The following is a 57671-nucleotide window of genomic DNA, read 5'->3' as shown; positions in this document are numbered from 1 at the left end:
CCCACAAAACGGTAAAACTATCACAATTGCAGCTTCCAAATCTCCTGCATTCAAAGCTGGTAAAGGTTTGAAAGAACAAGTTAACGCTGCAAAAGCTAAAAAACGCAAAAAATAATCCATATTGGATGTGAAAGAGACCTTTCGAGGTCTCTTTTTTTTATCTATTTATGGTATAATGCACAGAGAAAGGGTGCATTATGAATAACGAAACATCAAGGAAGGTTCTCATCGTGTCCGCCTCAATCGGCACTGGACATATGCAAGCCGCAAGAGCCATAGAAGAATATTGGAAAGAAAAAGAGCCACAAGCATCAATTACTCATGTTGATTTTCTTGATACAGAAACTATGTCTGTAGAGCATTTAATTAAGGGTACCTATATAAAGATGATTGACGTATTCCCCATGCTCTATGATATGATTTATCGCGTATCGAAAGGGGAAAAACGAGGTACCATTTTGCAAACCGCATTGTCGTACCTACTTAAAAGCCGCATGCTTAAACTAGTACAACAAGAAGAGCCAGACGTAATGGTTTTTACACATCCATTTCCTTGTGGGGCGGCATCGATTTTAAAGCGCCAAGGTCATATAGATGTGCCACTAGTGGCTATTATGACAGATTTTAGTAGTCATCAGTTTTGGCTCTATCCACAGATTGATGTTTACTATGTTGCAACAGAATCTATGGTACCTGAAATGGTAGCTTCAGGTATCGATGAATCTCGTATTCATGTATCTGGCATTCCAGTGCGGCGATCTTTTTTTCGTGATGCTATTGAAGAGTATAGCTTAGAGGAACCTGTGAAAGTTCTTGTTATGGGTGGTGGCCTGGGTCTAGGCTCTCTTGAGACGGCTTTAAAACATCTAGATGAAGTAAATGGTATTGGTGAAATTACCGTTGTAGCCGGACAAAATACGTCTCTTTACGAATCGTTAGTTGTCCTTAGTGAATCTATGAAGACGAAGACCACCGTATATGGTTATACTACCAATATTTCTGAGCTCATGAAATCATCGTCTTTGCTCGTTACAAAACCTGGTGCATTGACCTGTATGGAGGCTGTTACAATCGGATTGCCAATGGTATTCTTTAATGCTATCCCAGGGCAGGAAGAGGCAAATGCGGAACTGTTAGAGCAACGGGGGTGTGCTCGTTGGGCTCGCGATATTCACAACTTAGAAGATGTGGTAACTGCACTGTTAATTAATTCTCCGCGACTTCAACAAATGTCTGAGCGTGCTCGCGAATGGCATGTGGATGGGGCTGCTGATATCGTAAATAGTCTCATTGAAATTTTAGATGCTAGTGCACAAGATGAGCTTGTGAAAGCTCAAGAGGCAATTAGCTAACCAATATAGAAAAAGCGATGACCTAAAGGGCCATCGCTTTTTTCTATTGATACTGTTCAATATGTTCTTTTCGAAGTTTTTGTAATGTGACTAAGAAAGCATCCGTACTTTCTGCACCATCCAATAAATCTTTTAATTGGTAAGAGTCATCAAGGGTAACACTCCATTGGAAGGAGTCGTTATCGTCGTACACATTGAATACGACTGGTGTCTCTAAGTCCTCTGGCATATAGCCGTCATCATCGGACACAGTTGCATACGTGCCATCCTCTAAGAGCTCAGTAAATAATGTGTCATACCCATCAATGTCGATAAGTTCAAAGTTGATACTTTCATAAAAGTCTAAAACCATATCCGTCGCCATGTGGACCTCCTCATGAATATATATGTTACGTTTATTCTACTGAGGGCGCCTGTTACTGTCAATGGTAATGTGTAGTATAATAAATAACAGAATTACAAAATAGGAGCGGAATATGAACGTTATTAGTTTACAGAACATAGAGAAATCATATGGCACAAGGCTGTTGTTTAAAGAGGTGAGTATGACTTTTACCACGGAAAAACGATTAGGTCTTGTGGGCATCAATGGAACGGGTAAGTCTACATTTCTAAAAATATTAGCAGGACAAATGGAAGCTGATAAAGGCACCATTGAGCGTAATGGTAAGGCTAGCATTTATTACTTAGCGCAGACACCTGATTTTGATGCGGAAGCTACTTTGCTTGAGGCCGTTCTTGATGGAAATCATCCTCGGTTGCAAATGGTAAAAGCTTTTGAACGTATTAGTCGTGAGTATCGCCAAATGCAAGAGTCTGGTAAAGACGATGCTAAAATATCTCGCAACTATATGAATGCATTGGAGCAAATGGATCAACAAGACGGGTGGCAGGTAGAGCAAGAGGCGCGCATTATTTTATCTAAATTGGGCTTTCCTGATGTGGAGCAAAAGGTAGCTATGTTATCAGGAGGGCAAAAGCGTCGTCTTGCATTGGGGCAAGCATTGCTATATCCATGTGATCTTTTATTACTAGATGAGCCGACTAACCATTTGGATGAAGATAGTATTGATTGGCTAGAGTCGTATTTGAGTGTACGTCAAGGAGGATTATTAATCAGTACCCATGATAGATATTTCCTCGATTCCGTATGTAATGGTATTTTAGAGCTATCAAATCGTCATATGTATCAATACGATGGCAATTATGAAGAATTTATTGCCTTGAAAGCTGATCGAGAGGCTCGTGAAGCTGCTACGGAAGAAAAACGACGTCAATTTTTAAAACGAGAAATCGAATGGGTACGTCGTGGTGCTCTGGCTAGAACTACAAAACAAAAGGCTCGTCTTGACCGTTACGAAAAATTAAAGAATATGGAGAAAACCCGCCGGCCGGATCAAATGGATCCTATTGCGCTGAAGACACGTTTAGGAAAAACCATCTTTGATATTGAGCATTTAGAGTTTTATTTTGATGAACGTCCTATGATTAAGGACTTTACCTATCACGTGGTACGCCATGATCGTATCGGTATAGTAGGACCCAATGGTGTTGGTAAATCTACCTTTATGAATATCCTTGATGGCACCTACGAAGCGACGAGAGGCACTATCGGTAAAGGTGAGACCGTTCGCATTGCTCATTTTAAACAAGAGCTACCTGAATTTGATGAAGATATGCGCGTTCTCGATTATATTCGTGAGGACCACTCTTATATGGTACTCGGTGATGGGTCTACATTGAGCGCAGGACAAATCCTTGAGCGATTCCTTTTTACCCCAGAATTACATGGTGTACCGATTCGAAAACTCTCTGGCGGGGAACGTCGTCGTTTATACCTCTTAAAATTGTTGATGAGCGCCCCTAACGTATTATTGCTGGACGAACCGACGAATGATCTTGATATTCCAACATTGGAGGTATTAGAGGATTTCCTTGACTCCTTTAGTGGCGTCATCATCACCGTTTGCCATGATCGGTACTTCCTAGACCGCGTAGTGGATAAACTGTTTGTCTTTACAGGCGATGGGCATATTGAAATCGTTCATGGCTCGTATTCTGACTACAAAGATGCTCTTGATGAAAGTAGTGGCAGCAAGCGCCCATTCTATATGCCAAATGATAATATACCGGCTAATTCCAAAGCGGTACGAGCTGTAAAAGGTGGAGAGGCTGATAGCGATGACTCTGTTGATAATCAATCTAATAGGGTAGATACCCTTGGAAATGATAATGTTGTAGCTAGTGATGAAACAGATACTTTCAAAGAAATACCAAAGAAGGGTCTCAATAAAGCAGAAGAAGCGGAGTATGCCAAAATTATGGATGAATTGCCTAAGCTAGAACATTTAGTGAAGGGCCTCGATGTTATGATAAGCCAAGTGGCTACTGATTATGAAAAAATGCAGTCACTGATGGAGGAACGAGAAGAAACACAGACTCAAATAGATGCGCTCACTGAACGGTGGATGGAATTAGAGGAACGCCTATAACTCCTTTTATCATGCTATTTTTTAATATCTGTTATGCAAAGGAATTACGTGTAAGTTTATTGATAAAACTCACAATGTATAGTATAATTTCTACGATTAACGATAACAACGTTACCTAAGTAGGAGGAACTCATGAGTAAGTACCAATTTTTAGACCGTCGCGTGCCAATTGAAGACGGAAATATTGCATTAGTACAAGATTTAACCAAATGTAAAAATTGCTCCTTATGTCGTAAAGCTTGTGCTGTAGACATGGGTGTATTTGATTATTATGATTTAACAACAAATGGGGATCATCCAATTTGTATTCATTGTGGTCAATGTGCATCTATTTGCCCATTCGATTCTATTAATGAACGCTCTGAAATTGATGAAGTAAAAGCAGCTATTGCTGACCCTAATAAAATCGTCATCTTCCAAACTGCGCCTGCCGTACGTGTTGGCTTAGGCGAGGAATTTGGTCTTGATGCTGGTACATTTGTAGAAGGCAAAATGGTGGCTGCTCTTCGTAAATTGGGTGGCGATTATATTCTTGATACAAACTTTGGTGCGGACATGACTATCATGGAAGAAGCATCTGAGTTATTAGAACGCGTTATTAATAGCGATGCAGTATTGCCTCAATTCACATCTTGTTGTCCTGCTTGGGTTAAGTTTGCGGAAACATTCTATCCAGAATTCTTGCCAAACTTATCTACGGCTAAGAGCCCGATTGCTATGCAAGCGCCTACACAAAAAACATATTTTGCTGAAAAAATGGGCCTTGATGCAAAACAAATCGTTGCCGTTGCAGTAACACCATGTACAGCTAAGAAATTTGAAATTCGTCGTGATGAAATGAATTCCTCTGCGGAATACTGGGATACACCAGAAATGCGCGATACAGACTACTGTATTACTACACGGGAACTTGCAAAATGGTTGCGCGCAGAAGAAATCAACTTTGATGATCTTGAAGATTCTGCATTCGATCCATTGATGGGTGAAGCTTCTGGTGGTGGTATCATTTTCGGTAACACTGGTGGCGTTATGGAAGCGGCTATGCGTGCGGCTTACAAAATGGCGACAGGTGAAGATGCACCTCAAACATTGATTCCATTCGAAGCTATTCGCGGCATGGACGGTGCTCGCGAAGCAGACGTAGTGATTGGCGATAAAACATTACACGTAGCGGCAGTTCATGGTACAGGTAATTTGCGTAAGTTCATCGAACGCATGCGTGCAGAAAATATCCATTATGACTTCATTGAAGTAATGGCTTGTCGTGGTGGCTGTATCGGTGGTGGTGGTCAACCACGCGTTAAATTACCGATGGCTGACAAAGCTCGTGAAGCTCGCATTGCATCCTTGTATACTCGCGATGCAGAAGTAACTGTAAAAGCTGCTTGTGATAATCCAGATATCCAAAAATTGTATGCTGAGTTCTTTGATGGCAAACCAATGAGCCACAAAGCACATCATATGTTACATACTACCTTTGTAAATCGTTCTGAAGATTTAGGCCCTAACGGCGCTTGTACGCCTGCTACATGCCCTACATCCGTACCTAATTTGAAAAAGGCGGCAGAGGCGGCTAAAGCGGCGGCGGAAGCTAATAGCTAAGAGTTGATGGTTATTAGTTAATAAAAAGCACAAAGATAGCTAAGAAATATATAGCAGATAGTTGATATGTTAGTCAGCTATCTGCTTTTTTATCTATTTTATATAGTGGAAATATGGTCAATAAAAGTTTTCACAGATGTAGATTCTATATATGCCATATACGCATAGGGGTTAAAATATAGAGATTGGTAAATTGGTTTAGGAATTATCTGTAGTATGCTATAATTAAATTGTTATTATAGAAGCAATCAATACTGGTTCGGGAGGATCTTCATGGCTTTTAAATTAAAAGGAAAAGAAGAAAAATTTTTCAGTATTTTGGAAAAGCATGCTGCACTAACTTATGAAAGTGCGGAAATGATGGAACGCGTGTTTAAGGGGGATATCTCTAAGGAAGAGGCATTTCTTGAAATTGATACAAAGGAAAAAGCTGCCGATGAATTAGTAAATGAAACTGTAGAGCGTTTGCGCAAAACATTTATCACTCCAATGGATCGTGAGGATATTCAGCTTTTGATTGACCAACTGGATACTACATTGGATAATATCAAAGAAATCATGGATAAAATGGTTATGTATCACGTTGGCAAACCAAGTGATGGTGCTATTCGCATGAGTGAAATTGTTGTTAAATGCGTTAAGCATATCAACAAATCCATTGGTTATATGGGTAGTCTTAAAAAGGATCATGTGAAGGTAGAGGGGCGTGTTCACCAAGTATTGAAACTTGAGTCTGAAGCGGATAATATTTATCATGAAGAAATGGCTAAGCTCTTTACAGAGTGTACAGATCCAATTGAAATTATCAAATGGAAGGAAATCCTTAGCGCTATGGAAGATGTAATCGATGGCTGCGAAGATTTGGTTGGTACATTCCGCCGGGTAGTATTGAAGTATGCTTGATGCTCATTATTTAGTATGGCTAGTTGTATTTTTAGCATTAGCCTTTGACTATATCAATGGCTTTCATGATACGGCGAATGCCATTGCCACATCCGTTTCTACACGAGCTATTGAGCCTAAAAAGGCAATTATGATGACCGCTGCTCTCAATTTTTTGGGTGCAATGGTTAGTACCGGTGTTGCAAAGACTATCGGTGGTGATATAGTAATGTCGCCATCTCTTATCGATAGTGGTATTATTTCTGCAGCTCTTATCGGTGCCATTACATGGAATCTTTTAACTTGGTATTGGGGGATCCCAAGTTCCTCATCCCATGCTTTGATTGGTGGTATCATCGGTGCTGTGGGTTGGTCTGTAGGATTTGACGCATTGAATGAGGCGGGGATTTTAAAAATCTTTTTGTCTCTTATTTTATCTCCGATTGTAGCCATGATTGGTGGCTATATTGTGATGAAAGTATTGTTGCTTATTTTCGGTAGATTTTCTCCAATTGCTTTAAATGATCGATTTAGATCCATGCAAATTGTATCAGCAATTATGATGGCATTTTCTCATGGCTCTAATGATGCACAAAAAGCGATGGGGATAATCACATTAACCTTACTTAGCGGTGGTTTCATCGATACATTAGATGTACCGATTTGGGTAAAACTTTGTTGTGCTACTGCAATGGCTATGGGTACTGCTGTAGGCGGTTGGAAAATTATCTCTACAATGGGTACCAAGATTTTCAAACTAGAAACTATTAATGGGTTCGCTGCTGATTTAAACTCGGCGATTACTATTTTTACAGCTACATTCTTACATTTGCCTGTAAGTACTACACATGTAGTAAGTGGTTCTTTACTAGGTGTAGGCTCTTCTAAACGTATTAAAGCCGTTAACTGGGGGGTAGCAAGATCTATGGTTATGGCTTGGTTTGTAACGATTCCATTATCTGGCATCGTTGCCGCTATTGCTTATGAAGTAGGTCACTTACTATTTGGCTAATTCATATACTTTTTATTATAGTAAAAAAGACTGCAAACGCAGTCTTTTTTGTTTATCAAAATATTCTTGCTATATTGTCATATTTATAAATAATTTGCTTTTCTATTTTAAAATTCTATTTACTATATGTGTACGTGATAGTATCTAAATAGTCTAAAAATATAGAAATAAACTGGTTTTTAAATACTATATTCTATAAAAGAGATTTATCTATATTTGGCAACATTAATGTTACAATTCAAGTTGAATAGGGAAAAATACTTATAAATATGTGTTTTGTTGATTATGCATTTTACTAATAAATGAAGTTTATTACTAATTTATAGGCTGTTAAGAGGTTGTTTAAAGTGAATGGCTATTGCATACTTATGTATACGAGGTTATACTATCGGTAGAAGGAGTTTTTCAAGTGAAAAGTGAGGTATGTATATGGCATGGGGTGGATCTAGACGCGGTGCCGGGCGCCCACGTAATCCTATTAAACGTATTGGTAGAACCTTTCGACTTAGTGATGAAGAGTTTCTTTCGCTAAAGCCATTGATCATGGCTATTAAGGCAAATAATGATAAACGATATAGGCAACAATATAGTCGAGAAGTATAAATAATCAGGCATTGTCACAGCATATACAATTTAATACATTTTAAATCTATTTTACAATAATTCATTATTTCTAAATCTTTCAACTACAACACATCTTTACTCTCTAAACAATATGCTGTGTGCAATACAAGTAGTACGAAAAGGTCCCAATTCATTTGAATTGGGACCTTCTTCGTTATATATAATATACAAAACATATTACATATATTACTCTATATCTTGTTATATTAGATTAGTCTACTTTGATGCCGTGAATTTCTTCAGCTAAACGTTTTAAAGCATCAACTGTACGTACCCCAGGTGTGATTTCGGAAAGTTTTACACGAATGAAGTGACCTTCTTTTACGGCTGTGATGTCTTGAAGTTGAGGATTAGCCTTGATCTTTTCAATTTTTTGTTGGAAATCATCATCGTTGCGAATAGAATTACCATAGTCGGCGATAATAATGTAGTCAGGGTTTTGTGCAATTACTGTTTCCCAAGAACCTTTAGCCCATGTTTTATCAACGCCTAAGCCGCTCATTACATTATCAGCACCTATAAGTTTTAAGATGTTAGTAGTATAACCCTCGAATGCTGTGAATGGTTGACCGTCTTCAGAGTCATAAATGAAAACGCGTTTACGAGGTAAGTCTTTTAGTTTATCCTGGATAGCTGCCAATGTTTTACGTTGACCTGCAACCCATTCTTCAGCTTTAGGTTTTACGCCGAAAATCTCACCCAATTTAATCATGTCGCTGAAGTTCGTTTCGAGGTCAGCTTTAGTAGATAACATGGATTCAGGGATCCAAATATTAACCTTTTGGGAAATCATTTTATCTGCAGGTATAGCTCGTTTGCTGAAAGAATCAGGCCATCCCGTAGCGAAGTCAGGCTTTACGGACATGAATACTTCATAGGAAGGCCATTTATCAGATAATACTTTTACTTTGTCGTAAGCCGCTTGTAAAGGTGGGTAGATTTCTTCTTCTTTGAAAGCGGTCCCAGCCATTTTGTCTTCAAGGCCTAATTGTAACATCATTTCCGTTGTTGCTTGGGACATGGACACTGCATGAGTTGGGGCGGATTTTACGGCAAAGTCTGTTTTTGTACCATCAAATGTTTCACTCCATGTTACAGAGGTCCCGTTATCAGCTGTAGTTTTTGTAGTATCAGAACCACAACCAGCAATAGCGAATGTAGCACATGTCATTGCGATTAATAATAATTTTTTTGACTTTCTTAAATTCTGAAACATAGTAAGTCCTTTCTTTACTAATTAATAATATAAATGATAGCGCCCTTCATCCCAAGAGGTTTTGAAAGGAACTTCAAAAATTGGTTCAAGAATTTCAGGTGTGAGCACCTCGGTAGGGGAACCTTCTTTTAGGATAGTTCCGTTATTCATGATGACTATATGATCGCAATATTGAGCCGCTAGATTCAAGTCGTGAAGGACTACAATCGTAGTGCCTTTAAAAGCCCGTAATTGTTTCATTAGTGCCACTTTATACTTCATATCTAAATGATTAGTAGGTTCATCTAAAAGAAGTATTTGAGGTTTCTGGGTTAAGGCTTTAGCAATGAATACGCGTTGCTTCTCACCACCTGATAAATGATGAATTTCTTCATTTGATAAATGGGTGATGCCTACTTCATTCATATAATGCTCTGCAATTTTAACATCCTCAGAACTATAGGTGCCAAAGTGTTGTTTGTATGGATACCGTCCCATGAGAACGATATCTTTTACGAGAAAATCATCGATCATAGCGTCTCTAGATTGTGTTAAGACTGCTACCAATTGAGCAAATTCGCGACCTTTATAAGACTCTAAAGGTTTTTCGTTTAATGTGATTTTGTTTTTTGATGGATGAAGTCGATATAGATGGCTAAGTAGCGTAGACTTACCACATCCATTTGGTCCAATTATGGCTGTTATTTTATTGGTAGGAAATGTTACAGAAATATTCTTTAACACTTCTTTGGTTTCATAAGAAAAAGACAGCTGATTAATTTGATACATAGTATCTCCTATAGATATGATATACACTAACCATTGTGTTTATAACGATTCATGATAATCCAAATGAAGAGTGGAGCCCCCAATAAAGATGTAAGCACACCAATAGGGATTTCTTCTGGACTGTAGAGTGCTCTCGATAATACGTCTGACCAGATCATAACGATGCTACCTATGAGTGCACTAAATAGTAATGTATGTTTATGTTTAGGTCCGCCTATAATCCGAGCAAGGTGAGGGATGATAAGGCCGATAAAGCCAACTACACCAACCTTTGATACTAGAGTGGCGATTACAATAGAGGATATGATAACGATGCTTAATTGTAACTGCTTAACGGAAAGCCCCATTTGTGCTGCTTCATGATTACCGAGTAGTAACACATCAAGGTCTTGATTGAACATATAGATATATAGCATAAATAAGGTTATGATGATTGCTGTTAATGGTAAATCACTCCATTGTATGCCTGCAAAGCTGCCAAGTAGCCAGAACATAGCACTTCGCACTTGAGCTTCGTGTTTGGCTCCGTAAATAATCATCATCGTTAAGGCTGAGAATACACCAGTCATACCCATACCTATGAGGATAAGTTTTACGGGGCTGTTGCTTTTACCAACACATAAGAGTACTAATATAATTGAAAGTGCTGCGCCTAGGGCCGCAAAAATAGGCGTATTGTACTGGCCTAAGAATGGAAGCCCACCCATGATAATAGCGAAAACGGCACCTGTGCTTGCGCCAGAAGAAACACCTAATACATAGGGATCTGCGAGGGCATTGCGCGTGACAGTTTGCATTAATAGACCTACAAGTGATAGACCTATACCTGTTAGAACAGAGTAAATAAGTCGTGGTAAGCGGATATCTGTAATAATCGTATCAGTCATAGATGCTGTAGTATTTGCATCAATTATAGATATAAGAGCTGAAATAATTTGGTCTAGAGAAATGAATTTAGCGCCAAACTGTAAAGCTGTTACTAATGAAATACAGAGGATTACACATAGTACAAATATTTTTACCGAAGTCTGCATAAAATCTCCTTATTCTATTTTTATTTAGGTAGTCTAAGTCTTATCTAAGTATAGAAAAATTTCAATATATATACAATATTAATACCTGTATAGGTATTATAAGTATTATAAGTATGAGGATTCATTAAATTATAAATAGCTAAATCTTATGTTAGCTTTATTCATTTTTATAAGTTCATTGTTATTTTGATATATGAAAAATTTATTAGAATAGCTATAATAGAATTGTATGTACAGAAGTACGTTTAGGAGGTGTTAGTTTGATACAAGATTTATTATCTGAGGATAATGTATCCTTTCATTATCCCGCTGAGACGTGGGAGGATGTTATTCGTCATGGTGGTCAACTGATGGTTGATGCGGGCTTTACGGAGCCATCTTATACAGAGGCTATGGTTGAAGTAGTTCGTGAAATGGGTCCATATATCGTATTGGCTCCAGGTCTTGCTATGCCACATGCTCGCCCAGAACATGGTGCAAAGCGTGTAGGGACAGCTTTAGTGACATTGGAAAAACCATTGAATTTTGGCAGTCCTGATAATGACCCTGTATCTGTCGCATTATTTTTATGTGCTCCCAACAAAGATGAGCATATTCAATTGTTAACAGATATTGCCACTTTATTTGAGGATGAAGAATTCTTAGATGCGGCTGTTGACTTTGAAAGTATCGATGATGTTCAAGCATTCCTGGCAGAGCATTTAGACGAGCAATAATACGTTTAGAAGGAGGCAAGTATGATTTCTGTATTAACTGTATGTGGTAATGGTATTGGTTCTAGCTTGATGTTAAAAATGAAAATTGAAGAAATTTGTGCTGAAAATGGTATCGATGCACAAGTTGAATCTATCGATTTTAACGCGGCTCAAGGTCGTAAGGCAGACCTCATTGTAACTGTGAAAGAGTTGGCTGAACAATTTGACGATAAAAATGTTGCTATTGTTCGTAGCTATATTAATAAAAAGAAGATTACAGAAGATGTTCTTGAAGCATTAAAACAAGCTGCTCAATAATATGTAACAATTATATAGGAGGTAGTGCCATGGAAATGGTATTAGAGTTCTTGCGTGATGTGCTGTCTCAACCGGCACTTTTGATTGGTATTATGTCATGTATAGGCTTGATCGCCTTGAAACGTCCGTTTCATAAAATAATGACGGGTACATTAAAACCTATTCTCGGGTATTTAATGTTAGCTGCAGGTGCGGGTGTTATCGTTAGCAATCTTGACCCATTGGGAAAAATGATTGAACATGGATTCCATATTACTGGTGTAGTGCCAAATAATGAAGCTATCGTAGCTGTTGCACAAAAGGTACTTGGCGTTGAAACAATGTCTATTCTTGTTGTAGGCTTATTGATGAACTTATGTATTGCACGTTTCACCAAGTTTAAATATGTGTTCTTAACAGGTCATCACAGCTTATTTATGGCATGCCTTATGTCTGCCGTACTTGGTACAGCCGGTTTATCCGGTATGGAACTCATACTTGTAGGTGGTTTCTTAATGGGGGCTTGGTCTGCCATTTCTCCAGCTATTGGTCAAAGTTATACATCCAAAGTGACAGATGGTGATGAAATTGCCATTGGTCATTTTGGTAGTTTAGGCTACTATTTATCGGCTTGGGTTGCTAAATATGTTGGTAAAGCTGAAGATAGTACAGAAGATATTGAAATACCAGAAAAATGGGGCTTTTTACGGGACTCAACATTATCTACCGCATTGACTATGATTGTATTCTACTTAATTGCGGCTTTTGCGGCTGGTTCCGAGTTTGTAGCCACTTTATCCGGAGATATGAGCCCATATTTATATGCTGTTATAAGTGCTATGAACTTTGCTGTTGGTGTAACAATCGTATACTCTGGTGTGCGTATGATCTTAGGTGATTTAATTCCTGCATTCCAAGGCATTGCTACAAAAATTATCCCTAATGCAATTCCAGCTGTAGATTGTGCCGTATTCTTCACCTATGCTCCAACTGCGGTGGTATTAGGTTTCCTTAGCTCCTTTATAGGTGGTATTATCGGTATGCTTATCCTTGGTGCTGTAGGTGGCGTATTAATCATTCCTGGTCTTGTGCCACACTTCTTCTGTGGTGCCACTGCAGGTATTTATGGCAATGCTACTGGTGGCCGTCGTGGTGCAGCAGTAGGCGCTTTCCTAAATGGTTTGGCTATTACATTCTTGCCAGCTTTGGCGCTTCCTGTTCTTGGTCAATTAGGCTTCCAAAATACAACCTTTGGTGATGCGGACTTTGCCGTAATGGGTCTAGTATTAGGTAATGCTTATGAATGGGTAGGTATGGCAGGTATTTATGGCATTGTAGCTATTGCCGCTTTAGTACTCATTGTTCCTAACTTTATTAAAACAAAGGGTAAAGTTATTAACTACGTAGAAGAGGATTAATGAAAATAACTGAGCAACATCGTAATGTAGTTGTTCGATATGTATTCCTGACTATTGGGGCCATAAGTTTTGCCCTTGGTACAGCAGGTATCGTACTACCACTATTGCCAACAGTTCCTTTTTATATGCTAACGTTATTTTGTTTGGCTCGTGGATCTGAACGACTCCATAAAATGTTTTTGGCGTCTAGTTTATATCAAAAGACTGTTGCTGCTTATGAACGCGATAAAGCGTTGACATTGCGGGCAAAGTTGTCCATTCTCGTATCCGTTAGTGCCATAATGACAATTGGTGCCTATTTTAGTCAAGATATGCCTATTGCTCTAATGGTTATGGGCATTATATGGGTAGCTCATGTCATAGCATTAGCTTTTATTATTAAAACAAAAAAATAGAAACTTATATCCTTAGTTTTGAATATAGCCTCATGAATTAAGTTCTTGTAGTTTAATTTATGAGGCTTATTTTATAGCACACTAACTATATCTTAATGATGATATTAATTATTCTATATTACTAAAGCTAACTAGCTTATATTTTTAAATATAAAATGAATTATTACTATTTTGAAGTTGACAATGACTATCAATAAGTATACTATAATATAATATTATTAATTTATGTTTATAGAATTTGTGTATATGGTGATAGTATGAATCCACATAATCATGCGGTTTCACATGCTGGAACATCTATGTCAAGGTATACGGTGTTTGACGGTATCGATCTAATGTTTCTAGATGTGAAGCAAGAGACGATTCAATTTTATGCTAAATCACATACCAAGACGTTTGCTATAAATCACTGTGAAGAGGGGCGCATAGAGTGCAAGTTTTCATCTGGTGAGTATTTATATATGGGGCCAGGGGATATGTCGTTAGGTTGGCATATACGATCTGATTATCAACACGAAAATTACTTTCCTACAAAATTATTTAAAGGAATTGTATTATTAGTGGATGTTGAGAAAGCTCAACCCGTATTAGATGCACTTGTTAGTGATTCTCGAATTGATTTGACTGAGCTGGCCAATCGGTTTTGTGAGCATTCTGATTTTGGTATGATGATGGAAGAAACGGAAACTGTTCGTCATATTTTTTCCAGTTTATATAATGTGCCAGATCAAATAAAAGAGCACTATTTTAAATTAAAAGTGATTGAAATCTTTTTATTATTATCTGTTATCTCTACAGCCAATCCTGAAAAGAGAAGTACCTATAGAAAGCAACAGGTAGATATTGTAAAAGCTGTAAGTGAATATGTATCGACACAGTTTATGAAGCGTATTACTATTGACTCCTTGTCTGAACAGTTTGATATTCCTACATCTACCCTGAAACGTTGCTTTAAAGGTGTATTTGGTACAACTATACATCAGTATTTAAAAGAATGTCGTATTAATGCGGCAAAGCGATTGCTTCAAGACTCAGATCAGTCTATTTTAGAAATCGCTAATGCGGTAGGGTATGAGAATGGTAGTAAGTTTACTAGTGCATTCAAAGAGGCTACTGGTGTAACGCCAAGTGCCTATCGTAAGGTCTAAATAATTTGGACCTTATATTATCCTAGCTAAAAATTTTTGTGCTTTAGGCTAGGTTTGATAGTCTATGAAAATTAAATATTGTCCTAAACGTATATTTTTGGTCTATTCGGAGTAGATATGTATAATACACTTTGCTACTATTAAACCTGTAAATGATTTTCAATGTCATTTGGTTGTAGTGGTAAAGTGTATTTTTATATGCATAGTTAAATATATGTGTGGAGGAAATTTAATGAATAGGAGTTGGGTGCGGGCAAGGAGATATGTCATACTATCCTGTGCAGTAGCGTGCTGGTTGCAAATGCCGGTGGTTATGGCGGACAATGCGACTGTAACAACCGATGTGGTTCATGTTCGCGGTACATGGGCTGAAGAGCAGGCAAAACAAGAGTCTCAGCAGACGACGATTATCACGAAGAAGGATATTGTCAAAAAGCAGGCAAAATCCGTAGAAGATATTGTGTTTTCCGAAACTGGCGTATCTAGAACCGTCGATTCGATGGGGCGCGTCGGCGTATCTATCCGTGGAGCGGATCCTCGTCATACCTTGATTCTTGTGGATGGACAGCCTGTGATGGGCGACCTTGCCAAATATCAAGGTGCTGGTGATGAATTACAACGTCTCGGTACAGAAAATGTGGAACGCATAGAAATTATCCAAGGTGCGGCTAGTGCTAAATACGGATCCGATGCCATCGGTGGTGTTATTAATGTTATTACCAATAAACCGCGTAAGACCGCTGGCCTTCAGTTTAATGCGGAAGGTCGTAGAACTAAAGGCGACGGTGATATCGTACCGTTTTCCAATTTCTTTATGCGCGCTGATTCTGGCTCATTAGGTAAGTTAAAAGTTAATATTCACGGTAGTAAACGTGACATTATGCCTATTTATGCCAGCGAGCAGCGTCGTATCAGCGCTATGACCAATGATGAAGACCACGGTTTTTTAAAGAATTCCCTACGGTATTACGGTACAAATTCTAATATAGGTTTGGCCGCTACGTATGATATTAATGATAAGCAGTCTTTGGGAATTCGCATCGATCGGTATAATGAGGACTTAGAACGGTATGTAAAGCGCAGTACTTCTTATTTGGAACCTCAGGTTCATTACAAACGGGATTTAGACAGGAATAATCTTAATTTGACATATACTGGTCAGGACAATAAGAGTTCTTGGAAAGCGGAACTGAATTATACGCGGACCAAAGAAGATGATGTAACATTAACCAGTGACTATGGGAACAGTACCTATGAAGGGAAAAATACATTAAACTATGTGGATAATGTAGATCATCGTCAATGGAGCGTAACACTCGGGGCAGACACACAAGTCAATAAGAAACATCTCTTGTCTTATGGTATTGGGTTTATACGGGAGACAGGCGAAGGTAGCAGACTTAAAAATGCGCCTCATACCTATAAACGGCATATCGATCCCTGGGATTACGATAAAAGTCTAGCTGTAAAAAACGGTGTTCCTTCATCCACAATTTATGACCATTCTTTCAGAAAAAACGACGCTGGTGTAGAGCAGTGGAATAAGGAGAAAGAATGGTATAACGGGGATAAAAGTAAGCCAAATACATTGCCGGAATTTACTTACGAAGAATATCTTCAATATTTGGATCCCCAGGCGGGAATTGATTCGGCGGCCGTAATGGGGCTTGTGGATGGCCCTGTGACGGAGCGTACGCTGAAAAAACGGAATCCTGAAGCTTATGCGCGATATCAGCAGTTTGCTAAACGTTTGTTAGCGGAGAATAAAGAATTTATTGAAGACTATCATTTTAATAAGGAAGGCCGAAAAGATGAGAACGGTAAGTATTATCCTGCACTTTATGATGCCTATTTACCGAGCTTTTACTATGGCGCCGTACCGGATTTTGATTCTACGAAGTTGAAATTAAACGGAGCTTATTTTAAAGAAGAGTATTTAAAACGCGTTAATCAACAGACCGCAGGACGTGCGGAGATCAAGAAACAGAATTTCTTTATTCAGGATACGTGGCAGGTTAATAAAAATACTACTTTATCACCAATTATAAGACTGGATCATAGTGATTTATTTGGCTCCAATTGGTCGTTTAATTTCGGCATGACGCACAATGTACATGGAAATGTACACCGCAGATTAAAGGCTAATGTGGGTACCAGCTATACGGAACCCGGTATGGGCGAGCTGTATTATAACTGGGAAATGTATGGCCCGAATATTACAAATGCCACAATCGGTGGAGGTGAAGCCCGATTAGGTTGGTATTGGGTCGGAAATCCGAACCTTAAACCAGAGAAATCCATGAATTTCGACCTTTCTTTGGAAGGGGAAAATAAAAATACCTATGGTAAAGTAACCGTATTCCACAATAATATTCGGAATTATATGTCGATTTACAATACGGGATATTTGATGGATTTTTATCCTCAATATGATGAATCTACCACATATGGAGCGGCGAAATTTGCGCATGCGCCGGATATGATTTACAGTTTCCGTAATATTGGCAAGGCCCAAATCACAGGTCTTCAATTTGAAGTGAAACAGACTTTGAATAAGCACTGGAAAGCCCGTTTGGGATATACGTATTTACGAGCGCTTAATAAGAGCGATAAAGATATGCCTCGTGAATTACTGGATAAACCGCGTCATAAAGTGGATATCGGTGTGGATTTTGAGGATAAGGCCAGTGGATGGAGCGGTAGCCTGTGGGGCGATTATTATATTCATATGCTGGATAGTAACTCCTTGTCTGGCGGCGGTAATTATATGGTATCTTATATTGATCCTAATAATTCCGATCGTTCCGTTATCAGATATAATTTGAATAATAGAAGAACCGCCGATATGTATGAACATAAAACTTACGGCATATGGAATTTGATGATTCAAAAGAAGATTGATAAGGATTCACGAATCTATTTCGGTATTGATAATCTCTTTAACCATCGTGATGATGATCGGGCTCTATCGGCTCGAGTATATCGTATTGGATTAAATATGAAATTCGGTTTCGGTTCAGGTGAAAGTAAAACGAAACTTACGAAGGAGCAGTTTGAATCGTTACCTCCGGTTATGCTGCATGATTTTATTACGCGTCCTTTCGATACAGACAGAAAACGAGGTACGGAATTGGTAGGTGACTATCGTGTACGTAATGACAGTCATCTTGGATCCGATCGTCCTGCTACGCGGGTGACGACTACTAGTTACGTATCCGACGAGGCGGCAAAGAATCTGGCGGATCGGAAGGAACACGGCTTGAATCAACGTATACGTGTCGGTGTCGATGCTCGCATTAACGATAATACGAATATACGTGTTGTAGGCAGTGCTTCCGGACAGAGCGGTGTGGACAGTGGTCATGAAACAGAGGGGTCTAAAGGGTTTAATCATCAGAGACTCGATGAATTGGATGTAACTCATCATGAATCCAAGTGGGATTATAGTATTGGACGTATCACGGAATCCATGGGGGTTACAGGTTATTGGTTTAATAAGGAATATGACGGTCTTCGTAGTGTTTGGACGAATAAGAATACTCAAGTCCGTATCGGTGTGGGGACCTTTAAACATAGTACGGGAATTAGCGATAGTGCTTATACTCATGCTATTTATACGCATTTTAAACGGGTTCCAACGGTAGAGGAATTCTTAGGTGTTACTATGGATTCGGACGGTGCTAATAAGGAACTCATCGTACCAAATGCAGGGAATACTATTAATTTCTACCAGCAATTAAAAGCCTTGCGCGATAAGGAAGGCGCTTTAGATGCGGAGGTAGGTACATTAAAGAAAAAAATCGATGATATGACTTCCGATATCTGGTCTAAAGAATTTATTGACGGCATGTCCGCGGATCAATTGGCTCCATTAAAAGCGGAGCTGGCAAAGTTGGAAGCATCATTGCCGGATGTGGAAGCTCGTGTGGCGAAAGAAAGGGAACCTTTGCGAGCTGCGCAGTTTGATGTGTTGCGCCGGATGCAGGAAATCGCGGTGAAAGCTTATGGTGCGGATGCGGCTAAACAGACTGTATCGATTAAGATGCCAGATGTGTCGGTAACGTATTCTTATAAATCGCGATACTATGATGAAGATGATGAACAATGGTATGAAGATGAACGTACTTTCACTCAGAAAATAGCACCGGGAACGATTGGGCTTGATAAGAAAAACCCATTGTTTGAAATGAAGTTGAGTGATACCTTTGTTCTTGCTAATGGCGGAAAACCGTTTATTTCAAATTGGTATAATCAGAATAAGGCGGCTATCGTAGAGGCGTATCGTGCCAAGGCGAAAGATATAGCAACCTATAGTTTCGGTAATAATCCATATACGATGAAATTTGAAGATAATGCCTTTGACGGGCTGGACGAGTCTATTTATAAGGCAAATGTCGTTGATATTAACGACTCCGGCACATCCGGTCTTATTAACGTAAAAGGAAGTGCCTATTATCCTTCTATGATAGCTTCGTACTTTAATAGCTTGGCTCGAATGCTTGAAAAAGCGGACGGCAACAGTCGTTTGCCGAGAGAGGCGTTAGGAAAATATACAGGTGCTGTTATTCCTTCAATAGGTGTCGTATTGGAGCGGGATACAATTCCACCAATTGAAAAGGCTGCCTATGTTCAAGTTAAACATATGGTAACACCTCGACTTGGCTTAGCTGCATGGTACTTGCGCTCCTTTGGCGGTAGTGACTATCGCTTCTATACGGCGAATGGTAATGCTACAGAAGCGCATGAATTCAACAATATGGCTAATATTTTCGGTGTTGGAGCTAAGTATCAATTAAATCATAATGTAAGTATTTCCTTCGACTATGGACAAAACCGTAGTGACTTTGGTCGCTTCATGAATGGCAATACTCATTATGAACATAAGGCTGGATCTGCTCAATTCGATATCAAGGGTCGTGATATAGGTGGTGTACCTCATTTCTGGGCATTGCGCTTTGATGTTGGCCGCGTTGATATGAATAAACCTGGCTCTTGGAATGCCTATGTGGACTATAAATACTTTGCTCATGGCTCCTTCTTCGGCGGCAATGGCACAGAGGCTGTACCTGACCGTTACTTGGATGGTATTAAGAGCTTTACCTTTGGTGGTGGCTATGTGCCAACTAAAGATCTTCTTTTACAAGCATTCTATACATTTGATGCTAAAGGGATTAATAAACGAGATACCTTATATGGATCTGAAAACTTCAAACTTGGGAATTATACTCGTTTCCAAATGACGTATAAATTCTAAAAATTATGTCCGATTTGTCCGAAACGTATATTTTTGGTCTATTCGGAGTAGATATGCAAGATACACTTTGCTAACATTAAAATGTGAATGATATTCAATGTCATTATATGTTAGTGAAGTGTATCTTTTTATATTTGTGTGTAAGATACAAGATATATGTTTAGTTATAAGTTTAGGAGGGCATAATGAACCGGTGGGGACATACAAAGCGTACCATAATCCTGTCTAGTGCAGTTGCCTTGTGGCTTAGCGCACCTCTAGTGGTTTGGGCAGATAATGCGACTGTCACTACAGATGTTGTTAATGTGAAAGGCACATGGGCAGAAGAAGAAGCAAAATTGAACTCACAGCAAGTGCAAATCATTACCAAGAAAGAGATTGAAAAGAAACAGGCGAAGTCCGTTGAAGACATTATTTTTACGCAAACAGGCGTATCTAGAACAGTTGATGCTATGGGGCGTGTGGGCGTGTCCATTCGCGGTGCAGAAGCGCGTCACACTCTTATCCTCGTAGATGGTCAACCAGTGCTAGGTGATTTTGATAAGTACTCTGGTGCGGCCGATGAAGTACAACGTTTGGGTACAGAGAACGTAGAGAGAATTGAAGTTATTCAAGGTGCGGCTAGTGCTAAATACGGATCTGATGCAGTAGGTGGTGTAGTTAATATCATCACTAAAAAAGCACAAAAGAAACCATCCGTACAATTTAATGCTGAAGGCTTGCGTCGCAAGAGCGATGGCGATGTATTTCCGTTCCAAAACTTCTTCATTCGTGCCGATTCTGGTCAAATGGGCAAGTTAAAGGTTGGTTTATCAGGTAGTAAACGAGATCTTATGCCTGTTCTAGCATCTGTTAAACGTCGTGCCTCTGGGATGGCCTTTGATTATGCAAAACATAACTTCAAGCCAAATGTACTTCGTTACTATGGTGATGCGGCAGATATCGGTCTTGTAGCGACCTACGAGGCAAATGATAAAAATAAGGTGGAATTGCGACTTAATCGTTACACGGAAGATCTTGTGCGCGATGTTAAGCACTCCGACTCCGACTTAGAGCCACAGCAACACTTCAAACGTACCGCAGATCGTAATACAGCTAATCTGCAATGGTCCTCTAGAGCTGGAAAGAGTGACTGGACTGTTGAAACAAACTATTCTCGCATTAAAGAAAATGACGTAGCGCTCATTAACTATACAGGTCGTTCTGCTTATGAAGGCTCTAATGAGTTGCGTTATATCGATAACATCGATCATCGTCAATTAGATATTCGCGTAAATGCAAATACGCAAGTTAATAAAAATCATTTGCTAAGCTATGGTGTTAGCTATGCTCGTGAAGAAGGCTCTGGTAGTCGCTTAAAGAGTTCTCCTAATACAAGTACGATGTACATCGATCCATGGGATTATGATAAAAGCTTGTTAGTAGACCGCCTTGATCGTCTCGTGCGACGTAAAGGCGATAATAGTGTTAAAGTTTACTCTCACATCCATGATTATAAATTTATTAATTCCGGTGGCGGCATGCCGCAATGGGATATGGATTATGAATATTATGGTGCAGCGAATGATGCGCAAAAACCGGGGATTACGTATGATGATTATGTGAATTATGGTTTATCGGAAAGCAGACTCAGTGAATGGTCAAGCACATCGCCGAATAATCAGCCTGTAACAGATGAATTTAAGAAGCGATATTATGCTTTGGAAAATCGGTTGAAATCGGAAAATCCTGAAATGGCGGCACATCGTGCAAACATCGTAGGTGACTATTTTAAATATGGTGAGTCTAACGATCCAGAACTGCGTAAGAAAGCACCTAAGCTAAATGGTAAGGCTTTCTTAGAAGAGTACCGTAATCGCGATCAACGCTTGACTACTGGTAGTGGTACGATTCGTAAAATAAACGCTTACATTTCTGATACATGGCAAGTTAATAAGAATTTAACATTGTCTCCAATTGTGCGCTTCGACAATAGTAGCTTGTTTGGTTCTAACCTATCTGCATCTTTGGGCATGACATATAACGTTAAAGGTAATACACATCGCAGATTTAAAGCCAATGTAGGTACTGGTTATACAGAGCCTGGTATGGGCGAATTGTGGTATAACTGGGAAATGTACGCTTCTAACCCTGTAGGGATTGGGGTAGCAAAACTCGGTTGGTATTGGGCTGGCAATCCTAATTTGAAACCTGAAAAATCACTCAATTTCGACATGAGCTTGGAAGGTGAAAATAAAAATACCTATGCTCGTGTAGGTGTATTCCACAACCGAATTAAGAACTATATGTCCGTATACTTCACTGGTGATTTCATGGACTTCGCACCATATCTCAAAGGTGATGCGAAATACCAACGTGCTCCAGATATGATTTATAGCTTTAAAAATATTGGTAAAGCTGAAATTACTGGTCTTCAAGCAGAAGTACAACAAAAATTCGGTAAATATTGGTCTGGTAAGTTAGGTTATACATACTTACACGCTATCAACAAGAGCGATCCAACAATGCCTCGTCAATTGCTGGATAAACCAATGCACAAAGTTGACATCGGTATTACCTATGACAACCCTAAATCTGGTTGGAATGGTTCCATCTGGGGTGATTACTATATCAACATGCTTGATAGTAATACTCTCAATAACGGTGGTAACTACTGGCCAGATATCTTGTCTGGTGATGCAGGCGTTTACAAGAAGCAAACATATGAAAAGAAAACATTTGGCATTTGGAACATAATGGTTCAAAAACGTTTCAATAAAAATGCCATGATGTATTTTGGCATCAACAATATCTTTAATCATCGCGATGATGACCGTGCTACACAAGAACGCGTCTACCGTATGGGTGTTAACCTTAAATTTGGTGGTGGCGATAGTAGTAAAACTACAGCCATCGGCAAAACTAAGGATGGTACGAATGTTAATGCTACAGGTGCTAATGTAGCTAATGGTGAAGCAGTAAATGCAGAATCTGGTGTACAAAATGTATCTGATGTAATTCGTTTAACTGATTTTATTCGTTCTGATTTTGATACTACTAAAGAACGTGGTATTACAATGGTTGGCGACTATAGAGCGCGTTGGATGGCACATGATGGTTCTAATAGACCGCAATCTCCATTTAGAGCAAACTCTGCCATCGGTTCTGCAAAAGCCAATATGTACGATGCTAATCGTCATAGCTTTGAACAACGCTTACGTCTTGGATTTGATGCTCGACTCAATGAGTTCACTAACCTCAAAGTTATCGGTAGCATGAGTGGCATGAGTGGAGTAGATACAAGCTGGACAAAATCTGATTCCAAAGGTCTCAACCATCAACGACTCGATACAGTTGATCTTACAAGACGCGTTAAGAAATGGGACGTATCCGTAGGGCGTTTAACTGAGCCTATGGGCGTTAGTGGCTACTGGTTTGGTCAATCTTATGATGGCGTTCGTGCTGTTTGGAATGGCCATGATTCTCAAGTTCGTATTGGTGTTGGTACTTTCAAACATAGTACAGGTATCAATGATTCTGCATATACACATGCAGTCCATAAAGTTATCTTTAGACCACCAACAGCAGCTGAATTGATTGGTATCAATCGCGATGATTATCCATATGATATCAACAGTGCTACAAAATCTGGTTCAGACGGTGAAAGAAAAGATTCTGATGCTCCGGCAGCACCAGATAGTCCTAATGGCATTTATGATTCGACTTATAAAGGCAAGACTAATAGCCTTTATTTCTATCAACAGCTTAAAGATTTGCAAGATGAATATGAAGCTTATAAGGCTACATTAAATCTAAATTGGAGTAATCCAAACCGCGATCAAGAAATTGAAAAGGCTAATGCTAAGTTAGCAGAAACACAACAAAAACAAGCTCAAGTTATGAGTCGTTTACAAGATATTCTTACAAAAGCATATCCTAAAGAGATGGCTGAGAAAAAATTCTCCCTCGATATTCCATCTGGTGGATATACAATGTACGAAATTACTAATAAGAAAACAGGGGAAAAACTCTATAAGACTGGTGAGCTTATGTATAATGTGAACTCTCCGTTATACCCTGAATATCTAAAAGATAAGGCAAAAGGTCTAATCGTACCTACTGATAATAAAGAAGCTTTGGTAAACCCTAAGGGTTATGTTGATAAACATGGTAATGAGATTAATCAATCCATTTCAGAAATTGCTAAATATAATGCCACAGATAATTGGAAGAATTATAATAATGGTTCACTTGATGAGGTTTGGGTAAAACAAGCTGATGGTACATTTAAGAGATCTTATGATTACTATGGTCAACCATCTAGTGATTACGAATTTACTGGTTTCTTAGGGGCTAAGACTTATAAATATGATAGTGGTAAATACGTATTTAGCGATTATGATGCTAAAGAGGCCTTATATAAGAAGAACTTTACAATGTCCTATAACGATTATGGTGAAGGTGGTTCTTATTATGGTTGGGGCATGCCAAATGCTATGTATAACTATATGTATAATCTTGAAAATGTTGTACATGATGCAGAGTCTGAAAATAAATTACCACGCGAAGCAATCGGTAAGGTCATTGGCAACTTGATCAGAACAGAAGGTGTAGTTCTTGAAAAAGATACTGTACCAGCCATCGATAAGGCCGCATTTATTCAATACAAGAAACAAATTGGTGCTCGTCTTGGTTTACAAGCTTGGTACTTACGTTCCTTTGGCGGTAAAACACATACATATTTAAATGCTAATGGAAATAGTAATGATGAATACAGCTTCTCCAATGTAGCTCATGTATTTGGTATCGGTGCTAAGTATCAACTTGGTGCTAATGCAGCTGTTACGGTTGATTATGGTCAAAATCGTTCTAACTTAGGACGTTACCTCAATGGGAATACCGTATATCAACATGAACGTGGTACAGCAGACTTTACTCTAAAAGGTCACCAAATGGGCGGCACACCACACTTCTGGATGGCTCGTCTAGATATTGGGCGTGCTGATCTAGATGTTCCGAAATCTTGGAATGCGTTCATCGATTACAAATACTTTGAACATGGTTCCTTCTTCGGTGGCAATGGCACGGGTGCAGTACCTGATCGTTATTTAGATGGTATTCGCAGCTTTACATTTGGTGCCGGTTATGTACCGCGCAAGGACTTGCTTCTTGAAGCATTCTATACATTTGATGCGAAAGGCACTAATAAACGAGACACTTTATATGGTAGTGAAAGCTTTAAGTTAGGCGATTATACACGAATTCAAGGGACCTATAGGTTCTAATGCTCAGTCTGTAAACAGGCAGAAAGGTTACAAATATGGAAAATTTAAATTATGTCATTCACTTATTTCATAGTGGTGGGTATGTAATGTATCCATTGTTACTCTTGTCTTTCATGGTTATCGCTATAGCTGCAGAACGTGCTTTCTTCTATCGTAAGTATGCAGGCAAAACATTTGTTGTAACTCATGCAGTAAATGAATTTGCAAAACTACAACGTTGGGATGAAATCGATAAAGTCATTAAAGAGAACCCTTCTATTGCAAGTCGTATTGCGGAAGCAGGTTTAAAAAATGATTCTAGCGAAGAAGCAATGAAGACAGCCTTTGCTGATCAAATGGGGGTTGATGCAGTTGGCTTCCGAAAATATATGGACTACTTAAGTGCAACAGTTACAATCTCTCCATTATTGGGATTGCTTGGTACGGTAACAGGTATGATAGGTTCTTTCAGTATCCTTGACTCCGGTGCCGGTGCATCTGCCATTACTGGTGGTGTAGGTGAGGCTCTTATCGCTACAGCATCTGGTTTATGTGTAGCTATAATGGCGTTTATCGTATACACAATCTTTAGTCATCGTTTGGATTCCATTATTAACCAAATTGAAAATATGTGTGTAAATATTGTTACAGCTAAACGAGAAGGGTGGAAATAGTTATGAACTTGCAAAGCTTTCGTATGAAAACTAAGCCGGAATTCATGATTATTCCAATGATTGATATCATTTTCTTCTTGTTGGTATTCTTCATGATGAACAGCTTGCAAACAGTGGCTCAAAAAGCCTTGTCTGTACAATTACCACAGGCTACTAGTGCTTCTGCACCGGCTCAATTACCAGTGGTTCTAACATTAGATGCAGAGGGTCATATTACGATTGATAACAAGCCAATGAGCATTGACGATGCTGAGGCAATGGTAAAACAACGTATCCAAGAAAACCCTAATGCTAGTGTTATCTTACAAGCTGATAAACGAGCGGCTCATGGTCAAGTAGTAGCAATCATGGACATGTTAAAACAATCTGGCGTTAAACGCTTAGCTATTGCAGCTGAACAGAAAGGATAACTATGGGACTAGGCATATCATGGAAAAAAGCAGCCATTATATCCGCCGTAGTTCATCTTATTGCTCTCTTTATTGCTGTAATCTTTTTTGTAGTGGTTCCAGCCATTCAAGAAATGGATACCTATGAAATCGACCTCACACAAAGTGTGCTCGATGATGGTGGCAGTGGACATGCTGGTGGTGGCGGAGGCAACAGAGCCGATCTGTTCCCTAAACCATTGTCAGCAGATGAAGTAGCGGCAAGAACAAAGGCTGTTGTAGCAAATGTTGAACCATCTACCGCAACAGATATTCCTGATGCAGTAGATGTGGCAGCTAAAGCAAGCGAAAATAAAGGCAATACATCCGGTGATAATTCCGCTGTTGGTGGCACAGGCCCTGGATCTGGTGGCGGATCTGGTGGTGGTCATGGTACCGGCGAAGGCACTGGCGTTGGTGATGGTAGAGGCCATGGTACTGGTACAGGTGATGGTACCGGTGAAGGTGATGGTCATGGTACAGGTAAAGCAGCGTTCAATGTAGAGGGCTTTTATGCAGCTGTAGATAGCCAAAAACAAATTCCTTATGCGGCTATTAAGCGTAAAATGAACGTAGATGTTACAATTAATGTAATGGCTAAATTAGATACTAATGGTAATTTAATAGACGTATATCCAACTAGTGGTGGGGATGAGATATTTGTAGAAGCGGCTCTTGATGCAGTGCGACGAGCGACTCCGTATCCAAATGAAACAGGGGATATACAACCAGTAGAAGTTCCTGTACACTTTGTAGTACAGGCCGATGGCGAAGATGAAGAAGAATAAATATATCTAAGTAATAAAGGAGATAAATATGAAATCTATTATTTTATATTCTTCCCTTACGGGAAATACTAAAAGTGTAGCGGAAGTAATGGCTTCCGTTATGCCTGAGGGAACACCTTGCGTTTCTGTAAAAGATGCACCTGAAAATTTAGCTGATTATGATACAGTATTCGTAGGTTTCTGGGTGGATCGCGGTACAGCGAATAAAGAGGCAGCAAAATTGATTGAAACTTTAAAAAATCCTAATGTGGTATTCTTTGCCACACTAGGAATGTATGCTGATTCTGATCATGCTCGTGAAAGTATCGAGAAAGCATCTGAATTGTTGCCTAACAAAGAAGCTCTTGTAGATGGCTTCGTATGCCAAGGTAAAATCGATCCTAAAGTAATCGAAATGATGTATAAAATGTTCCCACCTGGATCTGCACATGGTCAAAGCCCAGAACGCGATGCACTACATAAAGCGGCGGAAACTCATCCAGATGAACAAGACTTTGCAAATGCAAAAGAATTTACTAAATCTGTACTTGCAAAGTTACAAGCCTAATTTCTGAAAGGGGATTGGAGTATGAGTTTAGCAAGTTTTTTTGAATCCATTCCGGAGAAACAACGAAATCTACAATTAGGTTTCAAATGCGATAATCCGATGAGTGGTGCATTTCCTCATAAACGGGTTGTTCATGCAGGCCTTAATGGTACGCTCGTTTCTCCGAAAGAAACACAATCTGTTTGGGATACATTGATGAATGGTGTTCCTAAAAAGGGTGAAATGCAATGCGCTTACATTCATATTCCGTTTTGTAAGACAAAATGCACATATTGTGGCTTCTTCCAAAACGGTACGAGTCAAAGTGTTGAAGACCAATATATTGATGGTCTAATTAGCGAATTAAAGCTCGCAAGTGAACGTCCGAGATTAAAAGATGGTTTGATCCATGCCGTGTTTATCGGCGGTGGCACACCAACATCTTTATCACCGACAAACTCTGAAAGATTGCTCAAAGCCATTAAAGAGTACTTGCCATTGGCAAACGATTATGAGCTTACCTTAGAGGGTCGTATTCACGATTTGATTCCTGAAAATCTTGAAGTTTGGATGGCAAACGGCGTTAACCGTATGTCCATCGGCGTACAATCTTTCAACACAGAAGTGCGTCAAATGGTAGGTCGTTTAGATACAAAAGAAACTGTATTAGAACGGCTAGCTGCTTTAAAAGCTTATGGTCAATGCTCTGTCGTTATTGACTTAATCTATGGCTTGCCTGGTCAAACTATGGAGGTGTGGGAACAAGATTTAGCTGATTTGGTAAGTTCTGGCGTTGATGGTGCAGACCTATATCAATTAAATGTATTTGATGGTAGTGATCTCAATAAAGACATTGAAAATGGGAAGGTTCCTGCTGCAGCAACAACAGCGATGCAAGGGGATATGTTCGAATTCGGTCGACAATACCTAGATGCGCGATCTTATCGCCGATTGAGTGCCGCACATTGGAGTGCTAATAATCGTGAGCGTAGCCTATATAACACTCTAGCTAAATCGGGTGTCCCAATGTTCCCATTTGGTAGTGGTGCAGGTGGTAACGTCGATGGCTATGGCATGATGTTACATCGCGCATTAAAACCATATGAAGATATGGTAAGCCGTGGTGAAAAACCGTTTATGGCACTAATGAAACAAAGTGAATTACAACCTATCGTTAATCAAGTAGTAAGCCAACTAGAACAAGGTTTCCTCAATATTATGAGCTTAGTAAAGATGGATTCAAGATTAGATGAATTGAACTGGCTCTATAAATTATGGGAAGAACGAGGCCTTGTTGTTTATAATGGTTTACTTTACAAATTGACTGCAGCCGGTGAGTTCTGGACTGTAAATCTTACACAAAGTACGTTAGAAGCTGTTGAATATATCTTGACTGGTAAGAACTCCTTCGCTGTAGAAGCAGTAGCGGCTCAGGATACAAAAACAACTTCTAAAGAGAATCCTAATCAACAAGTACGTGGCATTGGTCAAGGAAAAGCGAATATCTCTGTGCCAACGGATGAGGATTCTGAGACACAACGTAAAGAGGCTCTTATTACTAAGGCGAAAGCTGAAATTTCCAAGAGCGGTGCTTCTGGAGAGTCTGCAGAACGAATGGTGCAAGCTATGTACAATTTGAGCGCTGACGAAATTGAATATATGATGGAACGTATGATGTCCTAAACTATTATGTTACACCTCAATTCTAACAACCTCTGGGAATAACTAATTTATAATAAACAAGACATAATACGTAACATATAGGTGCTCTTTGTAGTACAAAGTAACCCCAGCCTTTGGTCTGGGGTTTACTTTTTATAGCGCGAAAGGTATTCTGTAGATATAAGACTTAAAGGGCTTTAAACAGTATAAGAATAGATATACAAACCTATAAGGCTATAAAAACTGATTACTGTTAAAATCATAAATTGATAAGAAAGATATTGAATCTATAAGATGTAAAGTAATATTGCTTATATAGCTAATTGTAGGCTTAGGGGGTTAGTATGAGTACATTTCCTCAAAAAAAGATAGATATATTAGGTATTGGAGCTAGTACATTAGACCGTTTTATCGTGGTTGATCATTATCCAACAGGTCGTGAGGTGCAGCAAGTTTTATCCTCGACCAACGATGGTGGTGGACCTGTAGCAACTGCCTTGGCCGTTGCAGGTAAATATGGTGCACGTACGGCCATGATTGATAGTATCGGTGACGATATGGTAGGGCAGCATATTTTAGATGATTTCAAAAAATATAATGTTAATACCGATTCTATTCATATTGAGGGACAGGCAAAAAGTGGTGTCGCTACAATCCTCGTAAAGCATAGTACTGGCGAGCGTGCCGTATTTTTTGAACGCTCTACTGCGCCAGAGCCAGTATTTTTAGATACGCATAAGCAATTAATTAAAGAAGCTTTCATTTTACATGTCAATGGACGGCATCGACAATTCATGTGTTCTGCCATGGCGTTAGCACAAGCGGTTGGTACTATTATCTCCCTCGATGGAGGTGCACAGCGCTACGATGAAGAGATGAAATCTATTACAGAGGCAAGTCATATTGTTATTGTTGCTCGTGATTATGCTGAAAAGTATACGGGCACTACTGATTTAGAAGAGGCTTGCCGTATTATTCATGAACGTGGCGCACTTATTGCAGGGGTTACGGATGGCGCTAATGGTAGTTATTTCGTATGGCCTGATGGAACTTTCTATCGCTGCCAAGCATTTCCTCAAGAATATGTAGTTGATACAACGGGGGCTGGAGATAGTTTTCATGGTGCATTTCTTTCAAAGCTTGTTACATTATTGAATGAGTTAGCTCCAGTGGAAGGGTTAAAGACCTCTACATATGGTATAGATTTATTACAATATTGTGGACATTCTGATCTAGAAAAGGCTGCTATTTTTGCGTCCGCTGTAGCAGCTTTAAATACGCAAGGGATTGGTGGCCGTAGCCCTTTACCAAGTTTACAAGTTGTACATAAATTAATGGGATTGGAGTAAATCAGTATGTGGCACGATATTTCCCATTCTCATGTACAACGGTACATGCAACAAAATCCCTATCGATTATTAGCGTTTAGCTTTCTAGGCGTCATGATTATAGGTACCCTATTGCTTATGTTACCGATGGCGAGTGCTCAGGGGCAAACGACGGCTCTTGTAGATGCCGCTTTTACAGCTGTATCTTGTGTTTCGGTAACAGGGCTGGCCACTGTAGATACTTATTATCATTGGTCTTTATTTGGTAAGATTGTAATGGTTATCCTTATTCAGTTAGGTGGGTTAGGAATTGTATCTTTCACAACCATAATTGCTTTGCTTCTAGGTAAACGAGTAGGCCTTAAAAATCGTGTGCTTTTGTCTGAGGACGTCGGACAGGAAGGTATGACTGGTTTATTACATATTACGAAAAAGTTAACGCTTTATACCTTTGCTATTGAAATTGTAGGAGGCATAATCTATACGATTCAGCTATATCCTTATATTGGACAGGCTGCATTGTATACAGGTATCATGCAAGCTATTTCCACCTTTTGTAACGCTGGATTTGTATTTTTTGATAATGATCTACCGTATGCCATGGTAGGGGACATATTATTTAATATCAATACGGCCGTGCTAATTGTGATCGGTGGTTTTGGCTATTTAGCGGCCTTTGACATATGGTCACACCGTAAGGTGAGACGATTTGTTGACTTAAAACTTCACACTAAGATTATGTTAGTAGGCACAGCGACTCTTATCCTATTAGGAACTATCATTTTTTTAGGTGTGGAATGGTCAAATCCAAAAACCTTTGGGTCATTACCGATTTGGAATAAAATAATGGCCTCTTTATTTCAAGCGATTACGCCGCGTACAGCGGGGATTGCAACGGTTGATTATAATGCATTACATCCAATTACTTTGTTTGTTACCATTATTCTCATGTTTATTGGTGCCGGCCCGAACTCTACCGGTGGAGGCGTTAAAATTAGTACCGTAGCTGTAACTTTACTTGCATCGCGCACTTTGTTTAATAATCGTCCAGATACAGAGGTTTTTGAACGTCGTATTTCATTAGTAACAGTACTTAAAGCCAATGGGATTATATTTTTATCGCTTCTTCTCATCTTAATAGCCACATGTTATCTGGCTTGGGACGAGCCTTATGATTTTATTCAATTGCTATTTGAGGTTACGTCCGCCTTTGGGACTGTAGGCCTTACAACGGGAATTACGCCCGATTTATCTGAAAGCAGTAAATGGGTGCTGATGCTTGTTATGTTTACCGGTCGTGTCGGTGTTATGACCGTTATTGGTACATGGGCTCTTAGGACATCACCAACGAAGCCAATTGGGTATGCAGAAGAGAATGTATTGTTATAATTGAGTAGAATAGTTAGCCTATCAGGAGATATAGCATGAAATATAAAACAATAGCCGTCATTGGTCTTGGACAATTTGGTACGACCATCGCCAAGATGTTAGCCTCTATGAATCATGAGGTTTTAGGTGTAGATATTAATCCAGAAATTGTACAAAAGGTTTCCCCTTATGTAACACATGCTATCGTAGCAGATACTACTGATGAAGAGGCTATTAAAGCCTTAGCTTTGAGCCAATTTGATATAGTTATTGTTGCTATTGGGGATAATATCCAGGCAAATCTCATGACTTCGATGTTATTGAAAGAAATGAAAATGCCTCATGTGGTTTCGAAAGCTGAAAATGCACTCCAAGGTAAGATGCTCAAGAAGATGGGGGTAGATATGGTTATCTATCCAGAATACGATGTAGCACAACGATTAGCTCAATCGTTGACACGAGAACATGTAATGGATTACCTACAGCTATCTAAAAGTATTAGCCTTATTGAAGTAGATATGCCAAAATTTTTGGTAGGCACTTGCTTGAAAGATTCTAATCTGCGTGAGAAATATAATCTTAATGCTGTAGGAATCAGGCGTGGGGAGGATTTAGAAGTCCCTCCTAATCCGTTTACGATTCTTTCAGCAGAGGAAAAACTATTAATCATAGGAAATAATTCTGATTTAGATGCATTAACAGTGTAGTAAGTATACGAAAGAGATATAAATATATCGAAAAAATATGATATAATAAGATAGAATTCAGTATAGGCCATACGTATTCGTATGGCCTTTTAATATAGAAATGAAGGTTATTATGACAGAGGAACAATATATAACAGCGCTGACCAATAACCCACATGGGATTCGAAATATTCCAAATCCTACAGAAGCTATGCAACTTACATGTGTGGGACAAAACGGCATGCTGTTACAATATATTAAAGAACCTACTCAAAAGGTTATTGAAACGGCGCTTTCACAAGCACCACGAGCTATACAATTCGTTGAAAATCCTACAGAAGAATTGTTAAAAGCCTTAGTGGAAAAAGATTGGGCGGTTTTAGAATATATCGACAATCCGTCTGATACATTAATAAAAAGTGCGTTAGCTCAATCAGGTTGGGCTATTCGCTATATTGCGAACCCATCTGAAGAATTGCAATTAGAGGCGGTGAAGGCGAATTATGATGCCTTACAATATATCAATGCTCCAAGCGAAGCTGTGCAGTTACAAGCCGTGCAAGAGAGTTACTTAGCCTTGCGCTACATTGATGAGCCTAGCGTAGCTGTACTAGAAGCAGCAGTAAAGCAAGATCCACAGGCAATGCGTCAGATTACAAACCTCACTAAGAACTTGGCCTTGCATTTATTTAAGGTAAGTGCGGCTATCGTCGGTTATATACCTAATACATTGGGCGTTACGGTAGACGAAATCAAAGATATAATTCTAGATGCCATTTCTAGCGATACCGTTGATGAAGACTATGTACGCGAGTTAATCAACAATAAAGCTATCGGTGGACGTCAATCCAAATGGCCTATTGATATATTGTCACTTATTGATAGGTATGGTACTAGAACTGTTAAGAAAATTGCAGTAGGCGAATATTTGAGATATTAGAACGGAGATACAATGAACTTTATAGATACAATGGCAAGCGTTGAGTTAGTGCTTGCTGCTAATCAAGTACCCTTGCTCGTCGGTGAGACGGGTATAGGTAAAACCTCTCTCGCAGCGCGCGTTGCAGAGGTACATAATTGGGAATTAGTAACTATTGACGGAAACCTTTTAAAAGAAGGTGAAATTGGTGGCTTGCCTACAGTAGAAACGGTGACTCATACGGATGGTCATGGCAATACACGGGATGTGAAAACTACAGTATACGCTGTGCATCATACATTGGAACATGTGGCACAAGCCGTAGATAAAGGGCGCCAAGTATTACTGTTTATCGACGAAATTAACCGCGCAGAACATGCAGTTCAACAAGAATTGATGAACCTTATTCTAAACCGTGAAATTAATGGCTTTTCTTTAAGTGATCAAGTGCGCATCATCGCTGCTATGAACCCTGAGGATTCCTTTGATTACCAAACCATCGATATGGATCCGGCACAACAAAACCGTTTTGTATGGCTTTATATGAATGCTGATTATATGCAATGGATTGACTGGGCTATTGGTGCTGGTATTGAAGAAAAGGTTATTGAATTTATTTCTTCCTATCCAGAATATTTAAATCAACGTCACGAAGACGATATCGATGCCACACCTCGTTCCTTTGAACGCGTGTCCGGTCTATATAGAATTTATAAGAATCAAGAGGGCACAAGTTATAGTCGCGACGTATTTATGAATGTTATCCGCGGTAACGTAGGTAAACTCATTGCGGAGGCTTTTGTAAACTTTATCGAGTCCGATCAAGAACCTCTTATTACCTTTGATGATGTATTAACAGCGGTTCAAAAACCAGGTGCTATTATGTCTATGGCTGAGCAGGTTAAAGGTGAAAGCCCAACTCGCCTTTATGTAGCAGCAAAAAATATGTTGCATCGTTTAAATCGCAATAGCAATGCGCAGGAAGTACATCACTTTGTGGAGTTTTTAACCTTGTATCCAGGGGATTTGCGCGTAGCGGTTATGAAAGATCTTCGTAACACGTATGAGCGCGTTTACGCTTATGCTATTGAAGATGACCTTTTTGTAGATACTTTCTTTGAAGCGCAAAAATAATTCTATGTGTATAGTTAACCAAATCAAAGCTATATATAGATAATCGACTTTAGTAAATTATTAATTATTATGCTAATTGATATATGGCATATGACATATATTAAATTTGTTTTCTAAAGAAAAGGAGGTGTAAATATGCAACGAAACTTAGATAAGGACGATATACGTGATGCATCGGATTTACTGACTCATATCGATGGCTGGGAAAAAACGGGTTCTTATGATGCGAAGGCTATCGAGGCTCTTGATCGATGGCATGCGAAACGAGAGCGCATACATCGCGAAGCAGAGGCTTTGTATACGCAAATATACGCATCTTATGAGGCCTATGTAGATAGCTATGAAGAACAACATCATAGTATGGCGCCTGAACGTATAGCGGCTGATCTTATGAACCATAATATGTCGGATAGCCATATAGGTACTATCGGTCGTGCTCTTGAAGACGTACAAGTGGAGGGGACAGACCTCTCTGTTATGCAGCAAGCCGTAATGACACCGGCCTATGAGCAACGGTTGTGGAATATATTGCATGATGTAAACAGCTTGCTTCTTGAAGAGGACCAATTCTTTGGTTACTTTTACTTACAAATGACTCATCGCATTCGCTTTGATATGGCCAGTGCTTTTGGTATTAATCTTAAACAGGGCGGCTATGTGTTATATGTAAATCCCTTTATCTTGTTACGCCAATCGCCTGATGTGATGACGGATGGTATTAAGCGTGAAGTTCTTCATATCATTTCTGCTCATTTGATGCGGGTAAAAGCACTGAGCCAAGGCTTTCACAAAACAGCAGTCCATATGGCTATGGACATGGTCGTAAACGATTACCTTGAACATGTAGACCGTGATGCAGTAACGGTAGCCAATGTAAATGCGCGCTTTGGTTTGTTATTAAAGCGTTTCCGTACCATTGAATACTATGCGAAGGCTATTGATAATGTTATGAAAGAAAAACCAGACCTCTTTGTGCCTATCGATAACGCAGATACGGCGATTGCTATGAAGTTTGACCCTCAAACTAGCCATGATATTTGGGATGAATCTGATTCTATTGATACAGACACGATGGACCAAATCACAGAGCGCTATATCAATGAAGCCTCAAAGGGTGATATGGAAGGCTATGTGAAAAGTCTTATCGATACATTCCAAAAAACGCGACGCGCTTTGCCGTGGTATTTTTATCTCAAAAAGCTAATGGGCAAGGTAGCGAGTGGATACAAAAAAACGACGATGCGTCGTAATCGTCGTCAACCTGAGCGCTTGGAGTTGTCAGGTACATTGCGCCAACATAAGGCAAATGTATGGGTTGCTCTCGATATGAGTGGTAGTATAACTGATGTGGAGTTTACGAATGCCTTAGAGCAAGTGTTACAAATCGTGCATGCCTATAACCATCGCATTACCGTTGTAGAATGTGATAATGAGGTGCGCCGCACCTATACGATGGAATCTGTAAAAGATGTGAAGCCGCGCCTTGATGTGCGTGGTGCTACAGCCTTTACCCCTGTATTCTCTCTGGCTAATCAAAACCGTGTAGATTTACTTGTATACTTTACAGATGGCAAAGGGGAAGAGCGACTCCGAGAGGCGCCAAGGGGATATAAGGTGCTGTGGGTGTTGACCGGTGAGAATCCACAATTATCTTTGCATAACCCATACGGCATGGTTCGTGAACTCGGCTATGTAGGTGTTGATGAAACTCAAGATATTGATGAGTTTGTACGTATGGCTAACCGTGGGGGATTTTCTATGGCAAATCAAGAGATTTAGTCTATTAGAATGCAATTTTTTATGGGTTTGATTTTGAACCAAGACGATATACAAAAATGACGCAATCCTTTGGATTGCGTCATTTTTAGGTCTGTAGATTTTGTATTAGCTATTAAGCTCAATAGAGGAACCTGGATCGATAATGAGTGCTGTTTGGTTATACTTGCCCTCTACTAGGCTTGTAAATACACCTGGTTCGCGGTCGATAACGGGCCATGTTTTGTAGTGAATTGGAATGGAAATACGTGCTTTTACATAAGAAGCAGCAAGAGCTGCATCTTCAACCCCCATTGTGTAATTATCACCGATAGGAAGAAGGGCGTAATCAATTTCACCAAAACGATTTAATAATTTCATATCGCTAAAGAGTGCTGTATCACCAGCGAAGTATAGGATATCTCCGTAGAAATCTACGATACAACCTGCAGCGTGACCGCCAGGGATACCAGAGCCGTGAAAGGCAGGAACCATTCGAACAGAACCGAATTCAAAGTCGAACTTGCCACCTAAATGCATGGCGTGTGTACGACAACCGGCAGCTGCCGCTTTACCCGCCACCTCAGCAGTGGAGATAACGAGTGCATCATTTGCTTTGGCAATAAAATCTGTGTCTCCATAGTGATCATCATGACCATGACTGACAAAGATATATTGGCATTTGATGTCTTCTTTTTTAGCGATATCCCATGTATTACCGGTCAAGAATGGGTCGAAAATCATGGATACATCGCCACGTGTGAGCATAAAGCAAGCGTGACCAAAATAAGTTAGTTTTGTTTTCATAGGAACACTTCCTTCCTTGTACATACAATTCTTAATTCTATTGTATAATATAATAAATGAAAATAAAACTATTGGTGATAATTTATACATAATTAGTAAGGATGTATTATGGATTTAACACATTTTGATCAAGATGGAAATGCTTGGATGGTAGATGTATCAGATAAGGATATTACAACTCGTACTGCCATGGCAGAAGGCTTTATTGCTATTAATGATGCTATTTACGAGCGTATTGCGTCGGGAACTATAAAAAAAGGGGATGTTCTTAGTGTGGCTCAATTAGCAGCTATTATGGGTGCGAAACAGACGAGTAATCTCATTCCCCTTTGTCATCCATTGGCATTAACTAAGGTTGAGGTGCATTGTACTCTTGTTGATGGTGAAAGTCCTGCCTGTACGGATGCTACCCATAATCGTGTTGTTAAGGTTCAGGCTACCGTAAAAACGACAGGAAAGACAGGTGTTGAAATGGAAGCACTTACAGCGGTTCAAGTAGGACTTTTAACAGTCTACGATATGTGTAAAGCTATTGATAAGGGGATGATTATAGGTCCTACATATCTTGTAGAAAAAGAAGGCGGGAAAAGTGGACATTTTGTCCGTTCCTTTGTAGAATAATATAGATATAAAGAATAGGGGATTGAAAATGGAAATAGTACTTTATGAGCCTGAAATTCCAGGTAATACAGGAAATATAGCGCGTTTATGCGCCGCCAATCATATGACCTTACATCTGATCAAACCCCTTGGCTTTTCTATTGATGACAAGCATGTAAAACGTGCTGGCCTTGATTACTGGCACTTGGTAGATGTACAGGTACATGAAAATATTCAAGAATTATATGAGAAATATCCTAATCGTAGATATTTCTATGCCACTACCAAAGCAAAGCATACTCATTCCGAGGTGAAATATGAAATTGGTGATATGCTCGTTTTTGGCCCTGAAACAAGAGGATTGCCTGAAAGTTTATTAGATGGTAAAGAGGATACATGCATTCGTATACCCATGGTAGATGAAGCACGCTCTCTGAACCTTTCTAATGCGGTGGCAATCATAGCTTATGAAGGTATGCGTCAACTTGATTATCCAGACCTTAAGGCTGAAGGCAATTGGATTCAATCAAAATAAATAGACTTTTACAATTGAGGAATATATTATACTTATGTGTTAGGAGACCTACCAAATCTATATGACCGGTAGCGATTTTAACGGTGTTGTTTGGAGGAGGATATTATGAACTACGATAAAGCTCATGATTTAGCTCACGCAATGCGTGAATCCGAAGAGTACAAAGAATTAATGGCTGCTCAGGAAGCAGTGAAGGCAGATGCAGTAGCAACGGGTTTGGTTCGCACATTTATGGCACAACAAATGCAATGGGAATATGCTAAGTTGTCTGGGGCTCCAGAAGCGGACGAGTTGCAAAAGAAACAAGAGGAATTGATGCCTCAAATTCAGGAAAATGCTGCAGCGGCTGCTTATTTGCAAGCGCAAATGCGTTGGAGCCAGATTTCTAATGATATTTACAAAATCATTAGCGAACCAATCACTGAGGGGATGAAAGTGTTAGATCATGGCGAACAACAACCACAACATTAAGGTATTACAAACAGCTTTACTAGAAAAATTACCAAGTACACGTGTACGAGAGCAGGAGCTTCTTTGTCATCATACGACATTCAAAATTGGAGGACCTGCGGACTTATTTATTGAGCCTACTACGATGGCAGAACTTAGTTTTACACTTCGTATCATTCACGAATTAGATGTGCCTGTAACTATTATTGGTTGTGGCTCTAATATTTTGGTGAAAGACGGGGGTATTCGTGGTGCTGTCGTATCAGTTCGACATATGACCCAAATCATGGATTGTAACGAAAACACATTGTGCATTGGTTCTGGGTATATGTTAAAAGATGCTTCTGAATTTGCTTGGGAGAATAGTTTATCTGGACTTGAATTTGCCATTGGTATTCCAGGCACACTTGGTGGTGCCGTATTTATGAATGCAGGTGCTTATGACGGTGAAATGAGCCACGTAGTTACTGCAGTGAGAGCCGTAGATTTCCAAGGTAATATCAAAGAATATGATGCATCTCACTTGGACTTTGCTTATCGTCATAGTGTATTCCACGATAATCATGAAGTTATTGGGGAAGTTATTATGACACTCAAACCAGGTGATAAGGATACCATTAAGGCTCGCATGGATGAGTTGACCGAAAAGCGCGAATCTAAACAGCCTTTAGAGTATGCTAGTGCAGGTTCAACCTTTAAACGCCCACCAGGGTACTTTGCAGGTACATTGATTGAACAAACAGGCCTAAAGGGGTTGTGTGTAGGTGATGCGCAAGTGTCCCACAAACATGCAGGCTTTGTCATCAATACAGGTAGTGCTAGTGCAAAGGACGTACTTGATTTGATTGCAGAAGTACAGCGTCGTGTGTACGATAGACATGGCGTACACCTTGAGCCCGAAGTACGTATGATTGGTGAAGATTAACTAAATAGATATATAAAAGTTCAATTTTCTGTAGAAAATTGAACTTTTTTATAGCTTTAATAAAGTATTCATATTAAAATAATTATAAAGTAGTATGGGAGATAAATAATATTTTTCAATAAAAGGATTGCAAAACATGGCTGAAATGATAGCATTAAATAAAGTTTTTACAAAAAAAAATATACTTAAAGCCATGAATGATGATTCTAAATTAAAATCTTATGCTGAATCATTAGAATTGAGTCATTATGATGTTTTTGAATGTCTATATAAAGAGTTAGTTAGAAACTATCGTAGTGAATACGTATATAAGAATACATTATTTAATAAATTATTGTTAGGTAAGCATAATTTAAATACAACATCGGCACTTGTGGAGTTACCTATAGACAAATCAATTGCAGATTTTGTGCTTTTGAATGGTAAAGCTACTGTATATGAAATTAAGACCGAATTAGACTCATTAGAACGTTTAAAAACTCAATTAAATAACTATTATAAAGCATTTGATTTAGTGAATGTTGTGATATCAGAGCAACATTTAAAGTCTGTAATGGACATTCTTAAATCTAGTCCGGTTGGAATTATTGTGTTGACATCACAGATGACATTATCTACAAAAAAAGAGGCAATACGTTATACCAAGACTTTGGATAAAAATGTATGGTTTTCTATGTTGCGTAAATATGAATTTGAAGAAATTTTAATGTCATATTATGGCTTTTTGCCTAAAACGAATGATTTTGAATATTATAATGCATGCAAAGAATTGTTTTTTAAAATAGATAGGGATTTGTTATACAAAAATTTTTCACTATGTTTGAAAAATAGAAATTTTAAAAAATATTCTAATGAACAAATTGAAATATTACCAAAGTCTTTGCGATCTTTAATTTATTTTTCTAAATTTAGTAAGTCTGATTATTCTAAGTTAATTTCTTTTCTTAATTATTGAAGGAGGTTCATATGTATTTACCTATTTTTCGAGGGCGACAATATGAATTACTTGCGTTGGAAGAAGAAGTTCAAAACAATTTGTTTTCTGATTCGTTAGAGACAGAAAAACAAATTATACCGATTGTGGAACCAATTAATTTAACTACTCGTTTAAATAGAACTATAAATACATTTATTGAAAGGAATAGTTATATAGGAATAATTTTTAACCCTAAAAGAGAACTAACAGAAGTTACACATGAAGATATAGCGGCCTTTTTAAGTACAATAGAGGGAAGTAGTGATTATGTACTACCTGTTATATATATTGATAATAATTGTAATGATGTTTTGTCAACTATAGTTAATGTTGGATATTCTGTAAATAGATGTATTTCTCTTTGCTTAGAACAGTCTCAGATATCTCAAGCTTTGGAATTTCATAATAATACAGATTCTTTTTTATATACATTAGTTGGTGAGAGCCGTGATTTTACTCGTATGCTAAAGGAAGATGCTGGTCCGTTAGTTTTGTGCAATGATAGATTTAATAAGCTTCAAAGAAACTCTGATTATGCATACAATGATAATGAGTTCTTCTCTTCTGATCATCTATATTATGGTCAAGATCATTTTGCTGGGTATTCAGACTACTCAATAGTAGGTAATGATCTTATGGTGGGGGGATTTGCTCCTAGAGCGGTAGCAATTCACATTGTATATATAAATTCCAGTTCTCAAGATTTGTATATTAGGCACTTTGTTTCAGACTCTAATTCTGATATAACAAATCCCGCAGGAAAATTTAGTGAAGCATTAGACAAGTTAATCAATTGGATCAATTCTGAGGGAATGGATTCACCTGCATTACGTCAATTTAGACAATTAAAGTCGGAAGGTAGATATCCTGGATTAGGAACTATAAAAAAATTATCAATTCAACAACATTTAGAGGTCGTATATCAATATTTTCAATCACAACAAGGGTGATAAATATGAAAATTTGTGAAAATTGTTTTAATGATGAGGAATTGAAAGCTGTCTTAAGAAAATCTAATAATAATGAAGTTCTTGATTGTTGTCCTAACTGTGGTAATCATTCCGTATTATATGATACCGAAGATACTACAACTATAAAGTTTATAAAAGAACTTTTTGAAGCTTTTTTGGATAGCTATAAGGTACATGATGCAGGAGCATTGTTAATTGATGAATTACAATCTGTATGGAAAGTATTTAATTCTCAGTTAGATGAAAATACAATAATGTCATTGATGAAATCTATTTGTAGAGATTATTTCAATAATCATCGGGATTTATTAACTAAAAAAATAGTATTAATAAAAAAACTAGACTCTGAATATGTTAAACAGCATAGTATTTTAAAAAATATTAGTTGGACTGATTTTAGAAAACAACTAAAGGAAGAAAATCGTTATCATCCTAGTAATATAAATATAGATGTATTAAAATCTCTGTTTTCATATATTGAAAGTGACTATCAACCTAACAGTTTGCCTTTATATAGAGCAAGAAAAAGTCGTGAGGGTGAAACAATAGAAAAAAGGAATATGGGAGCACCTAAGCCAGGAAAAAGTGGTGAGGGAAGAATAAATGCTAAAGGTGTCGCATGCTTATATTTAGCAACTGATGAGCCAACATGCATTAAAGAGATTCGTGCTGGTGTATTTGATATAGTCTGTATAGGTAAATTTCAAGTAAATAGTCCAATTAAATTAGTTAATTTATCCAAGATTAATAAGATTAGTCCTTTTAAAGTTCCATATGGTAATAATGCTGCCTTTGATATTGCGGAGATTGATATTAATAGAAAGTTTTTAGAGGAGCTCAATGATAATATAAGAACGCCACAGGCAAGTAGTGACGACCCATTAGACTACATAGGGACACAGTATATTTCAGATTATATAAAAAGTATAACAGATGATGATAATCAAAAAATCTATGATGGTATTGAGTTTGCTAGTACGCATAGTCAAACTGAAAGAAATATTGTCTTGTTCGAAACCTCTTTAGATACCTGTAAATGTGAATGTGTTAATGTTGTAAAATACTATATTAGCTCAGTTGAGTATCAGTGTGAATTACGTGTATAAGAATCTTCTATAACTGTTTTGACTTTTTTCTATAGACTGCGTTATAATTAACTGTTGCCAATTTTGGGGAATATACCTGCATAGTCTGTTTTATCGAGGCTATGTGATATAGAATATACTGAAAGAATTAAAGGGAGGATCTTATGATTCGCGAAAATCTTCGTAATGTAGCGATTATCGCCCACGTTGACCATGGTAAAACTACTTTGGTGGACGCGTTATTAAAACAAAGCCATGTGTTCCGTGAAAATGAAAAAGTAGCAGAACGCGTAATGGACTCCAACGACTTGGAACGTGAACGCGGTATTACTATTTTGTCTAAAAACACTGCTGTAATGCATGATGGTATTAAAATCAACATCGTTGATACTCCAGGCCATGCTGATTTCGGCGGCGAAGTAGAACGCGTACTTAACATGGTTGACGGCGTATTGCTTCTCGTAGATGCTTACGAAGGTCCAATGCCTCAAACTAAATACGTTTTGCGTAAAGCCTTAGAACAAAAATTGAAACCAATCGTAGTAATTAATAAAATCGACCGTCCTGATCAACGTGTTAAAGAGGTTGAGGACGAAGTTCTTGAATTGTTCATGGAGCTTGAAGCTGATGATGATCAACTCGATTTCCCTGTAGTATACGCATCTGCTCGTTCAGGTGTGTCCAAAACTAATTGGGATGATGAAGCTGTAAACATGGAGCCGTTATTCAAAACATTGATCGATGAAATTCCTGCACCACAAGGTGATATGGAAGGTCCTCTTCAATTTATGGTAACTACACTTGATTACGATAACTTCATCGGTAAAATCGCCGTAGGTCGTATCGTTCGCGGTAAAATGAAAACCAACCAACAAGTGGCTATCATGAATGGTGAAAGTACTCGTAAAGCGAAAATCGGTCGTGTGTACACATACAATGGCTTAAACCGTGTTGAAACTGATGAAGCTGAAATGGGTGATATCATTGCATTTGCTGGTATTGACGATATCAACATCGGCGAAACAGTAGCAGATGCTGAAAATCCTGAAGCATTACCATCCATCTCCATCGACGAACCAACATTGTCCATGGTATTCTCCGTAAATAACTCTCCATTCGCAGGCCGCGAAGGTGAATTTGTTACATCCCGTCACTTGCGTGATCGTTTGTTCCGCGAAGTAGAAACTAACGTATCCATGAAAGTAGAAGAAACTGATTCTGCAGATGCGTTCAAAGTATCTGGTCGTGGCGAATTGCATTTGGCAGTATTGATTGAAACTATGCGTCGTGAAGGCTACGAATTACAAGTAGGTAAACCTCGCGTAATCTTCAAAACTATTAACGACCAATTGTGTGAACCACTTGAAGCACTGACTATCGACGTGCCTCAAGAATTCATGGGAACCGTAATGGAAAACCTTGGTCAACGTAAAGCTGAGTTGACTAATATGGTTGAATTAGCTGGTTACCTTCGCATGGAATTCGTAGTTCCTGCTCGTGGTTTGATTGGTTTCCGTGCCCAATTCTTAACAGCTACAAAAGGTAATGGTATTATGAACCATGTATTCCATGGTTATGCACCATATAAAGGTGAAATTCCTTCCCGTACACGTGGTGCTTTGGTAGCATTCGAAAATGGCGAAACTACTCCATATGGTTTGAACTCTGTTCAAGACCGTGGTACATTGTTCGTTGGCCCTAACCAAGACGTGTATGCAGGCCAAGTTATCGGTGAAAATACACGTGAACTTGATATGGATGTTAACCCATGTAAGAAAAAACATGTTACCAACATGCGTTCCAGTTCCTCTGATGAAGCGGTACGCTTGACTCCACCTCGTATCTTCTCTTTGGAACAAGCTCTTGAGTGGATCAACGATGATGAACTTGTTGAAGTAACACCTGAAAGCATTCGTATGCGTAAAACAATTCTTGATCGTAACGCACGTGCGAAAGCAGCGAAGAATAAAAAATAATATCTCATGCGGATATAATGGCGCTCCTTAAGGAGCGCCTTTTTTATCTAATCTATAAGTATTTATCTAACATATTCTTACAAGTCATATATTCATGAAAATAGGTGATAATTTTATCATTTATGATTATTGGGTATAAAAATAAGTTAATATACTAAATACGCATAATAACTTGCTGATAGGGGTATTGGTATATACGAAATATTTGTAACGCTGTATAATAATAACAAGTTTATTGAAAAAGTTATTGATTATGGAGGTTCTTATGAATAAGAAAATCTTAGCTTCTTTATTTGCAGTAGGTTTAGCTGCAGGTTGTGTGTGCTCTTCCGTTGATGCGCATGGCGTATTCTTTGCTAACCGCTTAGATGAAAAAGCGCTAGTACTTGGCGAAGGCCCTGTTGATGATGCGTATAGCCCAGAAATGGTAAAAAGCATCATTGGCTTAGATAACAATGGCATGGTAATTCCTGTACAAGTTATTAAACATGAAAAAAATGTAGTAGTTGTACCAAATGATAAATTGGGTATTACAGTAACTGACTTTGACTATGGTTATTGGACAAAAGACAAAGATGGCAAAACTGTTCATAAACCAATCTCTGAAGTACCAGGTGCTCAAAAAAGTACACATGCCATTAAATATGACGTTCACTACTGGAATGCAGAAGCAAAACCTTTCAATAATAAAGATGCTTTCATTCAAATCATTCCATCTGTTAATCCATTAACTCTTAGAAAAGGTGATACATATGAAATCCAAGTCTTGAAAGACGGTAAACCATATGCAAATGCACCTCTTATTAAAGACGTAATTAATGATCTTACTAATGAAAGTCAAGCAGATGCTAATGGTAAAGCAACTGTTACTGTAAGTGCTAACGGCCTTAACGTAGTAGGCGTTGAAGTGGGCTTCCCAACTCAAACTAAAGGTGAGCAAAATAAATACTTCAGTGCATTGTCCTTCATCATCAATCCTGAATAATATAGGATATAACTATTTACTAAGTGTGTGAAATAAACAAGACCTCCTAAGTTGGACTTAGGGGGTCTTGTTATATTTTTAGGGTGTACGTATAAATGCGTTCTGTGAGAGCCTCGTATTAAGCGAGGTAAGAAAGAGAGATTTTTATGAAATTACAACGAAATGTATCGGCTGTGATGGCTGCGTTGGTATTAACTGGAATGACCTGCTCTGCATTTGCTACAGAAATTAATGCCACAAGTGATAAAGCGGAGGAATTGCTTGGCTTAACAATGGGGTCACCGGTACAAACACAACCGGAAGTCAAGCATATAGAGGATACCTTGACGGTTAATGTGCATGGTAAAAGCTTAACAGATACAGGTAAAACTAAAAATGTATCAGGTATTTATAATGGATTTGGATCACAATTGACGGTGGATAAAGATTTGATTGTACGTCTTAAGAATGATGCACCAGCGTCAAAAAGGGAACTCGGTCATTACTATATGAGCGCTGTGTATGCTGGTTACGGCGGTAAAGTGCCAAGACTCAGCAAGGACAATCCTGATAGAGATTATGGAGATACTAATATTCATGTCAAAGGCAATGTAGATATCGATGCTATCGGTGTCGGTTTACAAGCTAATCAACGTGGTCATATTATTGTTGATGGTGGTGGACGTATCATCACGCATCCTTTAGAAACTTCTGATACTTACTCTGTGGTGGCAGAAGAGGGTGATGTATACGTTAATACTGGTTCTGACGGAAAACATCCGGGTTCTAAGGAATTGGTCGCTGTTGGTAATGTAGGGTTAATTAATAAGGATTATGGACGTGATCCAAATCATAACGAAACGCCAACGAATATAGCATTAGCTTTTACAACACCTAATTCTAAACTTACGGGTGCCGTACTAAATGAATATGCTGAAAGCAATAAGAATCCTCATAATTCTGGTGCTGACATTTACTTACAAAATGGAGGAACTTGGAATAATGAATGGATTGGTATGGAGCGTCCTACCCCTAAAAGAGAACGTCCATCTGGGGATAATGCAGCATATCTATACAAGGGCAGTAAGGTTCGCAATCTCGTAGGTGGATCAAGTCCATCGGCAGCCGGTATACTTCATCCTATTGATGCACGACCTATTACAATTCAAAATTATAGCGGCTATGTGAATGCTGTTTATAAGGCCGGTGTTCCAGCTAGTGAAAATGGAAAGGGGAATATCGTTGTTGAACATGCTGCAGATAATAGCCATATTACGTTGCAAGGCGATGGAGCTAACTTGACTAATGATGATAGCTACCGTAAAGAAATACAAGCCTTAGCCAATAAATTACAATATACGGGCAATGATAAAAAACTGAGTACAACAGTTCAAATTAATGAAGGTATTACTCGTTCAGGTGCTGTTGCAGAGCTTGGTGCAAATCATTTTGATTCACAGGGGCGCCTTGTTGTAAATGATACAACAAAGATTAATCGTGCTAGTGAATCATCATTGGTAAGTAGCACAAAATCTGCTCTTACATCGACCGCTATGGCATGGAAGAGTAATACCAATGATTTACAACGCCGTTTAGGAGATCTTCGTTTAGCTAATACAAACCAAGGTGTATGGGCAAAATATATAGGCGGTAAATCTAAAATCACAGACGGTGCTGATGCACATATGACGTATAATGGTGTACAAGTCGGCTACGATCATAAGGCTTCTAATGGGTGGATTTTCGGTGGCGCTATTGATTACAGTACATCTAGTAATTCATATGCCAACGGTAGTGGTGATGGCAAACTTGGCGGCATCGCCGTATATGGCACAAAACAACATGATGATGGTCGTTATTTAGATATTATTGCACGTGGTAATAGATTATCCAATGATTATAAGCTCTACTCCGTAGGTGGACAACGTGTGAACGGTGATTACCATACATATGGCACATCCTTAAGCGCTGAATATGGTAAACGTATTAAGAAGGAAAATGGCTTCTACATCGATCCTAGTGTAGAATATTTATTGTAGGCCGTTTGAATGGTGTATCCTATGATGCTTCTGTTGTCGGTGGTGGTTCTATGCATGTGAAAGCTGATGCTGTGAACTCTGCTGTAGGCAGACTTGGTATTGGCATTGGGAAAGAAACAGAAAAATCCAATATCTTCGCTAAATTAGCATTAGCGCATGAATTCTCTGGTAAGGCAAATACAACATATTCCGCGCCGGGTAATCCAACAGTACAAACAACAGTAGATTTGAAGGATACATGGCTTGATGCTGAAATTGGTGGGTCTTGGAGTGTCCGTCCTAGTACATATCTATATGGTACATTCACTAAAAACTTTGGTGCTACTGTAGAAAATACATGGCGCATTGATGCTGGGATACGACATAATTTTTAATTGAATATTGCATTAATGGTCCTTATAGCGTATGCTGTAAGGACCATTAGTATATAAGGAGTTTTTTATGATTAAGATTTTATTCATTAGGAGTTATAATGGTTAATATTTTATTCATCTGTCATGGTAATATTTGTCGTTCTACAATGGCCGAGTTTTATATGAAACATATTGTTAATAATGCAGGCTTAAGCGATTCTATTTATATCGAATCCTCTGCCACATCTCGTGAAGAAATAGGAAACGATACTCATTATGGGACTAAGGAGAAATTAGATGAAATGGGTATTCCCTATACTCGTCGCAAGGCACGCCAAGTGACAATGGAGGATTATCATAACTTTGATTATCTCATCATTATGGATGAAAATAATGCGCGTAATTTAAAGCATATTATTGGGGATGACGTAGATGCTAAGGTTTACAAGGCAATGTCTTTCGTTGGTGAAAGCCGTGATGTAAAGGATCCTTGGTATACGGGAAACTTTGACGAAACCTATGATGATGTCAGTCGTAGCTGTGATGCTCTATTAGCAGTGCTTAAAGAGAAACTTTGAGCGAAATATATAGACTGATGGGTCCTCAATGGTAGCTGAAATTTTAATCTACATCGAGGGCTTTTCTATAAGCCTATCTGCCTCATATACTTTATACTATCGAACCATAGCGTAATATGGTATAATTTTTAGGTATTCATGCGCCTATAGCTCAGGGGATAGAGCTCCGGTCTCCGGAACCGGGTGCGTAGGTTCGAATCCTGCTAGGCGCACCAAATAAAAGGCTTCTCGATTTCGAGAAGCCTTTTTGTATGTCTATAATTAGTCTATAGGACAGAGAATTATATATTTGTATATCATAATTTAGCGTACTTTATTGTTCTAACTTTACTATCTATATTTATTACACTGAATTCCTCTAGATCTAAATTCATTCATGAGTATATTTATTGATTTATCAATGATTTCTTCATTTGTTATATATACCATCTTTTTGTAATAGACCGTACCATCAAATTCTATCCAACGACTTGTCTTACCATTTAGTTTGCAAATCTTTATTCTGCCTGCCCAGCTTCCCATACTGCGGAATTTTTTGCCCTTAGAGAAGCGTACTTCTCGAATATCTTTTAATTTATAGGTTCTTTTCATTAATCCAATGCCTATTGAGACTTGATCATCTGTAAAATAAAGAAGTTTATAACGTTCTTCCGGAGGCATGGATCTAATTATAGATAGGTTATACGTAGCAAATGTCACTGCGATAGCGACTAATACAAACATTAGGATTATCATATATTTTCCCATACTTTTAAGTCCTCCTTTTCTTTATTATAATAAATATAAGTAATATATGAAATAATGTATATAGTCAACTTTAAAGTGTTATTTGTATGCATTAATGGGAAAGAAATAAATGGCGATACATGTATGAACTACATAGAGATATATAACTACATGAGTTGAGTTGCTGATAAGATTTCGATATAGAGTTTTATATTTAATAATATCGAAATAACATAATAAATGTGATTTGGGTAACACATTTTGTTTTGAGAATGATGTACAATAAGGATAGCTATATGAAAATCTGAACATCCTAGCCGGAACACTAGGACATATAGGGGAGCGTTAAATTACATAGTGAATTTAACTAAGTGAAAATTACTTATATATGTATCTATAACTCATCCGTTTGAGGATGTAGCTATTTAGAGGGGATAATATGACAAATAAAATACAGGAGCTCACGGTCAACGAAACTTGGCGCGATGAGCAAGACGCATGGAACCATCGTTCCGAGTACTTTGTAGAAATGCACAATCGCGAGGATCGCAAGGCACAGGTCACTGATTTTTTAGCCTTCTTAAAGGATGAAAATTTATTACCTTCATCGAATGGTCGTACACTTGATGTAGGCTGTGGTGTTTGTGACTACGCACTTGGGATAGCTCGGGAAGGCTATAAGGCGACTGGTATCGATTTATCTGATGGTATGATTCGTGGTGCTAAACAATTAGCAGAGTCAGAAGGTTTAGATCTTAGCTTATATATCGGACCTTGGTCTGATGAAACTCGTCGAGAACTAGGTTGGGATAAAAGCTTTGACTTGGCATACAGTATCTTCTGCCCGATTATGTTTGATGTAGAAAATATTCGCGCCATGCATGATGCAAGTAATGATAAATGCTTGTGGATTGCTTTCAGTGAACGGAGCGACGAAATGGTAGATATGTTATCTGAACATTTCTTTGGACGTGATTCTTTCCCATGGGATGGCAAGATGAAAGAATGTTTAGATGCAATTCATGAGATGGGGCATAATGTAAAAGTAATTTATAAAACGGTTCCTGAAACAGAGGTTATGTCTCTTGAAAAGGCAGTTAATTATTTTACCATGCGACTTCATAATAATGGATGGGGAGACATGGAAGACATGAAAGAAGAGATTAGAAATCTCATTGAGCCACTAGCTATTGATGGAGAAATCCATAATAAGACTGTTGATAAGGTGGCTTGGGTTTCATGGTCTGTGAAATAGGAGAGAAACATGACAGTTGATGAGAAACGTAAGTTAGAACTAAAAACTATGTACCAGATTATTGGCATCTATTGTCATAATAAGCACCACACTCCTAAAGGACAACTCTGTGAGGAGTGTCAAAAAGTTTGGCAATATGCTGAACATCGTATAGATGTATGTCCTCATATGGAAAGCAAGACCTTCTGCAGCGTATGTAAAACGCATTGCTATGCGCCTACGTATCGTGAAAAAATACGTGAAATCATGCGCTATGGTGGACCTAGAATGTTATTTATATCACCAATTCAAGTTATTCGCCATATGTATTTAGAGTGGAAGGATAGAAAAAGGAGTCGTACTTCTTATGAAAACTGATATGATTGTAAAGACAGGAATGTTTGTAGCATTGACGGTTTTACTATCTTATATATTTGCTATTCATACTACATTTATACATATTACCTTTGGATTTTTATCAACCGCTATATTTGGTATTCTTTATGGGCCTATGGCAGCAGGTATAATGGCTGCTATTGCCTGTTTTATAGGTATGTCTTTATTTGGACAAGGGGTATTCTTTCCCGGCTTTATCATATCTGAATTTCTTGTAGGCTATGTGTATGGGTATTTTTTACACGGACGTAATGTTACATTTAAACAATTACTTTTACCGGAGACGATTGTTACTGTATGTATACATCTGATATTAAATACAATATGGCTCACAATATTTTATAACAAAGCAGTATCTGCTATATTTATTGGACGTCTTATTAAAAATATCATTTGTTTCCCTTTAGAAATTGCATTGATTTTAATTGTGTATAAAGCAGTCAGTAAGTTTATGGTACAAAAAAAGCCATAATCTTACAGTATACTAAAATGCACCCCTAACATTAGATTATATGTTAGGGGTGCATTATTATTTGTAAATATAGCGTTTTACGCGAGTGCTTTGTCCAATACAGCTTTGATTAAAGATTTTGTTTGGTCATAGCTTTCACCAGGTTGCGCCTCGTATTGTTTGTCGAGGTCGAACCACAAGTTTGGATAGTATTCATATGGGTGAGTTTTGAAGAGCTCATGAGCATCTTGATCTTCAACCCAGTTGATGTGAATATCTGCGTATGCAGGATTTTCTGCAACGAGTTCATCGATAGCACGGAATGCATTGGCGCAATAAGGGCAACCGTTTAAATGGAAACCTAAGATTTCTTTCATGATAGTCAGTCCTTTCAAAATAGAATCTACATATATTTCTATAATTTGAGATTTTATACATATTCATGTACCACAACATATGGTACACTACTGAGTATAACATATCTATATAAGATATTCAATTTTTTAGATATATCTGATGTGAATATTGAGAATTCGATATGCATGCATTATATAAATAAGGAGATACCTATGATTTCAGGCGCACAGTATTTGGTAAAAGCCCTTCAAGAGGAGCAGGTAGAGTTTTTATTTAACTATCCTGGGGCGGCTACTATTGATATCATGGATGAATTATATAAGCAAGATAAGGTAAAGGTTATCTTGCCACGTCATGAGCAAGCATTGGCCCATGCTGCAGATGGCTATGCTCGTAGTACTGGTAAAGTAGGGGTGTGTATGGTAACCTCTGGTCCTGGTGCTACAAATCTTGTGACTGGTATTGCCACAGCGTATGCAGATAGTGTGCCCCTCGTTTGTATTACTGGACAAGTTGATTTAGGCCTCATGGGCAATGATGCTTTTCAAGAGGTAGATACTGTTGGCATCGTCCGCAATATTTGTAAATATGCCGTTACTGTTCGTGACCGTAAAGATTTAGGTCGTATTTTGAAAGAGGCCTTTTACATTGCTCGCACAGGTCGTCCAGGCCCTGTTGTAGTAGATATTCCTAAGAATATTCAGAAGGCTATGGGGTCAGATGAATATCCAACAGAGATTAATATTCGCGGTTACAAACCAAATACCACTGTTCACGTAGGTCAAGTTAAAAAGGCCTGTTCTATTATTAGTAAAGCTAAAAGGCCTCTATTCCTATTAGGCGGTGGGGTAAGTATTAGTGGGGCCAATGACCTTATGATGGAGTTGGTTGAAAAAACAGGGATTCCTGTTGTAACAACCTTGATGGGAAAAGGTGCTATTGATAGCCGTCATCCATTGTATCTTGGTAATGTAGGGATTCACGGTGGCTATGCCCCTAATGTGGCTATAACTGACTGTGACGTGATGATTTCTATTGGTACGCGCTTTAATGATCGTATTACCGGTAAACTAAGTACCTTTGCACAAAATTGTAAGATTATCCATATTGATGTAGATGCGGCATCTATTTCTAAAAATATTAAGGTTGATATTCCAATCGTAGCAGATGCTAAATTGGCTATCGAAAAAATCTTAGAATATATTGAACCTCACGACCTTGGCGAATGGCCAAAACAATTACAGCAACTTAAGGCAGAGCGTCCTGTCACTCAAGCTGACGAAGAGGGGTTAACACCTCAAACTGTTATCGAGTACATCAATCATCACTATGAACATCCTATTGTTACAACCGATGTGGGTCAAAATCAATTGTGGACTACCCAGTTCCTTGATGTGAAAGGTCAATATCAAATGTTGACGTCTGGTGGCTTAGGGACTATGGGCTATGGTTTTCCTGCTGCATTAGGTGCGCAAATGGGAAATCCAGATAAGCGTGTTTTTGCCATCTGTGGTGATGGTGGCGTGCAAATGAATATCCAAGAGTTTGCCACTGCTATGCACTACCGTTTGCCTGTGACGTTAATTATTTTAAATAATGGCTTCCTCGGAAATGTACGCCAATGGCAGCAATTATTTTACGATAAACGTTACGCTTGTACGAACTTGATGATGGATGAAAGTGCCATTGTTACGCGAGACATAATCGACAATGATGAGTTTGAGTATGTACCGGATTTTGTGAAATTGGCGGAAGCTTATGGCGCAAAGGCAATGCGTATTACTAAGGTAGAGGACATCGAAAAAGGGTTCCAATTGGCAGATACTTTCAAAAATGGTCCAACCCTACTCGAGTTCATCATTCCAACGGAGCTCAATGTGTTGCCAATGGTACCAGCAGGTAAGTCTTTAAGTGATATGTTGTTGAAGGATAAAAAATAGGAGGGGCTATGGAAGTACAAATGAAAAAACGCTGTATTTCAGCGTATGTAGAAAACCAAATCGGTGTACTAGCTAAGATTTCAGGCCTCTTTGCAGGCAAAAATTATAATCTTGATACATTGACGGTAGGGGAAACTGAAGACCCTACCATGTCTCGCATGACTATTGATCTTACTTGTGATGATTTGACGTACGAACAAATTATTAAGCAACTAAATCGCAGTGTGGAGATTATTAAAGTTATCGACTTTACTGACATGCGAATTACGAAAAAAGAATTACTATTTATCAAGGTCAATAGCTGTAAAGAAGCGGACAAACAAGAAATTTTCCGCATTGCCCAAACCTTTGATTTGTTAGTTGTGGATTATAATCGTAAATCTGTACTTGTTCAATGTGTAAAAACTGTATCTAAAAATAATGATATGATTGCCTTATTTAAAGATATGTTCGTGAACCGTATTGAAGTCGTGCGCGGTGGTAGCGTTGCCATTGAAGCCTTATCCACACCTGATAGATAAGGTGTGTATTTTAAGTGTACTTTAAAAGTGTTTTAGGTCTATTCAAATATATAATATATGTATTTGAATAGGCCTATTTTTTGTGGCTTAAAGCGTGTACAACTTAATATGATATAATATGTATATCGACCATTATTGATATAGAGAGCTTGGTTGTATGCCGAGACCTTTAACTATAGGAGGTATCATGAGTTTATTAGATGATATTTTAGCCCACAATAGAGAATATGTAGAAGATCAAAATACAGGTTATGTAGATACAGATACAAAGTGTAGTAAAATGCCAAGTCGCGAGATGGCCATTGTTACATGTATGGATACACGTCTTGTTAACTTCTTAGAAGATTCCATGGATATTGGGCGCGGTGAAGCGAAAATCGTAAAGACTGCAGGTAACTGTATTACAGGTCCCTTTGATGGCGTTGTACGTAGTTTACTTGTTTGTATTTATGAGCTAGGCGTTAACGAAATCTTTATCATTGGTCATCACGAATGTGGTATGGCAAAAACTACAGCAAAAGATCTAACAGAAAAAATGTTGGCTCGTGGTATTGCACCAGAAGCGATTCATATGGTCCGTAAAGAAATGGAACGCTGGGCTGATGGCTTTACACATCCTGCAGAGAATGTGGAAGAAACAGTGGACGAATTGCGTATGAACCCTTTAATTCCTAAAGACGTGCCAATTCATGGTCTTATCTTTCATCCTAGAACGGGTGAAATCGAAGTCATTGTTAATGGCTATACACAAATGAAACAATATTACGAAAAATAATAGGTAAATTCTTTAATAGAGGTATTGTGAATTGAGCAATATAGATAGATTAGATACATTTGAGGTAGCATGTAAACATTTTCTTACGGATCTTTCAAATTTTAAAAATCTCATTTCCACTCAAGTTCAATCATTAGATAGTCTAGAATGGGCTTTTGATAAAGGTTCCACTAAGGTTTGTAGTGCTGACGAAACGGGCTTAAAAAAACGCTGTAAGGTTGGCGTAAAATATAGATTACAGGTTGAGTTATCTCAAGTTGATGCGGAAACTATATGGGAGGAATTTAGTCGGTTTTGGGGTGACACTACTTTAAATCAAATTGAAAGAGTAGGTAGCAATGAGGAACTAGGTCGCTATCAATTTATAGCCAATAACTCTTTAGGGGATGAGCTTACCTGTGATATCTATTTACCTAATGAATGGAATATACCGCAATTAAATATGTTGGGATTTATTTCTGCTAGATATAGAAACGTAGATGTTGAATAAGTATAGAAAAATCTTATTTGACTTAAAGTTAAGTTTAAGTTTTATAATGTGTTCATATTAGTACTTAATAGATATTTACATAAAGGAACTATATGAATAAAAGTAAACTGTTAAAAATAATTATAGCTATTGCAGCTTTGGTTGTCTTAGTCATAGGTGGCTATGTCTATAAGGATGCCATACAGAGTCGTATAGCTAGAACTGCCGCTGTTGTAAGTGGACAAGAAATTAAGCCACTCCTCGATTCTGAAAGTCGTTATATTCGGCAAATTGTAGCTCAAGACAACAGCACGAGTCGTACTATTATGTGGCAATCAGATAGTAGCGAAGCTGATGCGGTCATAGAGTATCGTCTTGTTGGATCCGATACGACTCAAACGATAAGAGCTACAGACAAAGCTTTTACCGATGATGGCAGTACCACCTATATCCATGAGGGTACAGTAACTGGTTTGACGCCTAATACTAAATACGAATATCGCGTTGGTTATGGCAATAATCGTCGCAGTGATTGGTATTCGTTGGAAACTGCTGGCTCCAGTGTGTATGATGTTCTTATCTATCCAGATTCTCAATCTGGTGATTATTCTGCGTGGGAGCAGATTGTTAAGGATTCCGCACATCGCAATCCAAGGACAGCCCTGTATATTAGCATGGGGGACCTTGTAGATAATGGGGAACAAGACTATCAATGGCGCACTTGGTTGAATTCCATCAGACCATTGAGTGCTAATGTGCCGTTAGCAACGACCTTAGGCAATCATGAGATGTATACATTAGATTGGAAAATGCGCGAGCCTTATGCGTATTTGAATTACTTCGCAGTACCGCCTAATGGGAATGAAATATTTAATCGCCGTTATTATTCCTATGATTTTGGCGATGTGCATTACGTTGTATTAGATACGATGTTGTATGAAAGTAATCATGAGGATAATCATGATACTCATCATCCTGATTTGTACGATGTAGAGGTTCAGTGGCTACGTCAAGATTTAGCAGCTAATACTAAAAAGTGGACTGTAGTCCTCATGCATCGTGATCCATTCCAATATGCTTTTGACAGACCAGGCGCAAGTCGAGATGTAGGTTTCGATGATGAGGGCGTACTATTTATGCCTATCTTCGATGAGTTTAACGTGGACTTAATATTATCTGCTCATTTACATACATACCGCAACCGTGGTCATGTACGAAACTTTAATCGAGACCCATCTGGTCCGTTATATATCCTTACAGGGATAGCTGGTGATGCACGACGTCCTAAGTGGAAGCAACATCCCTTAGATGTATATGTAGCGCCTCAGCCTGAAACGAATAATTATATGTCTATGACAGTGACACCGAATAAGCTGATTGTAAAATCATTTTTACCTGATGGTACTCAGCTTGACGAATCAGTCATTGAAAAATAAGAAAAAGACGCCTTTTTTGGAAGGTGTCTTTTTTTGTTTAATGAAAGGTTGCAAGAATCTATGAGTAAAATTGATTTACAATATAACAAATAAAAATACGAAAAATACGTATAAAAACTTGCTTATTATAAAATGTAGTATTATAATACGTACATAGGTTATAAAAATACGCTAAATATGTATAAAATATGCATATAGTGTATAAAGGAGATAGAGTAATGAATGCATTACAAGACTTAATAAAAACTTATGCCTCCCAATATAAAGAACAGGTTGTGGAATGGCGTCGACATATTCATAGTCATCCAGAATTGTCGGGTGAAGAAAAAAATACATCTTTATTTATTCAAAAGGTGCTTGGTGAACTAGGAATCCCTTTTGTAAACGATGTTTCTGATTATGCTGTT

At 38.4% G+C, this 57671-nt stretch carries 51 protein-coding genes, 1 tRNA gene and 1 pseudogene (2 of these 53 cut by a window edge); 46 read left to right on the top strand and 7 right to left on the bottom strand.

What is annotated here, in order from left to right:
* A protein-coding gene (locus KHY58_RS07480; RefSeq protein ID WP_004696710.1) for an HU family DNA-binding protein crosses the window boundary here: on the top strand, positions 1-115 show its 3' end. 185 nt of this gene lie to the left of the window's left edge; the window shows 115 of its 300 coding nt (coding positions 186-300); its start codon lies off the left edge, out of view; its stop codon occupies positions 113-115.
* Positions 116-197: 82 nt separating this feature from the next.
* Positions 198-1352 (top strand): MGDG synthase family glycosyltransferase, encoded by a 1155-nt coding sequence (locus tag KHY58_RS07475; RefSeq protein WP_101928796.1) that lies wholly within the window; start codon positions 198-200, stop codon positions 1350-1352.
* A 43-nt stretch (positions 1353-1395) separates the two neighbouring features.
* On the opposite strand, the gene KHY58_RS07470 is transcribed toward KHY58_RS07475, so the two are convergent.
* A complete protein-coding gene (locus KHY58_RS07470) occupies positions 1396-1716 on the bottom strand; it encodes a hypothetical protein (RefSeq protein ID WP_008714437.1) in 321 nt (106 codons plus the stop codon).
* A 112-nt stretch (positions 1717-1828) separates the two neighbouring features.
* Between KHY58_RS07470 and KHY58_RS07465 the strand changes: the two genes are divergently transcribed.
* The 5 genes from KHY58_RS07465 (at position 1829) to KHY58_RS07445 (ending at position 7943) form a co-directional block, all read left to right on the top strand.
* Positions 1829-3844, top strand: a complete 2016-nt coding sequence (locus KHY58_RS07465; protein ID WP_101928797.1) for an ABC-F family ATP-binding cassette domain-containing protein — start codon at positions 1829-1831, stop codon at positions 3842-3844.
* 132 nt (positions 3845-3976) lie between these two features.
* Positions 3977-5446 (top strand): [FeFe] hydrogenase, group A, encoded by a 1470-nt coding sequence (locus KHY58_RS07460; RefSeq protein WP_101928798.1) that lies wholly within the window; start codon positions 3977-3979, stop codon positions 5444-5446.
* A gap of 273 nt (positions 5447-5719) precedes the next feature.
* The gene (locus KHY58_RS07455) at positions 5720-6349 is read left to right on the top strand and encodes a DUF47 domain-containing protein (RefSeq protein WP_004697557.1); all 630 of its coding nucleotides are present in this window, start codon (positions 5720-5722) and stop codon (positions 6347-6349) included.
* The gene (locus tag KHY58_RS07450; protein WP_008601598.1) at positions 6342-7340 is read left to right on the top strand and encodes an inorganic phosphate transporter; all 999 of its coding nucleotides are present in this window, start codon (positions 6342-6344) and stop codon (positions 7338-7340) included. The genes KHY58_RS07455 and KHY58_RS07450 overlap by 8 nt, the downstream gene beginning before the upstream one ends.
* Positions 7341-7769: 429 nt before the next feature.
* On the top strand, positions 7770-7943 hold the full coding sequence (locus KHY58_RS07445) for a hypothetical protein (RefSeq protein ID WP_004697552.1): 174 nt from the start codon (positions 7770-7772) through the stop codon (positions 7941-7943).
* Positions 7944-8175: 232 nt separating this feature from the next.
* Here KHY58_RS07445 and KHY58_RS07440 read toward each other — a convergent pair whose 3' ends face one another.
* The 3 genes from KHY58_RS07440 to KHY58_RS07430 are packed head-to-tail and all read right to left on the bottom strand — an operon-like array spanning position 8176 to position 10982.
* On the bottom strand, positions 8176-9180 hold the full coding sequence (locus tag KHY58_RS07440) for an ABC transporter substrate-binding protein (protein WP_120055524.1): 1005 nt from the start codon (positions 9178-9180) through the stop codon (positions 8176-8178).
* Positions 9181-9201: 21 nt separating this feature from the next.
* Positions 9202-9948 (bottom strand): ABC transporter ATP-binding protein, encoded by a 747-nt coding sequence (locus KHY58_RS07435; RefSeq protein ID WP_278472760.1) that lies wholly within the window; start codon positions 9946-9948, stop codon positions 9202-9204.
* Between the two features lie 26 nt (positions 9949-9974).
* Positions 9975-10982 carry a FecCD family ABC transporter permease gene (locus KHY58_RS07430; RefSeq protein ID WP_278472758.1) on the bottom strand — a complete coding sequence of 336 codons (1008 nt, stop codon included), beginning with the start codon at positions 10980-10982 and terminating at the stop codon, positions 9975-9977.
* Positions 10983-11242: 260 nt separating this feature from the next.
* Between KHY58_RS07430 and KHY58_RS07425 the strand changes: the two genes are divergently transcribed.
* The 18 genes from KHY58_RS07425 (at position 11243) to KHY58_RS07340 (ending at position 36724) form a co-directional block, all read left to right on the top strand.
* On the top strand, positions 11243-11698 hold the full coding sequence (locus tag KHY58_RS07425) for a PTS sugar transporter subunit IIA (RefSeq protein WP_021148434.1): 456 nt from the start codon (positions 11243-11245) through the stop codon (positions 11696-11698).
* 21 nt (positions 11699-11719) lie between these two features.
* Positions 11720-11995, top strand: coding sequence for a PTS sugar transporter subunit IIB (locus tag KHY58_RS07420; protein ID WP_004696686.1), 276 nt, complete (start codon positions 11720-11722; stop codon positions 11993-11995).
* A gap of 29 nt (positions 11996-12024) precedes the next feature.
* Entirely contained in the window at positions 12025-13392 is a 1368-nt protein-coding gene (locus KHY58_RS07415) for a PTS ascorbate transporter subunit IIC (protein WP_278472756.1), read from the top strand.
* Positions 13392-13787, top strand: a complete 396-nt coding sequence (locus tag KHY58_RS07410; protein ID WP_278468314.1) for a YbaN family protein — start codon at positions 13392-13394, stop codon at positions 13785-13787. The genes KHY58_RS07415 and KHY58_RS07410 overlap by 1 nt, the downstream gene beginning before the upstream one ends.
* Before the next feature lie 257 nt (positions 13788-14044).
* On the top strand, positions 14045-14935 hold the full coding sequence (locus KHY58_RS07405; protein ID WP_278472754.1) for a helix-turn-helix transcriptional regulator: 891 nt from the start codon (positions 14045-14047) through the stop codon (positions 14933-14935).
* Positions 14936-15167: 232 nt separating this feature from the next.
* Positions 15168-20189 (top strand): TonB-dependent receptor plug domain-containing protein, encoded by a 5022-nt coding sequence (locus KHY58_RS07400; RefSeq protein WP_174892248.1) that lies wholly within the window; start codon positions 15168-15170, stop codon positions 20187-20189.
* 185 nt (positions 20190-20374) lie between these two features.
* Positions 20375-25453, top strand: a complete 5079-nt coding sequence (locus tag KHY58_RS07395; protein WP_278472752.1) for a TonB-dependent receptor plug domain-containing protein — start codon at positions 20375-20377, stop codon at positions 25451-25453.
* A gap of 35 nt (positions 25454-25488) precedes the next feature.
* A complete protein-coding gene (locus KHY58_RS07390; protein WP_004696674.1) occupies positions 25489-26106 on the top strand; it encodes a MotA/TolQ/ExbB proton channel family protein in 618 nt (205 codons plus the stop codon).
* A 2-nt stretch (positions 26107-26108) separates the two neighbouring features.
* A complete protein-coding gene (locus tag KHY58_RS07385; protein WP_004698605.1) occupies positions 26109-26516 on the top strand; it encodes an ExbD/TolR family protein in 408 nt (135 codons plus the stop codon).
* A 2-nt stretch (positions 26517-26518) separates the two neighbouring features.
* Positions 26519-27322, top strand: a complete 804-nt coding sequence (locus KHY58_RS07380) for an energy transducer TonB (protein ID WP_004696671.1) — start codon at positions 26519-26521, stop codon at positions 27320-27322.
* 28 nt (positions 27323-27350) lie between these two features.
* Entirely contained in the window at positions 27351-27869 is a 519-nt protein-coding gene (locus KHY58_RS07375) for a flavodoxin family protein (protein WP_278472750.1), read from the top strand.
* 21 nt (positions 27870-27890) lie between these two features.
* Positions 27891-29531 carry a heme anaerobic degradation radical SAM methyltransferase ChuW/HutW gene (gene hutW / locus KHY58_RS07370; protein WP_008601575.1) on the top strand — a complete coding sequence of 547 codons (1641 nt, stop codon included), beginning with the start codon at positions 27891-27893 and terminating at the stop codon, positions 29529-29531.
* 323 nt (positions 29532-29854) lie between these two features.
* Positions 29855-30859, top strand: a complete 1005-nt coding sequence (locus KHY58_RS07365) for a carbohydrate kinase family protein (protein WP_278472748.1) — start codon at positions 29855-29857, stop codon at positions 30857-30859.
* A gap of 6 nt (positions 30860-30865) precedes the next feature.
* Positions 30866-32227, top strand: coding sequence for a TrkH family potassium uptake protein (locus tag KHY58_RS07360; RefSeq protein ID WP_278472747.1), 1362 nt, complete (start codon positions 30866-30868; stop codon positions 32225-32227).
* Positions 32228-32262: 35 nt separating this feature from the next.
* Positions 32263-32913: a potassium channel family protein gene (locus KHY58_RS07355; protein ID WP_008601569.1), complete on the top strand. Its 651-nt coding sequence runs from the start codon at positions 32263-32265 to the stop codon at positions 32911-32913.
* Between the two features lie 112 nt (positions 32914-33025).
* A complete protein-coding gene (locus tag KHY58_RS07350; protein ID WP_008601567.1) occupies positions 33026-33832 on the top strand; it encodes a hypothetical protein in 807 nt (268 codons plus the stop codon).
* Positions 33833-33844: 12 nt separating this feature from the next.
* Positions 33845-34945 (top strand): AAA family ATPase, encoded by a 1101-nt coding sequence (locus KHY58_RS07345; RefSeq protein WP_278472744.1) that lies wholly within the window; start codon positions 33845-33847, stop codon positions 34943-34945.
* Positions 34946-35080: 135 nt separating this feature from the next.
* A complete protein-coding gene (locus tag KHY58_RS07340) occupies positions 35081-36724 on the top strand; it encodes a VWA-like domain-containing protein (RefSeq protein ID WP_278472743.1) in 1644 nt (547 codons plus the stop codon).
* A 105-nt stretch (positions 36725-36829) separates the two neighbouring features.
* On the opposite strand, the gene KHY58_RS07335 is transcribed toward KHY58_RS07340, so the two are convergent.
* On the bottom strand, positions 36830-37507 hold the full coding sequence (locus KHY58_RS07335; RefSeq protein ID WP_004696654.1) for a metal-dependent hydrolase: 678 nt from the start codon (positions 37505-37507) through the stop codon (positions 36830-36832).
* Between the two features lie 108 nt (positions 37508-37615).
* On the opposite strand from KHY58_RS07335, the gene moaC reads away from it, so the two are divergent.
* From moaC to KHY58_RS07275, 12 genes and pseudogenes are all read left to right on the top strand, one after another.
* Positions 37616-38128 carry a cyclic pyranopterin monophosphate synthase MoaC gene (gene moaC / locus KHY58_RS07330; protein WP_278472741.1) on the top strand — a complete coding sequence of 171 codons (513 nt, stop codon included), beginning with the start codon at positions 37616-37618 and terminating at the stop codon, positions 38126-38128.
* A gap of 28 nt (positions 38129-38156) precedes the next feature.
* Positions 38157-38642, top strand: coding sequence for a tRNA (uridine(34)/cytosine(34)/5-carboxymethylaminomethyluridine(34)-2'-O)-methyltransferase TrmL (gene trmL / locus KHY58_RS07325; RefSeq protein ID WP_155086004.1), 486 nt, complete (start codon positions 38157-38159; stop codon positions 38640-38642).
* A gap of 105 nt (positions 38643-38747) precedes the next feature.
* Positions 38748-39113 carry a YlbF family regulator gene (locus KHY58_RS07320; protein ID WP_004696650.1) on the top strand — a complete coding sequence of 122 codons (366 nt, stop codon included), beginning with the start codon at positions 38748-38750 and terminating at the stop codon, positions 39111-39113.
* A complete protein-coding gene (gene murB / locus KHY58_RS07315) occupies positions 39088-40017 on the top strand; it encodes a UDP-N-acetylmuramate dehydrogenase (protein WP_278472739.1) in 930 nt (309 codons plus the stop codon). Before KHY58_RS07320 ends, murB begins: the two co-directional genes overlap by 26 nt.
* Positions 40018-40153: 136 nt before the next feature.
* Complete coding sequence (locus KHY58_RS07310) at positions 40154-40972, top strand: sce7726 family protein (RefSeq protein ID WP_278472737.1); 819 nt, start codon at positions 40154-40156, stop codon at positions 40970-40972.
* An 11-nt stretch (positions 40973-40983) separates the two neighbouring features.
* Positions 40984-41943 carry a sce7725 family protein gene (locus tag KHY58_RS07305; protein WP_021148414.1) on the top strand — a complete coding sequence of 320 codons (960 nt, stop codon included), beginning with the start codon at positions 40984-40986 and terminating at the stop codon, positions 41941-41943.
* 5 nt (positions 41944-41948) lie between these two features.
* Positions 41949-43070 (top strand): RES family NAD+ phosphorylase, encoded by a 1122-nt coding sequence (locus KHY58_RS07300; RefSeq protein ID WP_119562683.1) that lies wholly within the window; start codon positions 41949-41951, stop codon positions 43068-43070.
* A 143-nt stretch (positions 43071-43213) separates the two neighbouring features.
* Positions 43214-45025, top strand: a complete 1812-nt coding sequence (gene typA, locus KHY58_RS07295; protein WP_004696644.1) for a translational GTPase TypA — start codon at positions 43214-43216, stop codon at positions 45023-45025.
* A 265-nt stretch (positions 45026-45290) separates the two neighbouring features.
* Positions 45291-46010: a DUF4198 domain-containing protein gene (locus KHY58_RS07290; protein WP_004696641.1), complete on the top strand. Its 720-nt coding sequence runs from the start codon at positions 45291-45293 to the stop codon at positions 46008-46010.
* Positions 46011-46156: 146 nt separating this feature from the next.
* A pseudogene (locus tag KHY58_RS07285) lies at positions 46157-48402 on the top strand (autotransporter outer membrane beta-barrel domain-containing protein).
* 98 nt (positions 48403-48500) lie between these two features.
* Complete coding sequence (locus KHY58_RS07280; RefSeq protein WP_278472733.1) at positions 48501-48959, top strand: low molecular weight protein-tyrosine-phosphatase; 459 nt, start codon at positions 48501-48503, stop codon at positions 48957-48959.
* Between the two features lie 140 nt (positions 48960-49099).
* Positions 49100-49174, top strand: a tRNA-Arg gene (locus KHY58_RS07275).
* A 115-nt stretch (positions 49175-49289) separates the two neighbouring features.
* Here the strand turns inward: KHY58_RS07275 and KHY58_RS07270 are convergent.
* A complete protein-coding gene (locus KHY58_RS07270) occupies positions 49290-49706 on the bottom strand; it encodes a hypothetical protein (RefSeq protein ID WP_101928814.1) in 417 nt (138 codons plus the stop codon).
* Between the two features lie 418 nt (positions 49707-50124).
* On the opposite strand from KHY58_RS07270, the gene KHY58_RS07265 reads away from it, so the two are divergent.
* The 3 genes from KHY58_RS07265 to KHY58_RS07255 are packed head-to-tail and all read left to right on the top strand — an operon-like array spanning position 50125 to position 51787.
* The gene (locus KHY58_RS07265) at positions 50125-50940 is read left to right on the top strand and encodes a class I SAM-dependent methyltransferase (RefSeq protein ID WP_278472730.1); all 816 of its coding nucleotides are present in this window, start codon (positions 50125-50127) and stop codon (positions 50938-50940) included.
* Positions 50941-50949: 9 nt separating this feature from the next.
* Complete coding sequence (locus KHY58_RS07260) at positions 50950-51297, top strand: nitrous oxide-stimulated promoter family protein (RefSeq protein WP_004696632.1); 348 nt, start codon at positions 50950-50952, stop codon at positions 51295-51297.
* The gene (locus KHY58_RS07255; protein WP_004696629.1) at positions 51287-51787 is read left to right on the top strand and encodes a folate family ECF transporter S component; all 501 of its coding nucleotides are present in this window, start codon (positions 51287-51289) and stop codon (positions 51785-51787) included. The genes KHY58_RS07260 and KHY58_RS07255 overlap by 11 nt, the downstream gene beginning before the upstream one ends.
* A 77-nt stretch (positions 51788-51864) precedes the next feature.
* Here the strand turns inward: KHY58_RS07255 and KHY58_RS07250 are convergent, their stop codons facing one another.
* Positions 51865-52143, bottom strand: a complete 279-nt coding sequence (locus KHY58_RS07250) for a hypothetical protein (protein ID WP_008601532.1) — start codon at positions 52141-52143, stop codon at positions 51865-51867.
* Between the two features lie 192 nt (positions 52144-52335).
* Here KHY58_RS07250 and ilvB point away from each other — a divergent pair, with 192 nt between their 5' ends.
* The 6 genes from ilvB to KHY58_RS07220 all read left to right on the top strand — a co-directional run.
* The gene (ilvB, locus tag KHY58_RS07245; protein WP_118091689.1) at positions 52336-54063 is read left to right on the top strand and encodes a biosynthetic-type acetolactate synthase large subunit; all 1728 of its coding nucleotides are present in this window, start codon (positions 52336-52338) and stop codon (positions 54061-54063) included.
* 8 nt (positions 54064-54071) lie between these two features.
* A complete protein-coding gene (ilvN, locus tag KHY58_RS07240; protein ID WP_042986452.1) occupies positions 54072-54584 on the top strand; it encodes an acetolactate synthase small subunit in 513 nt (170 codons plus the stop codon).
* A 187-nt stretch (positions 54585-54771) separates the two neighbouring features.
* A complete protein-coding gene (locus KHY58_RS07235) occupies positions 54772-55359 on the top strand; it encodes a beta-class carbonic anhydrase (protein ID WP_021148405.1) in 588 nt (195 codons plus the stop codon).
* 31 nt (positions 55360-55390) lie between these two features.
* Entirely contained in the window at positions 55391-55849 is a 459-nt protein-coding gene (locus tag KHY58_RS07230; protein WP_021148404.1) for a hypothetical protein, read from the top strand.
* Positions 55850-55941: 92 nt separating this feature from the next.
* Entirely contained in the window at positions 55942-57264 is a 1323-nt protein-coding gene (locus KHY58_RS07225) for a fibronectin type III domain-containing protein (protein WP_278472726.1), read from the top strand.
* 218 nt (positions 57265-57482) lie between these two features.
* Positions 57483-57671 carry the start of a M20 metallopeptidase family protein gene (locus tag KHY58_RS07220; RefSeq protein WP_278472724.1) on the top strand. The gene runs 996 nt beyond the window's last position, so 189 of the gene's 1185 nt are visible here — the first part of the coding sequence; its start codon is at positions 57483-57485; its stop codon lies beyond the right edge, outside the window.

It is taken from the genome of Veillonella parvula, assembly GCF_018366295.1.
GTDB lineage: Bacteria > Bacillota > Negativicutes > Veillonellales > Veillonellaceae > Veillonella > Veillonella parvula_P.
The sequence above is the reverse complement of the archived record's forward strand: the minus strand, read 5'-3'. Positions and strand labels throughout refer to the sequence as shown.

What these genes read in the sequence shown, in the direction of transcription:
- KHY58_RS07475 (WP_101928796.1), top strand. Translation starts at nt 198, where the DNA reads ATGAATAACGAAACATCAAGGAAGGTTCTCATCGTGTCCGCCTCAATC.
- KHY58_RS07470 (WP_008714437.1), bottom strand. Translation starts at nt 1,716, where the DNA reads ATGGCGACGGATATGGTTTTAGACTTTTATGAAAGTATCAACTTTGAA.
- KHY58_RS07465 (WP_101928797.1), top strand. Translation starts at nt 1,829, where the DNA reads ATGAACGTTATTAGTTTACAGAACATAGAGAAATCATATGGCACAAGG.
- KHY58_RS07460 (WP_101928798.1), top strand. Translation starts at nt 3,977, where the DNA reads ATGAGTAAGTACCAATTTTTAGACCGTCGCGTGCCAATTGAAGACGGA.
- KHY58_RS07455 (WP_004697557.1), top strand. Translation starts at nt 5,720, where the DNA reads ATGGCTTTTAAATTAAAAGGAAAAGAAGAAAAATTTTTCAGTATTTTG.
- KHY58_RS07450 (WP_008601598.1), top strand. Translation starts at nt 6,342, where the DNA reads ATGCTTGATGCTCATTATTTAGTATGGCTAGTTGTATTTTTAGCATTA.
- KHY58_RS07445 (WP_004697552.1), top strand. Translation starts at nt 7,770, where the DNA reads ATGGCATGGGGTGGATCTAGACGCGGTGCCGGGCGCCCACGTAATCCT.
- KHY58_RS07440 (WP_120055524.1), bottom strand. Translation starts at nt 9,180, where the DNA reads ATGTTTCAGAATTTAAGAAAGTCAAAAAAATTATTATTAATCGCAATG.
- KHY58_RS07435 (WP_278472760.1), bottom strand. Translation starts at nt 9,948, where the DNA reads ATGTATCAAATTAATCAGCTGTCTTTTTCTTATGAAACCAAAGAAGTG.
- KHY58_RS07430 (WP_278472758.1), bottom strand. Translation starts at nt 10,982, where the DNA reads ATGCAGACTTCGGTAAAAATATTTGTACTATGTGTAATCCTCTGTATT.
- KHY58_RS07420 (WP_004696686.1), top strand. Translation starts at nt 11,720, where the DNA reads ATGATTTCTGTATTAACTGTATGTGGTAATGGTATTGGTTCTAGCTTG.
- KHY58_RS07415 (WP_278472756.1), top strand. Translation starts at nt 12,025, where the DNA reads ATGGAAATGGTATTAGAGTTCTTGCGTGATGTGCTGTCTCAACCGGCA.
- KHY58_RS07410 (WP_278468314.1), top strand. Translation starts at nt 13,392, where the DNA reads ATGAAAATAACTGAGCAACATCGTAATGTAGTTGTTCGATATGTATTC.
- KHY58_RS07405 (WP_278472754.1), top strand. Translation starts at nt 14,045, where the DNA reads ATGAATCCACATAATCATGCGGTTTCACATGCTGGAACATCTATGTCA.
- KHY58_RS07400 (WP_174892248.1), top strand. Translation starts at nt 15,168, where the DNA reads ATGAATAGGAGTTGGGTGCGGGCAAGGAGATATGTCATACTATCCTGT.
- KHY58_RS07395 (WP_278472752.1), top strand. Translation starts at nt 20,375, where the DNA reads ATGAACCGGTGGGGACATACAAAGCGTACCATAATCCTGTCTAGTGCA.
- KHY58_RS07390 (WP_004696674.1), top strand. Translation starts at nt 25,489, where the DNA reads ATGGAAAATTTAAATTATGTCATTCACTTATTTCATAGTGGTGGGTAT.
- KHY58_RS07385 (WP_004698605.1), top strand. Translation starts at nt 26,109, where the DNA reads ATGAACTTGCAAAGCTTTCGTATGAAAACTAAGCCGGAATTCATGATT.
- KHY58_RS07380 (WP_004696671.1), top strand. Translation starts at nt 26,519, where the DNA reads ATGGGACTAGGCATATCATGGAAAAAAGCAGCCATTATATCCGCCGTA.
- KHY58_RS07375 (WP_278472750.1), top strand. Translation starts at nt 27,351, where the DNA reads ATGAAATCTATTATTTTATATTCTTCCCTTACGGGAAATACTAAAAGT.
- hutW (WP_008601575.1), top strand. Translation starts at nt 27,891, where the DNA reads ATGAGTTTAGCAAGTTTTTTTGAATCCATTCCGGAGAAACAACGAAAT.
- KHY58_RS07365 (WP_278472748.1), top strand. Translation starts at nt 29,855, where the DNA reads ATGAGTACATTTCCTCAAAAAAAGATAGATATATTAGGTATTGGAGCT.
- KHY58_RS07360 (WP_278472747.1), top strand. Translation starts at nt 30,866, where the DNA reads ATGTGGCACGATATTTCCCATTCTCATGTACAACGGTACATGCAACAA.
- KHY58_RS07355 (WP_008601569.1), top strand. Translation starts at nt 32,263, where the DNA reads ATGAAATATAAAACAATAGCCGTCATTGGTCTTGGACAATTTGGTACG.
- KHY58_RS07350 (WP_008601567.1), top strand. Translation starts at nt 33,026, where the DNA reads ATGACAGAGGAACAATATATAACAGCGCTGACCAATAACCCACATGGG.
- KHY58_RS07345 (WP_278472744.1), top strand. Translation starts at nt 33,845, where the DNA reads ATGAACTTTATAGATACAATGGCAAGCGTTGAGTTAGTGCTTGCTGCT.
- KHY58_RS07340 (WP_278472743.1), top strand. Translation starts at nt 35,081, where the DNA reads ATGCAACGAAACTTAGATAAGGACGATATACGTGATGCATCGGATTTA.
- KHY58_RS07335 (WP_004696654.1), bottom strand. Translation starts at nt 37,507, where the DNA reads ATGAAAACAAAACTAACTTATTTTGGTCACGCTTGCTTTATGCTCACA.
- moaC (WP_278472741.1), top strand. Translation starts at nt 37,616, where the DNA reads ATGGATTTAACACATTTTGATCAAGATGGAAATGCTTGGATGGTAGAT.
- trmL (WP_155086004.1), top strand. Translation starts at nt 38,157, where the DNA reads ATGGAAATAGTACTTTATGAGCCTGAAATTCCAGGTAATACAGGAAAT.
- KHY58_RS07320 (WP_004696650.1), top strand. Translation starts at nt 38,748, where the DNA reads ATGAACTACGATAAAGCTCATGATTTAGCTCACGCAATGCGTGAATCC.
- murB (WP_278472739.1), top strand. Translation starts at nt 39,088, where the DNA reads ATGGCGAACAACAACCACAACATTAAGGTATTACAAACAGCTTTACTA.
- KHY58_RS07310 (WP_278472737.1), top strand. Translation starts at nt 40,154, where the DNA reads ATGGCTGAAATGATAGCATTAAATAAAGTTTTTACAAAAAAAAATATA.
- KHY58_RS07305 (WP_021148414.1), top strand. Translation starts at nt 40,984, where the DNA reads ATGTATTTACCTATTTTTCGAGGGCGACAATATGAATTACTTGCGTTG.
- KHY58_RS07300 (WP_119562683.1), top strand. Translation starts at nt 41,949, where the DNA reads ATGAAAATTTGTGAAAATTGTTTTAATGATGAGGAATTGAAAGCTGTC.
- typA (WP_004696644.1), top strand. Translation starts at nt 43,214, where the DNA reads ATGATTCGCGAAAATCTTCGTAATGTAGCGATTATCGCCCACGTTGAC.
- KHY58_RS07290 (WP_004696641.1), top strand. Translation starts at nt 45,291, where the DNA reads ATGAATAAGAAAATCTTAGCTTCTTTATTTGCAGTAGGTTTAGCTGCA.
- KHY58_RS07280 (WP_278472733.1), top strand. Translation starts at nt 48,501, where the DNA reads ATGGTTAATATTTTATTCATCTGTCATGGTAATATTTGTCGTTCTACA.
- KHY58_RS07270 (WP_101928814.1), bottom strand. Translation starts at nt 49,706, where the DNA reads ATGGGAAAATATATGATAATCCTAATGTTTGTATTAGTCGCTATCGCA.
- KHY58_RS07265 (WP_278472730.1), top strand. Translation starts at nt 50,125, where the DNA reads ATGACAAATAAAATACAGGAGCTCACGGTCAACGAAACTTGGCGCGAT.
- KHY58_RS07260 (WP_004696632.1), top strand. Translation starts at nt 50,950, where the DNA reads ATGACAGTTGATGAGAAACGTAAGTTAGAACTAAAAACTATGTACCAG.
- KHY58_RS07255 (WP_004696629.1), top strand. Translation starts at nt 51,287, where the DNA reads ATGAAAACTGATATGATTGTAAAGACAGGAATGTTTGTAGCATTGACG.
- KHY58_RS07250 (WP_008601532.1), bottom strand. Translation starts at nt 52,143, where the DNA reads ATGAAAGAAATCTTAGGTTTCCATTTAAACGGTTGCCCTTATTGCGCC.
- ilvB (WP_118091689.1), top strand. Translation starts at nt 52,336, where the DNA reads ATGATTTCAGGCGCACAGTATTTGGTAAAAGCCCTTCAAGAGGAGCAG.
- ilvN (WP_042986452.1), top strand. Translation starts at nt 54,072, where the DNA reads ATGGAAGTACAAATGAAAAAACGCTGTATTTCAGCGTATGTAGAAAAC.
- KHY58_RS07235 (WP_021148405.1), top strand. Translation starts at nt 54,772, where the DNA reads ATGAGTTTATTAGATGATATTTTAGCCCACAATAGAGAATATGTAGAA.
- KHY58_RS07225 (WP_278472726.1), top strand. Translation starts at nt 55,942, where the DNA reads ATGAATAAAAGTAAACTGTTAAAAATAATTATAGCTATTGCAGCTTTG.